We start from the raw sequence: 56,731 nt of genomic DNA on the forward strand, positions 1-56,731 counted from the left end.
TGGTTGCCGGGATCGCCGACTCGCCCAGCAAGGCGGCGGTGCCCGCTGTCGCGTAGAGCCGAATGCCCAGGGCATGAAGTCCCCGCAAGATGGGCAGCGCCTCCTGCTTGTCGGCGTCGGCGATCGAGCACAAGGCCGCGCCGTCAGGTGGAAGTTCCTGCATCGTCGAGAGGAACGCCTTGTACTGGGCGGTCGGCAGGTCTTGCGCGATCCCCATCGCCTCACCCGTCGACTTCATCTCTGGCCCGAGCACGGCGTCGACGGCCGGCAGCTTGGCCATCGAGAAGACAGGGGCCTTGACGGCATACAGCGGCCGGCTCGGCTGGAGGCCGTTGGCGAAGCCGAAGTCGTTGAGGGAGCGGCCCAATGCCGCATGCGTGGCCAGGTTCACCATCGGCACCCCCGTCACCTTGCTGAGGAAGGGCACCGTCCGGCTGGCCCGCGGGTTCACCTCGAGCACGTGCGGGATGCCGTCCTGTATGACGAACTGGATGTTGATCAGGCCCACCGCCTTGAACAGGCGGGCGATGATGGTCGTCGCCTCGACCACGCGGTCGGTCTCAGCCGGCGTCAGTGTGATCGGCGGGTAGACCGCGAATGAATCGCCCGAATGGATGCCGGCCCGCTCGATGTGTTCGAGGATGCCCGGTATCAACACGGTCTCACCGTCGCAGACGGCGTCGACGTCGATCTCGCGCCCCAGCAGGTACTTGTCGACGAGGATCGGGCCGCGCACGCCGAAGGCCATGGCTGCCTCGACGTAGCGTCGAAGATCCGCCGCCGAGTGGACGATCTCCATGCCGCGCCCGCCCAGGACATAGGATGGCCGCACCAGGACCGGGTAGCCCACTTTCGCGGCGATCGCCAGCGCGGTCTCGGCGTTGGTGGCTGAGCCGCCGGGTGACTGTGGGATCCCGCTGTCGCGCAGCAGCGCCTCGCAGCGACGCCGGTCTTCCGCCAGGTCGATGGTGTCGACGCTTGAGCCGAGAATGTGAGTCCCGCCTGCCGCCAGGGCGTCGGCGAGGTTCAGACCCGTCTGCCCGCCGAACTGGACCATGACGCCCAGCACGGGGTCGCGGCGCAGCACGTTGCGGACGCCCTCCAGGTCGAGCGGTTCGAAGTAGAGACGGGTCGAGGCATCGAAGTCGGTGCTGACCGTCTCGGGGTTGCTATTGATGAGCACGCTGTCGAGGCCGGCCTCCTGCAGCGCGGCCGAGGCGTGCACGCTGCAGTAGTCGAATTCGATTCCCTGGCCGATCCGGATCGGACCCGAGCCGATCACCGCCACCGCGGTGTTCCCGCTGCGGATGATCTCGTCCTCGTCCTCATAGGTGGCGTAGTAATAGGGTGTCACCGCCTCGAACTCCGCGGCGCAGGTATCGACCTGCCGGAAGGTCGGCTCCGGCGCGCTGGCCTGGAGCCGCCCGCCGCAAAGTTCCGCGATTCGCTCGTCATCGAAGCCGGCGCGCTTCGCGCGCAGAAGTAGATCCGGGTCCGGCCCCAACCCTTGCTGCAGCTCGGCCTCGAGCGCCGTGATGAACGCCAGGCGGTCGACGAACCAGGGTGCGTAGCCGGTCGCCGCGCCGACCTCATCATGGCTGGCGCCGTCGCGCAGCGCCTGCATCGCGGCCATCAGCCGGCGGTCGTTGGGCTGATGCAGCAGGTCTGGACGGCCGCGCAGTTGCGTGGCATCGGGAAGACGCTGCTCTAGCGCCCGCAAAGCCTTGCCCAGCGCGGCCTCAAACGTCCGCTCGATCGCCATCACCTCGCCGGTGGACTTCATCTGCGTACCCAGCGTCCGGTCCGCGGCGGGGAACTTATCAAAGGGCCAGCGCGGGATCTTGACAACGCAGTAGTCGAGCGCCGGCTCGAAGGCCGCACTCGTCTGCCCCGTGACCGCATTGGCGATTTCGTGAAGGCCGCGTCCGGCGGCGATCTTGGCGGCCACTCGCGCGATCGGATATCCCGTCGCCTTCGACGCCAGCGCGGACGACCGGCTGACCCGAGGATTCACCTCGATGACGTAGTACTGATCGGATTCTGGGTCCAGCGCGAACTGCACGTTGCACCCGCCTTCGATGCGCAGGGCCCGGATGATGCGCAGCGACGCCGATCGGAGCATCTGGTACTGGCGGTCGGAGAGCGTCTGGCTGGGCGCCACCACGATGCTGTCACCGGTATGCACGCCCATGGGGTCGAGGTTCTCCATGTTGCAGACAGCGATGCAGGTGTCGTTGGCGTCCCGCATGACCTCGTACTCGATCTCTTTCCAGCCGGAGAGCGAGCGCTCGACCAGCACCTGCCGGATCGGACTCGCGGCCAGTCCGTCGCGGACGATGGCTTCGAGCTCGAGCGGGGTCTCCGCCATCCCGCCGCCCGTGCCGCCCAGGGTGTAGGCCGGTCGAACCACAAGCGGGAGCCCGATCGCTGCGGCGAATTCCTGGGCGGCCTCGACCGTGGTCACGGTGCGGCTGTCCGGCACCGGCTCGCCGATGCGCAGCAACACGCCCTTGAAGGCTTCGCGATCCTCCGCCTCCCGGATCGCCGCGAGCGGCGTCCCGAGCACACGCACCTCGCAGCGGTCGAGGACGCCGGCGTCGGCCAGTGCCACCGCCAGGTTGAGCCCGGTCTGGCCGCCGAGGGTCGGCAGCAGCCCATCAGGCCGCTCGCGTTCGATGATCGCCGTGATCGCCTCGACCGTCAGCGGCTCGATGTAGACGCGGTCCGCGATGCCTTCGTCGGTCATGATGGTCGCCGGGTTGGAATTCACGAGGATGGTGCGCACGCCTTCTTCGCGAAGCGCCTTGCAGGCCTGGGTTCCCGCGTAGTCGAACTCCGCGGCCTGGCCGATCACGATCGGGCCGGACCCGATGACGAGCACGCTGGTGGGACGGCGCACCGGCTCGCGCACGGTGATCGGCACCGCTTGCCGGCCGGCGACCAGGTCGAGGAACTCATCGAAGATCACCTGGTTGTCCTGCGGTCCGGGTGCGCCTTCGGGGTGATACTGCACGGAGCGGACCGGCAGATGATCGTGCACGAGGCCCTCCACCGAGCCATCGTGCAGGTTGCGGTGACTGACGCGGAAGCCGCTGCTCGCGGGCAGGCTCTCCGCATCGACCTCGAACTCATGATTCTGCGACGTCATGCTCACCCGCCCCGTCCGCAGGTCGAGCACGGGATGGTTGCCGCCGTGGTGCCCGAATCGCAGCCGTGAGGTGCGGGCGCCGGCCGCCTGGCCGACCAGTTGATGCCCGAGGCAGATGCCCAGCACCGGGACGCGCTTGATCAGCTGCCTCGTCATCTCGACGGCCGGCTGCAACTGTGATGGGTCACCCGGGCCGTTCGAGAGCACGACCGCGTCCGGGCGGCGCGCGAGGATCGTCTCGAGGTCGCTGTCGTGCGGCAGGACCTCGACCTCGATACCGCGTGCGCGCAGCGATCGGAGGATGTTGCGCTTGACGCCGTAGTCGACGACGACGAGCCGCAGGCCGGTCCACTGGCGCAACGACCGGGCCGAGAGCACGGGATCGAGGGACTCCATGACATCGGTGAACGCTCCGGAGACCTGGCGGACCAGGTCCTGTTCCTCGAGTGGAATCACGCGGGGAACACGCTCGCGCAGTGACGGGAGCTCGTGACGGGGCCCGATGAGCGCCCGCTGCGCGCCCGTGCCTCGCAGATGTCTGGCCAATCGCCGCGTATCGCAACCGGTGAGGATCGGGACACCGTAGCCGTCGAGCCACTCGGCCAGTGACTGGTGGGTGCGCCAGTGCTGCTGGAAGGGGCTGAGCTGACGGGTGATCAACGCCCGAGCCCAGGGGCGGCCCGACTCCTGGAAATCCGGTGTCGCGCCATAGTTGCCGACCAGTGGATAGGTCATGACCACCATCTGCCCGGCATACGAGGGGTCCGACAGCACTTCCTGGTAGCCGGTCATGCACGTGTTGATCACGACTTCACCCGCGGCCTGGGTGGCCTGCCCACCACGCTCGCCGAACACGGTGAAGCCGTCCTCGAGGACGAGCACCATCGCGTCAGGCATGCTGCATCACGCGCTCCGTCACCACTTGCCCTCGACAGACGGTCATGACGACATGTCCGCGCAGCCGCCGCCCTTGAAACGGCGTGTTCTTGCCGCGGCTGCGGAAGGAGGACGCGTCAACGGTCCATTCGGCATTCGGGTCGATCAGGATCCATTCCTCCTCGAGCGATTGGCCCACAATCTCTCGTGGGCGGGACACGCAGGCGCGGTAGACGACGCGATCGGTGAGACCGAGCCCCAGGACGACGCTCACCGCCGTCTCGAAACCGTGGAAGCCATTGGCGCCCGCCTGCTTCGCGGCCTGGTCATGCGGCGCATGATCGGTTGCGATCACGTCGATCACCCCTTCGATCAGCGCCTGGCGCAGCGCATCGCGGTCGTCGGCGGTCCTTAGCGGCGGATTGACGTTGCCGTGTGGACCCATCGCTGCCGCATCCCGCGATGTGAGCGTGAGGTGATGCGGGGTGGCTTCGGCCGTTACCGCCAAGTCATCCGCCTTGGCGGCACGAATCAACTCGACCGCCTGGCGCGTGCTGACGTGCTGGACGTGGAGGCGGGCACCCTTGATAGTGCGCAGCGCGTCCAGCGCGTCTCTGACCGCGGCGGCCTCCGCATCGGGGCCGTTCCCGAGGCCCTCCGCCTGCGCGTGGATGAGCACCGGCAACCCAGCCGCTGCCGCTGCTGCGAGGGCACGGCCAAGCATGGCGCGGTCCATCGCGTGCCGGCCATCGTCGGAGAGCGCCACGGCTCCGACCGCTTTCAGCGCCACGGCGTCGGTCAGCTGCTGGCCTTCGAGGCCGATGGTGACGGCTCCGACGAAACTGATGCGGATCGGCAGCGCCTCGCTCCGCGCTACCAGGCTTTGCAGCCGCTCGGGTCGATCGGTCACAGGGGCGGTGTTCGCCATGGCGACCACGTGTGTGAACCCGCCGACGGCGGCGCTTGTCGCGCCGGAGAGCAGCGTCTCCTTCTGCGGGAACCCGGGATCGCGCAAGTGCGCGTGCAGGTCCATCCAGCCGGGGGAGAGCACGAGTCCGGTTGCATCACGATCGTCGGCACCCTCGGCGTTGACATCCACCGTTTGCGGCATCGAAAGGCCGCCGGGTCCCAGCACGCGGACGTAATGCAGGCGCATCAGACCTCTGACCGCTCGAGGATGCGAACCGCATCCTCACCATCGGTTTCCATCAAGTGCACGTCCACCCACTCCTGTCGCGAGGTCGGCACGTTCTTGCCGATGTAGTCAGGACGGATCGGCAGCTCGCGGTGACCGCGGTCAACCAGCACGGCAAGCTGGATCTGCGTGGGGCGGCCAGCGGCGATCAGGGCGTCGATGGCGGCGCGCACCGTCCGCCCGTTGAAGAGCACGTCATCGACGAGCAAGATGGGCCGGCCGTCGACCGCCGCCGGCGGCAGGACCGGCAAGGGGGCAATCGCCGCACGGGGCTGGTCGTCGCGGTAGGCTCGCACGTCGAGCGGGATGACGGGAAGGCGGACGCCTTCGAGCTCCTCGAGGGTGGCAGCCAGCCGCTGCGCGAGCGGGAGGCCGCGGGTGACGATGCCCAGTAAGCTCAGTTGCGCGAGGTTCGGCTGCCGCTCGATCACTTCGTGTGCAATGCGTCGCCAGGCGCGGCGCAGACCTTCGGCATCGAGGATGACGGCCTTGGCGGGCGGGGTCTGCAACATCAGCGCCCCAGTGCCCACTCGAGCACGGCCATCCGTACCCACAACCCATTGCGCGCCTGCCGGAAGTACGCGGCCCTCGGGTCGGCGTCGACCAGCGGATCGATCTCTCCCAGGCGCGGCAGTGGATGCATGAGGATGGCGTGCTCCGGCAATCGGCGCATCACCTCGGGCGTGACGACATAGACGCCGCGAAGCCGCTCGTATTCTTCGGGCGACTCGAAGCGCTCGGCCTGGATGCGCGTCTGATACAGGACGTCGAGCCCCGGGATCGCGCCGACCAGGTCGTCGGTCAGCCGCAGGCTCTGTTGCGCCCGCTGGAGGGAGCCAACCACGTCGTCGCCCATACGTAACGCCGGCGGCGCGATCAGCACCAGCTCGTTTCCCGGGAAGCGTGAGAGCAGCACCGCGAGCGACCGAACCGTCCGGCCATTGCGCAAGTCGCCCGCCAGGCCAATCCGCAGGTGGTCGAGGCGGCCCAGCTCTTTCTTGACGGTGAAGAGATCGAGCAGCGCCTGCGTCGGATGCTGCCCGGCCCCGTCTCCGGCGTTGATCACCGGCACCGTGGCCACGGCCGCCGCCCGCTCGGCGGTGCCGACCTCGGGATGGCGCAGCACGAGGCCGTCGACGTAGCCGCCGATGACGCGGATGGCGTCCTCCAGCGACTCTCCCTTGGCTGCTGACGAGGCCCGGGTGGCGTTCTCCGCGCTCAGGACCTGGCCGCCGAGCCGGTGCATGGCTGCCTCGAAGGAAAAGCGCGTGCGGGTGCTCGGTTCGTAGAAGACCGTCGCGAGCAGCCGGCCCGACAGCCGCCCCATCGCGATCTCGTTGGCCTGTTCGAATGCGGCCGCCCGCTCAAGCAACTGCTCGATCAGGGCACGGTCCAGAGCGTGTGGCCCGGTCAGATGTCGGATGGGAACCTGCGTCCGCGCGGCCGGAGCGGTCAGGGTGTCTCGCACCGAATTCTCCTTTCGGTCTCGCTGGACCGGGTTAAAGGACGAAGGTCCCGGTAAGTCTACGGGCCGAGGCCCAGGGTGTCAAACCAAACGTTTCTCGGCCTGATATCAACGATCCTGATCGAACGCATCGGAGAAATGAATTGGACAAATGACAGGTCCGTTGATAGGGTTGCTATAGCCTTTTTAAGGCGCGATATCAAGTTCTGTGTCACCCCGGGGCGAGCGGGAGCACACGGAGGCAAAGGGCGAGATGGAAGTCATCGTATACACCCGACCGGACTGCGAGAGCAGCCGCCGAATCAAGGAGATCCTGGAGAGCCGCGGCGTCGCGTTCCAGGAGCATATTTGCGCCGACGGCAAGCTCGATGGCAAGGACCTGCGCAACCTCGACATCGAGGTCCGGCAGGTGCCGTTAACGGTGATCGACGGCGTGCCGATCGCCGGGCTACAGCAGGCCAAGATCGAACAAGCGATCGGCTGGATCGGTTTCTAACCGAGTCGCGACCGGCCCGCTAGATCGGCGCGTCAGGCGGCGCGTAGGATGAATTCATGCCCGAGATCGGCAAGCTGCTCATCATTGTTGGCGGCTTCATCCTCGTGGTCGGGCTCTTTCTGAGCTTGGGCCTCAGGATTCCCTACCTCGGCAAATTGCCGGGCGACATCTCGGTCGACCGTGGCAATGTGCATTTCTACTTTCCGATCGTCACCGGCTTGCTGCTGAGCCTGGTGCTGACGATCCTGCTGAACGCCTTCTTCCGCCGCTGACTCAGCTGGTCCGGGCTTTGCGGATTCCCTCGTAGAGGTCGCGCACCGCCGGGGTGATCGGCTCCGGGATGCGAATCTCGAGCGTGGCGTAGAGGTCGCCGGGCAGTCCGTCTTTGAGCGCGGGCAAGCCCTTGCCCTTCAGCCGAAAGACTTTGCCCGCCTGGCTCGCAGGCGGGATCTTCAGCTGGAGTTGTCCCCCCGTGAGTGACTGGATCGTGACCTCGTCGCCGAGCGCGGCTTGGTCGTCGAGTACCGGAAACGGCGTGTAAAGATCCCGGCCCTTGGCCGCGAAACGGTCATGCGGCAGCAGATGGACGCGGAGATAGAGGTCGCCCGCTTCGGCGCCGCGCTGCCCTTCGCCCTTCACCCGGATGCGTGAGCCCTCGATCACGCCCGCCGGGATCTTGACCTGGATCTGTCGGCGCGTGGCGCGAACCCCGGCGCCACCGCAGGTCGGGCAGGTGACGCTCTCCATCACGGTGCGGTTGCCTACCTTGCGCCGCTCGGCGGTAAAGCCCGAGCCGCCGCAGGTGGGGCAGGTCTCAGGCACCTCGGTCTGAATGGTGCGCTCGCCACCTTGCGCTGCCTCTTCGAGCGTGATCTCGATCGGATGCTCGATGTCCTCGCCGCGCTCCCGAGTGACGCTTCGACCGCGCGTCCCCTCGAAGCCGAAACCGGAAAACCCGCCGCCTTCGCCGGAAAAGTAGGTGTTGAAGAAGTCGCTGAAATCGCCGAATCCGGCGGCCTGGCCGGCCCCGCGGCTGGGCTGCGACTGGTACTGGCGGCCGAACTCTTGCTCGCGCTCGATCCGTTCCCAGTCGGCGCCGAGCTGGTCGTATTTCGATCGCTTTTTTGGGTCGCTGAGCACCTCGTAGGCCTCGTTGATTAGCTTGAAGCGGTCGGTGGCCTTGGGGTCCTTGTTAACGTCGGGATGGAACTGGCGTGCCAGCCGGCGGTAGGCGGACTTGATCTCCTTCTCGGTGGCGGTCCGAGTGACGCCGAGCGTCTGGTAGTAGTCCTTGTACTGAGGCGTGGCCATGGATTACTCTGTAATGCCCGAAACAGCCCGGACTAAAACGAGGTCAGGAGGCGCTGCGGACAGCGGCGTACTCGCGGCAGTGTTGGACGAACTTGTCGACCAGCAACGGATTCTGCCCGAAGTGCAGGTGCACGTAGCTGGCGAGCAGGTTGGGTGCCACGAAACCCTCGTAGCCGATGACGTCGCCCTCGGCGTTCTGCATCTGGTAGGCGGGCTTCAGGTCGCCGTTGTGGCCAGTGATGCGGCTCCAGTGGAACTCGTGCCCTCGGTAGAACTGCCCGCGCGGTGACAGGATGTTGTCCTCGAGGGTGAGGAGCTGCCGGTAACCGAAGCGATGGATCTCGCCGTCCATCTCGACGTCGACCGGGATCACCGCCGCCATCCGGTGCGTCGTCCCCGACTCCGTTCGGAGCGAACGTCCCAGGTACATCAGGCCCCCGCACTCCGCGTAGATCGGTACCTCGTTGCGATGGGCGCGCTGGATCGACTCGGCCATGGCGTGATTGTTCGCCAGTGGTTCGACAAAGATCTCGGGGAAGCCACCGCCGAGGTAGACGCCGGCGATGTCCTGCGGCAGCTGCGCATCCTCTAGCGGACTGAACGGCACGACCTCGACGCCGTGTTCCTCGAGCAGCTCGAGGTTTTCCGGATAGTAAAAGTTGAAGGCGTCGTCGTAGGCGACGGCGAGGCGCACAGTCCGCCCGCCGTCGGGTTTTCCCTGGAACACCTTCTTCGGCACAAGCGGCACCAGCTCCGCTTTGTTCGCGATCCGCAGCAACAGATCGAGGTCGACGTCGCGATCGATCGTCTCCGAGAGCACGCCGATCATCTGATCCCATTCCTTGTTCTCGGTGACCGGTAAGAGACCACGCTGGCGTTGCGGAATGTCGAACTGCGGCATCGCCGGCAAGGCACCCAGGACCGGCAGCATCGCGTGATCCCAGATCGCGTCCTCGACCGTGCGCCGGTGGGCGCCGGAGCGAACGTTGTTCAGGAGGACCCCGGCGATTTTGGGCGACTCTCCGTACGTTTTGAAGCCCAAAGCCAGGGCCGCGGCACTCTCGACCATCTCCCGGACATCGATTACCAGCACGACGGGCGCCTTAATGACGCGAGCGACGTCGGCCGTGCTGCCCTCGGTACTGCCGTCGCGGCCGTCGAAGAGCCCGAGCATGCCCTCGACGATCGCCAGGTCGGCGCCGAGCGCACCCTGCGCCAGCACCTGGCGTAGCGCTCCCTCACCCAGCATCCACGAGTCGAGATTGCGGCAGGGCCGCCCGCTGACGTGCGCCAGGTACGCCGCATCGATGTAGTCAGGACCGACTTTGAAGGATTGGACCGTGAGCCCGCGGGCTTTGAAGGCCGCAATCAACCCGGCCGTGAGGATGGTCTTGCCGACGTTGCTCGCGGTACCGGCGACGACCAGCCTTGGAGTGCGTACCTCGTCCAGCATGCTTGCCTCGCTATTGCTTGCTCAACAAGGTGCCTCTTCCCCCAAAGCACCTGCCTGAGGGCTACCGTAGCACAGCGCTTGCGCCCGAGTAAAGACGGGCTAAGGCGCTTTACACGCCGGCGAGAACGAGCGCCGGCTGCACCGCCGGTCGGAGGTCCCTGAGATGCAACCGGATTCGATCCAGGCCGTCCCAGCGCTCGCACTGCAGCGCGTACACGACATCGATCCGCCGGCCACTCGGGAGGTGCGGTGCCACGGCCGCCTTGTCGAACGCGATCGCTTCCGCGCTCGCCGTCCGATCGCGCAACTGCACGCGCAGATGGCGGCGATCCGAGCCGAACGTCTCGGTCCGCACGACCTCGACCTCCTTGCTGAGAAGTAACGGCTCGCGATTGCCGACCCCGAAAGGGGCGAGCATTTGGAGTTCGTAATGCAGGCTTGGCTTGAGGTCGGCGAAGGCCGCCGTCGCCTCGATGGTGATCGGCCGCGAGAATGCATCGCCGTTCAAGCGACTCGTCGTGTATTGCTCGAGGCATTCCTTCAACTCGGCAAAGCGACTCTTGAGCACGGTGAGCCCAGCCGCCATCGCGTGCCCGCCAAATCGATGCAGGAGCGGCGCGCAATCCTGAAGGCAATCCACCAGGTGAAAACTCTCGATACTCCGCGCCGAGCCACGCCATTCATCACCCTCGGTATTGAAGATGAACGTCGGCCGGTAGAACTCTTCAACCAACCGGCTGGCCGCCAACCCGAGCACGCCAAGCGGCCAGTGGTCGGCGCCCATGACGATCACCGCAGCCCCGTTGTCGAGCTCGGCGACCTGCGTCCTCGCCTCGCGCACGATCTCCGCGGTCAGTTGCTGGCGCTGCGCGTTCTGATCGTGAAGCCGCTGAGCGAACGGATCCGCTTCCTCCCGGCTCTCGGCCATCAACAACTGGAGGGCGAGCATCGCATCTTCCATCCGTCCGGCCGCATTGATCCGCGGCCCGAGTTGGAAGGCGAGGTGCTCCGCCGTCACCGGCGCCGTGATGCCGGCGACGGCGAGCAATGCCGCGCACCCCGGACTGGGAGCCTCGCTCAGGCGGCGAAGGCCGGCGCGCACGATGGCGCGGTTTTCCGCGCGTAGCGGCACGACATCAGCGACGGTTCCCAGCGCCACGGCGTCGAGGGACGCGCCGGGGTCGAGTTTTCCGGGAAAGACGCGCCGCTCGAGCGCGACGAGCAATTTGTAGGCGACCCCGCAGGCGGCAAGCCCATCAAAGGGATAGGCGCAGTCGGGCTGCTTGGGGTTGATGAGCGCGTCGACCGCGGGGCGCTGCGCGCCCACCTCATGGTGGTCGGTGACGATCAGCCGCATGCCCTGCGGCCTCCCCGCGGCAGCCTCAACCGAGTTCGTCCCGCAGTCGCAGGTGATGACGAGCCTCGCGCCGCGCGCGTGCAGGTCGTTGAGCGCTTCGAGATTCAGGCCGTAGCCTTCGGTGAAGCGATTGGGGATATAGGTGATAACATCGGCGCCCACCGAGCGAAGGCCGCGTGCCAGCGTGACACACGCGGTGACACCATCCGCGTCGTAGTCGCCGTAGACCGCGATGCGCTCGCCGGCCGCGATCGTCTGCGCGATCAGATCGCACGCCACCGCCATGTCCTTCAGCAGGAAGGGATCAGGGGCTCCTTCGAGGTCGGTCTGCAGCCAGGGGTCGAGCTGACTCTGGCGCACGACGCCGCGACCGTGCAGGATCTGCCGGAATACCGGGGAGAAGGCCTCAAGTCCTGGTTGAGCCCGAAGCGGCTCGGGGAGTTTCCAGTTCCGGCGTTCCTTCTTCAAGGCCGCCCGCAGTATGGCACCGGTTTGCGACAGCTGCGTGTCGAAGTTATCCACAGCGGTCCGCGTCACATCAGTGTGAACGGCCAGCACACACCGCAGACTCTCGTGATCGTCGTCGGCGTCTTCGCCGCGGTAGGCGCCGCGGCGACGCTGTACCTAGGCGCGGACATGCTTGCGGTTCAGCTGCAGCCCGACACACGAAGATTCCAAGACCTCATCAGAGTGGGTCAGGTCCTGGTGCTTTTCCTCGTTGGCATCACCGCCTGCGTGGGAGTCGGCGCCGGGATCGGTGGCCTGGCTCTCACGACCGGGCGCGGTCGACTCGGGTTCGGTGCCGCCATTGCCATTACGCTGGTCGGCCTGGGCTGCGCGGTGCTAGCTCTACGCTAAGCAGCTTCGGCGCCAAGGTCAGGTGTGCAAGAGGACCTGTCGGAATGCGACCGTTGTCGGTGGCTGCAACTCGCAGGTTGCCTACCGGGTCCACCGCCACCCCACTTGGATTATTGAGCCGGACAGATGTGGCCGGGCCGCCGTCGCCCGAGTGAACTCAGTGGGTCGGGCGGCATTCCTCCAGGACGCGCCGCGCGGACTCGACATCACCGCGGCGGACCACCAGGATCCGAACGATGGGAAGATCGACGCCCGTCGCCAGACGTTCCACCTGCGTTCGAGTCTCCCCGGGTCTGCCCGCGGCGGCGACGCGAGCGATGAATTCCGGGTTGGGCGCGGCGCCCGTTGCCTCGATCCGACGGAGCTCCTCCCCGAAGTCCATCCGTTCGAAGTGGCGTCGATAAGCGGGCACGCGCAGGGCGTATCCCAGCGCGGCAGCCGCCACCGTCCTGCGAGCCAGCTCGACATCAGGATCAACGGCCGTTCGGATGTACTCGATCACTCGAGGCACACGGCGACCAGCGGCGTTCGCGGCGTCAGCCAGCTGCTGGCGCGACCACGCGACCTGCTCTGCGGTGCACCAGTTCAACGCGACCCCATCGGCGAGCTCCGCCGCCAGGCGCAGCATCAACGGGCCGAGGGCGGCGAGGTAGAGCGGCAACTCTGGCGGATGGCGCTTCTGAAGGTCGAGTAGATACGGGCGCATCGCCTCGGCTGGATGGGGCATCTGCCCACTGCCCACGCCGAGCGTGAATCGACCCCCGGTTTTCTCCCACACAGCGCGAGCTTGTTCCGCATAGAACTCCGGCGGCTGGCCGGAAGCGGGAACGACGGAAATCCCAACCGGCAGTCCACTTGCTGCATGCCAGCGCAGACAGCGATCGAACGCCGCCGCGTCGGCACGAGACGGCGTCCAGGCGGAGTGGTAACCGAGCTCGGCGGCCAACCGAACGAGGTGCGCCTCGTCGGTGTCGCTCAGGCCCTGGTCGGGATCAATGCTAAAGCCGGCTCCCAAATCATTAATGCGTGACCGCATGGCCGCGTCTAGGCTGCGGCGGGCTCCTGCACGACGACTGGCGGCACTCGCTCCTTCGTGTAGTTCAACAGCAGAATCACGACAATCAACAGGCCGGTACCGATTGCCTGGTTTAGTTGAGCGTAAGCGGGCAGTGCTTGGCCAAACCCCCACGGGTACGGTAGCGGCGCTAGAAGTTGAATCGTGACCGGCAGAGCAAGCTCGGCAATCGTAGCGAGGGACGCGGGGGTGCTTGCCAGCCCGCGATAGTACACAAGCAGGCCGATCACGCCCGGAACAATCGCGATGTAGAGCAAATTCGGAACGAAGTCCGAAATTGTGTAGTGACCGAAGCCGCCGAGGCCGCTCTCAACTACGACGAGCACGGCCAAGATCGGTAGTGCCAAGGTAAATCGCAGAGCAGTCGTGGTGCGAAATGAGATCGTTCCCAGAACAAATCGTCCGAGTACGGTGCCGGCGGCCCACAGGAACGCCGCGCCAAGGGCCTCCAGACCAGCTTCCAAGCGCACTGCCGCTGTGCTCGCGACCTGCTGACCTTGAAGGAGCCTGAAGGGTTCAGATAAATCGCGCGCAAAAACAACGATGTAAACGCCGACCAGCGCCATAACCACCGTTGGCCAGAACCAGCGCCGCCGCCGTTCTCCGAGGATGACCCACGCCAATGTCATCGCAATCAACGGCTGAGTCATCTGGGCGACGTAGGTAACGGCAAATACGTGATGAGAGAAGGACTTTGTAAACAACCATGTGGCCAAGGCTTGTGGTCCGACGCCAATGACAATTAGGGAAACCCACTGCCGGGCGGTTAACCGGCCGAGTTCGTTCCAGCCGCCAACCAGGAGCGGGAGAAGGAAGATCGTTACAAGCGCATCCTCCGCAAACACAATCTGAGATGCGGTCAGATGGCTGGTCAGGGGGTTGCGGAAATACGCGTCGGAAACCCAGATCACGGCAGCGATCGCAACCACCACGACCGAGAAGCGGTCGATAAAACTGGGCCGCCCGCCAGGCGCTGCGGTTTGCGTTCTTGTCGTCGGGACGGCCATCGTCATTACTCCTTTGGCCGCCGGGGCAGAAATCGGGCGCACGGTAGGTACGCTCCGAGGGCCTTCTTTCATCCCGACTGTACGGTCGGCCCCGGAGTGGGCGCTACGCCTTCACCGGGTCATGCGCCGTAGGGCGCTCGCGGGCTATACCGCCGATCAGGGAGTTACACCCCTGCCCCGAAGACCAAACTAAGAATAGCAGTCGGACGGAACTGTCGCCGCCGGACGATTCAGGAAATGCCGTCAGCCGGCGCTTGGACCGGCACCAGATCCTTTCCGACCACGACCTTGACGCGCTGCACCTGGTTGTTGCAGACGCCATGCGCGTTCCACGGCGCGGTCAGCGGCTGAACGTTCCCCGTCGCGTCGGTCGCACGGCAGCAGAGCTCGTACTCACCAGCCCGATCGGCGCCCCACGCATAGCGCCATGATTGCCAGCCGAAATCCCCACCGTCTCCAGCGAGCTCGGCATCCGCCCAGGATCCATCTCCGTCGGTGCTGATCTCAACGCGAACGATGCGTCCCCGGCCTGACCACGCCCGACCGTCGAGGATGCAGGTTCCCAGGCCGAGCTGGCGCGTCCGTGGCAGGAAATGCGGGATGCCAGGCGGCACCATCAGCGAGCGGGGCAGCATCCGCGTCACGGGCTCGCCCAACTCGTCCCAGGTGCTGGTGACGTGATAGGCGGGCTCCTGTTGATAACCGCGAAACGGCTGCGTCACGACCGTGATCGACCGGAGCCACTTGACGTGGGTCATGCCGTACCAGCCCGGCACCACGAGACGCAATGGGAACCCGTGTTGCGGCGGGAGCGGTTGCCCGTTGATCGCATAGGCGAGGAAGACTTCGTCGCGGTTGGCCTCCGCCATGGTCAGGCTGCGCTCGTAGTGCTGCTCAACACCGCCCTGGACACCCCGATCGATGCCCGTGAAGACCACCTCAACGGCGCCGTCGAGAGGTCCGGCCGCCTCCAGCAGCGACCGTAGCGGGGTGCCGGTCCATTCCGCATTCCCCACCGCCTCGAAGAGCCATGGCTGGCTGACCGGACGGGGCGAAAGGTTGGCCCGGCCGTTGCCGGCACACTCCAGCGTCACAACCCGGGTGACCGCCGGCCGGCGCTTGATATCGTCGAGCGTCAAGGTGAGCGGCTCGCGCACGTGGCCGCCGATCACGAGCTCCCACTGGGATGGGTCGACCCGCGGAATGTCGAAGTGGATCAGCAAGTAGTGCAGGCCGATCGGGGTGATCGGGTACTGGAGGGCCTCGAGTGGCAAGGAGTGATTCCTGACGCCCAGTTGCAGCTCATCGAGCGAGACCTCCGGGCTGGTCGACAGCAGGTGGGTCGCCACCGGCTTGGCTACGGTGCTCATCCGAGTCAGGCCACGATAGCGCTTCCCGATGCCCCTCGGCAAGCTCAGTGCTTGAAGTGGCGCTCGCCGGTGAAGACCATCGCCACGCCGGCGTCGTCGGCGGCGGCAATCGCCTCGCTGTCCTTGACCGAACCGCCGGGCTGGACGATGGCGCGCACACCCGCCCGGGCCGCCACCTCGACGCCATCCGGGTAGGGGAAGAACCCATCGCTGGCCAGCACCGAGCCGGCCGCCCGCGGTCCGGCGCGGTGCACGGCGAGTTCGACCGCCTCGACTCGGCTCATCTGCCCCGCTCCAATCCCGACCGCCGCCTCCTCGTGGACGAGCACGATGGCATTCGAGCGGACGTGCTTGACCACCGTCCAGGCGAACTGCAGGTCCTTGAGGGTCGCGTCATCGGGCACTCTGGCCGTGACGACGCGCGCCTCGCCGAGGGTGCGACCGGTCTGATCAGCGGTTTGCACCAGGAAGCCGCCGGTGATGGGCCGCGCGTCGAGCTCCAGGTGCGCCGACCCCGCGCCGGGTTGCAGGACGCGGAGTTTGGGCCGCGACGTCATCGCCTTCAGCGCCGGCTCGTCGAACGATGGGGCCACCGCGACCTCGAAGAACGATCCAACCAGCGCCTGGGCGGCGGCCGCGTCAACCGATCGGTTGAAAGCGACGATCCCGCCAAATGCGGATCGCCGATCACAGTTGAGCGCGCGATCGAACGCCTCAGCCGGGTCCTGGCCAATAGCCACGCCACACGGGTTGGCGTGTTTGATGATGGCGACCGCGACATTCGGAAAATCGGCGACGAGTGACCAGGCGGCCTGGGCATCGAGCAGGTTGTTGTAGGAGAGCTCGAGCCCCTGCCATTGCCTGGCGCCCGCGATCCCACCGCCGCCGGCCGTCCGATAGAGCGCCGCCGATTGATGCGGGTTTTCGCCGTAGCGGAGGTCGCGCAGTTTGTGGCCGCCGAGGGTGAAGTCCTCAGGCAGCGTGGTCTGCGCCTCAGCCCCGCGCAGGTGCTCGCCAATGGCGGCGTCGTATGCGGCCGTGTGGGCAAAGGCCACCGCCGCCAGGTGACGCCGCAGCGACGGCGGAATGCCGCCCGGTCCCTTCAACGCCTCGAGGACCGCCGGGTAATCGCTCGGCCGCACCACCGGAAGCACGTGGTCGTGGTTCTTGGCCGCCGCGCGCAATAGGGTCACGCCGCCAATGTCGATCGACTCGATCGTTTCCGCATGGCCGGCTCCCGATGACACCGTCTCCACGAAGGGGTAGAGATTGACCACCACGAGATCGATCAGCTTCAGCTCGCGGTCGGCCAGCTCCTGCAGGTGGCGCGGCTCGTCGCGGCGCGCCAGGATGCCGGCGTGCACATTGGGGTGCAGCGTCTTCACCCGCCCATCCAGCATCTCGGGGAATCCGGTCAACTCCTGGAGCGCGTGGACGGGGATGCCTGCATCGCGCAGCGCGCGCTCGGTACCGCCGGTGGCATACATCGTCACCCCGAGCCCATCGAGGCCTTGCGCGAATTCAGCCAGGCCGGTCTTATCGGAGACGCTCAGCAGGGCGTTCATACGCGGAGCGGGAGGACCTGGCCGGCGATTCGCTTCACCACCACGGGCAGCAGAATGTGCTCCTCGGCCTGGATCCGCTCGCGGAGGCTCTCGACGGTGTCGTCTGGCCGAACCGCGACTCGGCTTTGGGCGAGAATCGGCCCTTGATCGACGTCGTCCGTCACCACGTGCACCGTGCATCCAGTCTCGGCGACGCCTTTCTCCAGTGCCCGGGCCACGGCGTCCATGGTGCCGGCGAACTCTGGCAGTAACGAAGGATGGAGATTGATGATCCGGCCCGCGAACTGCCGGGTGAAGGCGCGCTCCAGGATCGCGTCATAGCCGGCGCAGACGACCAGCTCCACGCCGTGTCGCTGAAGCGTCCTCGCCATGGCGAGATCGCGCGTCCGACGGTCCGGAAAGCGAGCCAGGCGAAACACCTCGCGGGAGACGCCGGCTCTTTTCGCGAGGTCGATCGCCGGGCATTCGCGGTTCGCGCATACCGCCACGACGCGTGCGGGATAGAGCGGGTCCTTCGCGGCCTCGATCAGTACCTGCAGGTTGCTGCCCCGGCCCGAGACCAGGACGCCAACCCGAAGCCGGCTCACTCTAGGATTTGGACACGCCGCTGCTCGGACGCCACGATATCGCCGACCACGAAAACCTCGCCCTCGAGAATCCGCAACGCTGTGGCCGCGCTAACCTCGTCGACCACGACGATCATTCCGATCCCCATGTTGAAGGTTCGCCACATCTCCTCGTCCGGGGTGAACGGCGCGAGATAGGAGAAGATGGCCGGCTCCGGCCATGCTCCCCTTTGGATGCGGGCGCCCAGGCCGACCGGAAGGATGCGCGGTAGGTTGCCGACGATTCCCCCGCCGGTGATGTGCGCGAGCCCCTTGATGTCGACCGCGTCGCGCAGCCGCCGGATGGGATCGAGATACGCGCGGTGGGGGGCGAGGAGCGCGTCCAGCACCGTCTCTTCGGTACCTGGGATCGTCTGCGTCAGCGCCCTGCTGGGAATCACGCGACGGGCCAGGCTGTAGCCATTGGTGTGTAGACCGGTCGAGGGCAGCGCGAGCAGCGCATCGCCTTCGCGGATCGATGTGCCGTCGATGATCGCATCGCGCTCGCAGACGCCGACCATGAAGCCTGCGATATCGTAGGTGGCGGGCTGATAGAGGCCCGGCATCTCCGCGGTCTCGCCGCCGAGCAGGGCGCAATTGACCTGCCGGCACGCATCAGCCATCCCGCCGACCACCTCGGCCACGACCGGCGGGTCCAGACTGCCGGTCGCCACGTAATCCAGGAAGAAGAGCGGCTCGGCGCCCGCCGTCAGCACGTCGTTGACGCAGTGGTTGACCAGGTCGGCGCCGATCTGCGCGTGACGCCCTGCGCCGGCCGCCAGCAAGACTTTGGTGCCGACCCCATCGGTGCTCGCCACCAGGATGGGCTGCCGGTAGCGACGCGTGTCGAGCGCGAAGAGGCCGCTGAAGGGGCCGACACCCGCGAGCACCTCGGGACCCTGGGTCGATGCCGCCAGCGGCTTGATCAGCTCGACCGCCCGGTTGCCGGCATCGATGTCGACGCCCGCATCACGGTAGGTCGTCATCTCGCAACCGGCTCCAGCGCCAGCTTGTCCATCTCCAGCTGCACCGGAACCGGGACCGGGTAGTCGCCGTCGAAGCAGGCCATGCAGAAGCCGTGGACGTTTTTCACCGCTCGGAAGAGCCCGGCCTTGCTCAGGTACTTCAGTGAATCGGCCCCGATCAGGCGTTCCACTTCATCCACGCTCCGGCCGGAGGCGATCAGCTCCGAACGGCTGGCGATGTCGATCCCCATGAAGCAGGGCCACTGGATCGGCGGGCTGCTGACGCGAAAATGGATGGACTTGGTCCCGGCCCGGCGCAATTCCTCCACGATCTTCCGGCTGGTCGTGCCGCGCACGATCGAGTCGTCGACCAGTACGACGCGCTTTCCCTCGAGGATCTGGCGGAGCGGATTGAACTTCAGCTTGATACCAACGTTACGCAGGCGCTGATTGGGCTGAATGAAGGTACGGGTGATGTAGCGGCTCTTGATCAAGCCTTCGCTGTAGGGGATGCCGCTGGCCTCGGCGAAGCCGACCGCAGCCGGCGTGCCCGAGTCTGGGAGCGAGATGACGATATCGGCGTCGGCGGGCGCCTCGCGGGCCAGTTCGCGGCCCATGTTGCGACGGGCCTCGTAGAGCGACTGTCCCTGCAAGTGCGAGTCCGGCCGCGCGAAGTAGATGAACTCGAACATACACATCGCCTTGCGCGGCGACGGCATCACCTGCACCGCGACCGGCTCACCGCGTCCCAGCACGACCGCCTCGCCGGGCTCGATCTCGCGCACGAACTCGGCGCCGACCGTATCGAGCGCACACGTCTCGGAGGTGATGATCGCGCCGCCGTCGGGCAGGCGTCCGAGGCAGAGCGGACGGATCCCGAGAGGATCACGGACGCCGACCAGCGCGTCTTTCGTCAGAAACAGCAGGCAATATGCACCCTGCAAGCGCGGCAGGGCGCGGCGCAAGACGGACACGATGTCGTCTCCACTCGTGTGTGCGACCAGCTCAGCGAGGACTTCGGTATCGCTCGAGGTCCTGAAGCGCACGCCGTGGTCGTCGAGGTCGTCGCGAAGCACCTGGGTATTCGTAAGGTTGCCGTTGTGGGCGATGGCGATCGTCCCCAGCTGCGGGTGTTCGACCATGATCGGCTGCGCATTTTCGAGCCGGTTCGAGCCCGTGGTCGAATAACGCGTGTGGCCGAGCGCGAGGTGCCCGGTGAGCCCCTCGAGCGAGGCCTGGTCGAACGCCTGCGCCACCAGCCCCATGTCCTTGTGCATCCGCATGACGCGCCCGTCGCTAGTCGCGATCCCTGCGCTCTCCTGCCCGCGATGCTGCAACGCGTAGAGCCCGAAGTAGGTCAGGTTGGCGACATCGTCGCCGGGCGCGTCGATGCCGAACAGGCCGCATTCTTCGTGCATCCGTTCGTCCGCCATCGGATGGCGCATCAGAACGCCGTCTCCCAGGCCTGTCGCAGGGTTTCCAGCGAGATGCGGATGTCGGACCCCACGTGGAGATCGTCGCCACCAACCACGCCGATGGTCTGCAGCGGAACATGATGCTTGGTCATCAGCTTCTGCAACTCCGGAACACGGCGAGGGGCAACGCTGACGACGATCCGTCCCTGCGACTCACCGAAATAGGCGGCCTCGCGGCTGACCGGCCCGACGATCCCCGGACAACGAAGCCCGCGACCGCCATACAGGGCGCTTTCCGCCAGCGCGATCAGCAGGCCTCCGTCGGAAACATCGTGGGCGCAGCGTAGCACCCCGCTGCCGATGGAATCGAGCATTGCGGCTTGCAGACGACGCTCCGCCTCGAAGCTCACCGTGGGTGGCCGGCCCTCGAGCGGGGCACCCAGCAGTCGCCAGTACTCACTCCCGGCGAGCTCCTCGCGCGTCTCGCCAAGCAGGAAGACGATGTCTCCGTCTTCCTGGAACCCGGCGGGGCAGCGGAGGGATAGATCATCGAGCAGGCCCACCATCCCGATCACCGGCGTCGGCGGGATGTTCCGTTCGCTGGTCTCGTTGTAGAGGCTGACGTTGCCGCTCACGACGGGGAGCTCCAGGGCTCGGCAGGCGTCGGCGAGGCCACGAACGCTTTCCTGCAGCTGGCCGAAGATCAGCGGCCGTTCCGGATTCCCAAAGTTCAGGCAGTTTGTGACCGCGATCGGGCGCGCGCCGGTGCAGACGATGTTGCGAGCGGCCTCGGCCACGGCGGCTTGCGTTCCCTCATAGGGGTCGAGGGCGACGTAGCGCGGATTGCCGTCGGTCGTCAACGCCAACCCCTTGTTGGTCCCCGGCACGCGCAGCAGCGCGGCGTCGAAACCCGGGCCGGTTACCGTGTTGTCCTGCACCTGGTGGTCGTAGGTGCGGTAAATCGGGCGGCGGCTGCGCAGGTTCGGGCTGGCGATCAGGTCGAGCAGGATCGCTTCCGGTTCCTCGATCGCGGGCATCACCGGCGCAGGTCGCTTCTCGGCAAAGGTGGCCATCGGAGTACGGAGCGGCACGCCGTCGATCAAGGCCTTCAGCGGCACATCTGCGACCAGGGCGCCGCGCTCGCGCACCCGCATCCGTCCCGTCCCGGTAATCGTCCCGATGCGATCCGCGTGCAGCTCGAAATGGTCGAAGACTTCGCGTGCCGAAGCCTCCGCGTCCGGCCGCAGCACGATCAGCATTCGTTCCTGGGACTCGGACAGCATCACGTCGTAGGCTGACATGCCCTGCTCTCGGCGGCTGATCCGATCGACGTCGATGTCGATCCCGCGACGGCCACGGTGCGCGAGCTCGCTTGCCGCGCTCGTCAAGCCCGCCGCGCCCAGGTCCTGGATGGCGGTGACACCCTCCAGCTCGTTGAGTCGCAGGCAGGCTTCGCAGAGCAGCTTCTCGAGGAACGGGTTCCCGACCTGGACGGCGGGACGGCGCTCCGCGGATCGCTCGTTCATTTCGACCGAGGCGAAGGTCGCGCCGTGAATCCCGTCACGCCCGGTGTCGGCGCCGACGAGGAGCACGACGTCACCGGCGCGGTCTGCGCTGGCGCGCCGCAGCCGGTCGTGGCGCACCAGGCCGACACACATGGCGTTGACGACGGGGTTGTCGGCATAGCCCTCGTCGAAGTAGACTTCGCCCCCGACGGTAGGGCAGCCGAAGCAGTTGCCGTACCCGCCAATGCCGGCGACAACCCCGTGAAACAGGTGGCGGCCGCGACCGGAATCAAGCGGACCAAACCGCAGCGCATCGAGGATCGCGATCGGGCGTGCCCCCATGGCGAACACATCCCGAAGGATTCCGCCTACCCCGGTAGCCGCTCCCTGGTAGGGCTCGATGGCCGAGGGATGATTGTGCGACTCGATCTTGAAGACGACCGCCAGCCCGTCGCCGATGTCGACGGCGCCAGCGTTCTCACCGGGTCCCTGGAGCACGTATGGCCCTTCGGTCGGCAGCTGACGCAGCAACGCCTTCGATGTCTTGTAACCGCAGTGCTCGCTCCACAGCGCGCCGAACATCCCGACCTCGAGGTCGTTCGGATCACGCCCGATGGCGCGCACGATTGCGCGATATTCCTGCTCGTTGAGGGCGACAGCTTGCAGCTGCGCGCGATCGATGGCAACCGCCATCAGACCGCCACCCGGGTGAGCGCATGGATGGCCGAGCGAAAAAGGACCAACCCATCCTCGCTGCCGAGCAGCGGCTCGCAGGCCCGTTCGGGATGCGGCATCAGCCCGACGACGTTGCCGTGTGCGTTCGAGATGCCCGCGATGTTCCGCAGCGAGCCGTTGGGATTCGACGCCTCGGTTACACGGCCGTCGGCTGCGCAGTAGCGAAACACCACCTGGCCGTTGTGCTCGAGCGCATCCAGTGTCTCCGCATCGGCGAAAAAGTTGCCCTCGCCGTGCGAGATCGGGATACGCAGCACCTGCCCGGGGCGGCAGTCGAGCGTGAAGGCGGAGTTGCTCTGCTCGACGCGGAGGTGGACCCATTCGCATCGAAACTCGCAGGACGCATTCCGCAGAAGCGCCCCTGGCAGCAGCCGGGCCTCCTGCAGGATCTGAAAGCCGTTGCAGATGCCCAGCACCAGGCCGCCGCGATTGGCGAAGTCGGTGACCGCCTCCATCACCGGGGCGAAGCGGGCAATTGCCCCGCAGCGCAAGTAGTCGCCGTAGGAGAAGCCGCCGGGAAGGATGACCAGGTCCAGGCGATCGACGGTCTGCTCGCGGTGATCGACGAAGCGCACTGGTTCCTGGAGCACGTCGAGAACCGCATGCGCACAATCCCGGTCACTCCAGGTGCCGGGGAAGACCACGACCCCGGTCCTCAAGCGGGACGTTCTCCCGCCACGACCGGTTCGCCGATCGGTTGCAGCTCGATCCGGTAATCCTCGATGACGGCATTGGCGAGGAGCTGCCGCGCCATCTCGTCAAGGCGCGTTCGAGCCTGTGCCGCATCGGCCTCATCGATCGTCAGCACCAGATACTTTCCGGCGCGAACCTCGGTCACCGACTCGAAACCGAGCGCGTGCAGCCCACCCCTGATCGTCAGGCCGGCCGGGTCGTTGACGACGGGCTTGAGCGTCACGAAGACCTCGGCGCGATATCTCATGCGCGCCGTCCCGCGTAGGAAACCGAAAAGCGGCGCAGCGCTTCGAGATAACGGGCGCTGGTGCCGGCGACCACCTCGTCGGGGAGCGGCGGCGCCGGGGGCTGTTTATTCCAGCCCAGCTGCTCCAGGTAATCACGCAGGTACTGCTTGTCGAACGAGGGCTGCGGACCGCCCGGGCGAAACTCCTCCAGGTCCCAGAAGCGCGAGGAATCCGGCGTCATCACCTCGTCGATCAGGATCACGTCCCCATCGTGCCAGCCAAATTCGAATTTCGTATCGGCAAGGATGACGCCATGCTCGAGGGCCCGTTCGGACCCGAATCGGTACAACGAGAGGCTCAGCCGTTCGAGGGTTTCCGCCAGCTCGCTGCCGGCCCGATTGGCCAGCTCGGCGCGTGAGATGTTCTCATCATGGCCGGTCAGCGCCTTGGTCGCCGGCGTGAAGATCGGCTCGGGCAAGCGGTCGCTCTCCCGGAGCTCTTCCGGCAGCCGTTCCCCAGCGATCGAGCCGGTGCGCTGGTAGTCCTTCCAGCCGGAGCCCGAGATATAGCCGCGTACGACGCACTCGAACATGATGGGTTGCGCCATCACGACGCGCATGCTGCGCTGGTCGAGGTCGGGTTGTGCCTCGAGCAACGCGCTTGGGATCGCTTGATCCGCTGCCAGGTGATTGCGGACGAGGCTGCCCGTGTCTAAAAACCAGGAAAGTGAGAGCTGGTTCAAGACGCGGCCCTTTTCGGGGATTGGGGTCGGCAGCACCACGTCGAAGGCGGAGATCCGGTCCGACGACACCATCAGGAGCTCGCCATCGTTGAGGCGGTAGGTGTCGCGGACCTTGCCGCGCGAGTGCAGCGGCAGCGGTAATGCCGTCGTCATGATGGCGCTCATGTGCTCCCTCCCCGACCCTCCCCCGCAACGGGGGAGGGAGATGCGAGCGAAGGCTCGATGCCGAGGCGCTCGAACGTCACGTCCAGATGGCGCAGGTAAAAGGCCGGGTCGAAAAGCTCGGTCAGCTCGTCGGCGGTGAGCCGCTCGCGAACCTCAGGGCTCTGTCCGACGATCGCCTTGAAGTCCTGCCCTCCGTCGAGTGCGCTAAGGGCCGCCCGCTGCACGACGCGGTAGGCATCCTGCCGCGACATTCCCTTCTGCACCAGCGCCAGCAGCACGCGCTGGGAGAACACCACACCGCCGCTGCGATAGAGGTTGGCGCGCATCCGCTCGCGGTCGATCGTCAGTCCCTCGAGGATCTCGGCCATCAGCTGCAGCATGTAATCGAGCAGCGTGCAGGCGTCAGGGAAAATGATCCGCTCCGCGGAGGAGTGGCTGATGTCGCGCTCGTGCCAGAGGGCCTGGTTTTCCAGCGAGGTCTGCGCATAGCCGCGCACCACGCGAGCCAGTCCGCAGATCCGCTCGCTGAGCACCGGGTTTCGCTTGTGGGGCATCGCCGAAGAGCCCTTCTGCTCGGCGCCGAATGGCTCGCGCACTTCCGAGACCTCACTCCGCTGCAGGTGGCGGATGTCGGTGGCGAATTTCTCCAGTCCGCCGGCCAGCACCGCCAGCGTCGTCAGGTAAGCCGCGTGACGGTCGCGGGCGATCACCTGGGTGGTGACTGGGGCCACTCTCAGCCCGAGTTTCTTTAGCGACGACTCCTCGACGCGCGGCTCGACGGTGGCGTGGGTGCCGACAGCGCCGGAGAGCTTGCCCACGCGGATGTCCTCGCGGGCGGTCACCAGACGCTGCCGGTCGCGATCGAGCTCATCGAGCCAGCCGGCGAGGACGAAGCCGAAGCTGACCGGCTCGGCATGAATGCCGTGAGTGCGACCGGCCATCAGGGTTCCGCGCTCCTCCACCGCCCGCCGGCGGATGACCGACGATAGCCGGTCGACATCCTTTAAAAGGATGTCCGCCGCCGCCACCAGCTGCAGCGCGAGCGCCGTATCGAGGATGTCGGAGGAGGTCAGGCCGCGGTGGAGGTAGCGGGCGTCGTCACCCAGCGAGTCGGCGAGGGAATCCAGGAAGGCGACCACGTCGTGCCCGACGCGGTCCTCCAGCCGGGCGACGTGCTCGGGGTCGACCCGAGCCTGTCGGAGGCGGTCCAGCGCCGAACGCGGGATCTCGCCGAGGTCGGCCCAGCCCTCACAGACGGTGAGCTCGATCCGCAGCCATAGCTCGTACCGCTGCCTTGGAGAGAAGATCTCGCTCATATCCGGGTGAGCGTACCGGGGGATCAAACGGCGGCTGGTCTCCTTGTGGGTGGCGGGCCGTCGGTGACGGGCTGATTATAACGGCCGCCGCCCCACCGAAACCGATTTCGTAACCTCCCTCACCCCTGGCGACTTTTCATCTAACGGGGAGTTGCTGGTAAATTGGCCCAACACGTAACCAAGAGGGGCGGCCTCCCGTTCAATCTGCAGCGGGCGCCCTGTGGGGTGCCCTGATGCCGGATTTTGAAGAGCGGGATCTCGTCGAACGCGCGAAGGAAGACCCCGATGCCTTCGGGGCTCTTTACGATCGCTACTTCCCGCAGATTTATCGCTTTGCGTATTCCAGAGTTCGAGATCAATCATTGGCAGAGGATGTGACGTCGGAGGTGTTTTTCAAGGCGCTGAGGAATATCAGCCGGTACACCTATTCCGGACATCCGTTCTCCTCCTGGCTCTACCAGATTACGCTGAACGCGGTCGCCGATCATTACCGCGGCCAGCACGGCGAGGTGGAGCTCGAGGAAGGTGCCAGCCTGCCCAGCGGGGCGCCGAGCGTGGATGACGAAGTCGTGCGCCGCGACCGCAGCCGCCGCATCTGGTCGGCGATCGACCAGCTGCCCCGGCATCAGCGGACGGCGATGGTGCTGAAGTTCGGCGAGGACAAGAAGATCGACGAGATCGCCCACATCATGGGCAAGAGCGCTGGGGCGGTCAAGCTTCTCCTCCATCGCGCCGTCGAGAAGCTTCGCCGCGAGTTGCCCCCCGAATTCGAGGCTGGGCTCACATGATGAACGATCCCGAGCTCGAGGAACTGTTCCAGGACCCGGCGCACCGGGAGGTAGTCGACCTCCTGAAGATGTCCCGGCCGGCAGCGGCGCCGCCGCTGGATCCGAACTTCCGGACCATGCTGCGCATCAGGCTCATGACGGAAGCCCGTCGGACCCTTCAGCCGCGAGGAGCCCCGCGAGGGTTCTCGTTCAGCCTCAGGCCGAAGGCGCTGGTGCCGGCGATGGCTACGGTGGCGGCCGGCTTCCTGATCGTGCTCGGCATCCAGGTCTATCTCCATAAGCAGCCCGAGTCGGCCATGGTCGCGGTCGATCTCTCCCGCATCCAGAACAAGACGAACGTGGCGACCGCCGAGCCGATCGTGATCCCCTTCAGCGGACCGGTCGACAAGACCGCGGTGGCCGACACCGTGGTCATCGAGCCGGCCACGGCGGTGACGAAGCAATGGCAGGGCCAGAACCTGATCATCACCCCCGATCACCCGCTCGCCCCCAACACCACCTATACGGTCAGCCTGAAGGCCTCGCAAACCCCGAGCGCGCCCAAACAGCCCACCGTTCAGCCGACGCCGACGGTCGCGCCGTCGCCGGTCGTCGTGCACTTCACCACCGTCCAGGCACCCATCGCCCCGGTCAACCCGCCGTCGTACCGGAGCGCAAACGTGAGTTACGGCCAGGAGAACCGGCTGGCGGACGCCGGCACCGTGTTCAACGGCGGCTGGACGCCGGCCGGCCAGCTGCTGGTCACGCGGCCGTCAGGCCAGCCCGGGATCGGATCGGCAAGCCCGTCGGCAACGGCCACCGTGTCCGGTCCGCCGGCGCCGAACGCGGCCACTGACGTCTGGCTGATGAGCGCGCAGGGCACCCCCATCCGGCTGCTCGTCCAGGGCGGCAGCTTCCCGGCGGCCGCCCCGTCGGGTGGCGTCTTCGCCGCCTGGCAGCTGACCTCGAGCAACCAGGCAAATCTGGGGATCTGGGACATGCAAGGGAACTTACAGGGGACGGTCGCGACGCTCGACGGCGTGCCCGACCGAGCGCCTGTTTGGATCGGGAGTGATCGGATCGCCTACGTCAACAAGGGCCGGCTGGCGATCGTCGACACGCATGGCGGGCAGGTCGATGCGCATGGGATCCGGATGCAGCACGGCAGCCTGGCGGGGTCGCCCGTCAGCACGCTGCTGGCGGTCGAGTCGGATGCGTCCAGCGTGATCGACCTGGCGTCGGGATTGTCAAACCCGTTGCCCACGGGTGCGACCAGCTTCGCCTGGTCCGCCAAGGGTGTTCTGGCCTTCGTCGTGCCACAACCGTCCGGGAGCCTCCTCTACACCGCGGCAGGCGGCAGGGACTTACAGCGCATCGCGAGCAGCCCGAGCGGGCAGACCTGGGCCGATTTGAGTTGGTCTCCGGACGAGGCCTCGCTGATGCTGGCCAGCAAGCCGGCGGGGGCGAGCAGTTCCGCCTCGCGACTGATGCTGATCAACGCGGATGGCAGCGCGCTCAAGGCCTTCGCCTCTCAGCAGGAATATTCGAGTCCCCGCTGGTCATCCCACGGCGACCTCGTGCTCTTCACCCGCCAGGATGAGGCCGGCGGCCGGGCATTCTGGACCGCGAACACCGCGCCTTCGGAAGTCGACCCCGCGCAGAAGCAGGCCCTCGCTGAAGTCGACAAGTTCATGCAGGCGCGCCTGCAAGGCGATAGCGCGGCTGCCCTGGATGGCCTCGATGCCGCCGGACTCAGGGCCTACCAGGGCGGCGCGTCCTCGCTGCTGCCCGCCGCGGGTACCAAGTTCGACCGGTACTATGCGGTGACCGTCCAGCAGACGGGCTCCAATCCAAGCAAGTTCCTCGTGGGCGAGCGCATCTTCGTCTCCCGCTCCGGGGTGCAACGGAGCTTCTTCGAAGAGCAGCTCACCCTGGTCCTCAAGGATCAGCGCTACCTGGTCGAGGCGGTGACCTCGACGCCGGCCGTGCTCCTGGGCCCCGGCCCCACCGTCCTGTCATTCGACGTCGTTCCGACGTCGCCGGGCTACCAGGTTCGCGTCCGGTTCGATGCCGACCTGCGACCGGAGACGGTGACGACCGACACCATCCAGGTCAGAGACTCGGACGGCAAGCGGGTCAGCAGCACGATCGCGTTCGATCCGGACAACCACATGGCGGTCCTCACGCTAACGCTGCGGCCTGGGAGTACCTACCAGCTCGTGGTATTGACGGGTGTGACCGACATCAACGGCGTCACCCTGGCCCAGGAGTACCACGCTCAGGTGATCAGCCGCTAACCCTCGCCGCCCAGGATCACGCCCGCGGCAATGGCCGCGGCCACCTCACCCGAACCGTAGAGCGACTCAAAGGGTGAGTGCTGCGCTTCGAACTCCCGGGTCTTTTCGATCAGGCTCGGGTGGTCCTGGATGAAGCTGGTGGAAATCCGGCCGTTGACGAAGTCCCGCTCCTCGAGGATCGCACGGTGGAACGGAATGGTGGTCTTGGGCCCGGTGAGGACGAACTCCTGCAGGGCACGCCGGCCCCGGCCGATCGCCGACTCCCGGTCGTCTGCCCAGACGATCAGCTTCAACAACAGCGAATCGAAGTGCGGCGAGATCTCCTGGTGCGGCCTGATGCCGCTGTCGACCCGCACGCCAGGGCCGCTCGGCGGCGCATAGCGCTGCACCCGGCGCGGGGTCGGCATGAAGTTGCGCAGGGGATCCTCGGCGTTGATCCGGAACTCGATCGCGTGCCCGCGCGGCTGCGGATACCCCTCCGCGGGGATCTGCTCACCACGCGCGATGCGGATCTGTTCGCGCACCAGGTCGATGCCGAGGACCGACTCCGTCACGGGATGTTCGACCTGGAGCCGCGTGTTCATCTCCAGAAAATAGAACTCCTCGCCCGACACGATGAACTCGATCGTTCCCGCGTTGCGGTAGTCGACCGCCGCCGTGGCTTTGACGGCGGCCTCGGCCATGGCACGACGTCGCGACGGGGTGAGGCCGACCGCGGGCGTCTCCTCGAGCAGCTTCTGGTGCCGCCGCTGGATCGAGCACTCCCGCTCGCCGAGCGCCACGGTGGTGCCGTGATCGTCGGCCAGGACCTGCATCTCGATGTGGCGCGGATGCTCGAGATATCGCTCCAGGTAGACGTCGGGGCTGCCGAAGGAACTCTGCGCCGCCCGGCGGCATGCCTCGAACGCCGCAGGAAGATCCTCGGCGCCCTTCGCGACCCGCATGCCGATGCCACCACCGCCGGCGGCAGCCTTGACCATCACCGGGTAGCCGATCCGTTTCGCCTCAGCGAGGGCCGCGGTCTCGTCAGCGAGCGCGGCCGTTCCGGGCACCACGGGAACGCCCGCGGCGACCATACGGCGACGGGCCTCGACCTTGTCCCCCATGGCCCGCATGCTCGACGCCGGCGGACCGATGAAGGTCAGGCCGTTCCTGGCGCAGGCTTCCGCGAAGGCGGGATTCTCGGAGAGAAAGCCATATCCGGGATGGATCGCATCGGCGCCATGCTCCCGCGCCACCCGTACCAGCTGCTCGATGTCGAGGTACGCCTGCCGAGGCGTTGGGGCATTCAGGACCATGCGCTCATCGGCGAAGAAAGCGTGGGGGGCTCGGGCATCCGGCTCCGCGTAGACGGCGACGGTCGGGATGCCCATCTCGCGGCAGGTCCGCATGACGCGAAGGGCGATCTCGCCGCGGTTCGCGACCAGGACCTTGCTGACGCTAGCCAATCGTCATCAACACGTCGTTGGGGGCGACGATCGCTCCCTCTTTGGCAAAGACTTCGCGCACCGTCCCGCCGACGGTCGCCACGATGTCGTTCTGCATCTTCATCGCCTCCAGCACGACGACCACGTCACCCAGACGGACCTTGTCACCGGGCTTGACCTTGACCTTCACCACCATGCCTTGCATCGGCGCCTGGATGGCGCCGTCGCCACCGGCGCGTTGCGCCGCGGTTGGACCGGACGCGGCGGGACCCGCAGTGACGGCGGGTGCTGCGCCGTCCCCGAGGATCCGTACGCGGTATGGCTCGCCATCGACTTCGACCGTGAACTCTCGGCCGGCCGGCTCCGCGGACGCAGGCGGCCCGGGCGTGACCGCGGCCGGTTGGGGTGGCGGCTGCGGCTCGGGAGTCGGGGCCGACGCCGGCGCCGCCGCCGCCGGCGTCTCGGCACGGTGGCCAGCGGGACGAAGAATGTTGGGCGCGTCGTCCGGGAAGAGGATGTAGGTGAGCACCTGGTCGATTCCGCTTGGGTTCAGACCTTGCTTTTTCATCTCGCGCCGCGCGCGATCGATCCCGGGCTGCAGCAGGTCGGCCGGCCGGAGCGTGATCGCGTTCGACGAGCCCAGCGCGCGCTTGCGGACCTCTGGATCGATGGGACCGGGAGGCTCGCCGAACAGGCCCTTCACGTAATCGCGAAACGGCTGGTCGATGTGCTGGTACCGCTTCTCGCTCAGCGTGTTGGCCAGCGCCTGGTTCGCCGCGATCCGGTTGATGGGCGCGGCCATCGGCGGGTACCCCATCTCCTGGCGCACCAGGAGGAGTTCTTGCATCAGCTTGTCATAGCGATCGATGGCGTTGTGTTCCCTGAGGTTGCGGATCAGAACCGCCAGCACCGGCGCCGGCAGCTGATGTTGCAGGACGTCGACATCGTTGCGAAAGGCGATCGGGTCCTGGAACTCGAGATACTCGTCGTGGATTTCGTCGAAGTACCGGCTCGCCTGGCCGATCAGGTTGAGGTCGAGGCCCGTGTCGTACGGTCCATCGCGCAGACTGGCCACCATGGTCTCGGTCGCGGGCTGCGAGGCGCCCCACGCCAGCGCGGAAAGCGCGGTATCGATGCCGGTGGCACCGGCTTCGATGGCCGCGAAGTACGAAATGGGGGCCAGCGCCGTGGTGGAGTGCGAGTGGATGCTGACAGGCAGCTTCGTGGCAGACGTGATCGCACTCGAGAGTCCCCTGGCAACGAGGGGCGCCAGGATGCCCGCGACATCCTCGATGCCGATCCAGTCGACGCCCAGAGCTTTGAGCCGGACGGCCGATTTGACCATGCGGGCGTCGTCCACGACCGGGCTCGGGCTATAGACGAGGGCTCCGATCACGCGCGCCCCGCCTTTACGGGCGACCTCGACCGGTACCTCGAGGTTCCGCAGGTCGTTGAGCGGGTCGAACACCTTCACGACGCGGATGCCGTCTTCGATGGCCTGCTCGATAAAGGCCCGCACCACGTCGTCCGGCTGGTGTGACGGCCCGAGCAGCGTCTGGCCACGGATCAACATTTGCAGCGGCGTTTTGACGATGGCGGCGCGCATCGCGCGCAGCCGCTGCCATGGATCCTCTTTCAACGCCCGCACCTGTGCGGCGAACGTCCAACCACCCCAGGCGTCGAGGGCGTGGTAGCCGATGTCGTCGAGGGTCTTGGCGATGGGCAGCACGTGCTGCAGCTTGAGGCGTCCCTGCACCAAACTCTGCTGCGCGTCGCGCAGCACAGTCTCGGTGATCAAGACCCGGGGCACGCCGCTATTGTATGCCCGGTTTTTAGGAGGGCTTAGGCGACCGGTTAGCCTCCCGTCGCTTGATCAGCTTCGCGCGCGCGCCCGGGTCGTTGAGCGCCAGGATGCCGGTGGCGAGGTGGGCCGCGTTTCTCGCGCCGGCCTCTCCGATCGCCACCGTTGCCACCGGGATCCCAGCCGGCATCTGGGCCATCGATAGCAGCGCGTCGAGCCCGCCCAAGGCGCCACCGGACATCGGCACGCCGATCACCGGGAGCAGGCTCCAGGCCGCCACCACCCCGGGAAGATGCGCGGCCCCGCCGGCGGCGGCGATCAGCACCTTGAGCCCACGGCCTTCGGCCTGCGTCGCCCACTGGCGACAGCCTTCGGGGTCACGATGCGCCGAGCGGACCACGACTTCATAACTGATGCCATAGCCTTCCAGGACTTCGCAGCAGCGCTGCATCGTCGGACGGTCCGACTCACTGCCCATGACGATTCCGACCAGCGGCGCCTCGCTCATGGCACCACCGTCGATTCGACTTCACGTAACGCCAGGTCGTGCCGATAGGCCATGCCCTCGAAACGGACCCGATCGACGTTGCGGTAGGCGCGGTCGCGGGCGTCCGCCATCGAATCGCCGAGCGCGACCAGGGTCAGGACCCGCCCACCGGCTGTGGTATATCCCCCAGGACTGGCCGCCGTCCCGGCATGGAAGGCAAAGACGTCGCGCTCGATGGTGCCCAGGCCATCGATCGGGAAGCCGCTCTGATAGGTCCCCGGATAGCCACGGGAGGCGAGGACGACGCCGACGCTCGACCGGCCGGACCAGGTTGCTTTGACCTCGGCGAGCGCGCCGCGTGCCGTGGCCTCGAGCAGGGGGATCAGATCGCCGTCGAGGCGAGGCAGGACGACCTGCGCCTCGGGGTCCCCGAAGCGCGCATTGAACTCGAGCACCTGGACGCCGGCTGGACCCACCATCAGCCCGGCATAAAGACAGCCGCGGTACGGCGTGCCCTCCTCCCGGAGGATCTTGACCACCGGATCGAGCACCGCGGTGATGGCGCTCTCCACGTCGGCCGGGCCGAAGAAGCCGACCGGCGAATACCCGCCCATACCGCCGGTGTTCGGCCCTTTATCGTCGTCCAAGGCCCGCTTGTAGTCGCACGCCGGCGGCAGCGGGACGACGCGATCCCCGTCGACCATCGCCATCACGGAAACCTCGCGGCCGTCGATCTTCTCCTCGAGGATGATCCGGTCGGCCGCTGCACCGACGGTCTTGCGCAGCATCAGCTCGTCGATGCATTCCAGCGTCTCGTCCGCATCGCGTGGCACCAGCGTCCCCTTGCCCTTGGCGAGCCCATCGGCTTTCACGACGAAGGCCCGGCGCTCGCCGCGTACGAAATCCTTCGCCCGGGCCGGATCGTCGAAGACCTGATGCGCCGGGGTGGCGACGCCTGCCCGCGCCATCAGCGACTTGGCAAACGCCTTGCTGCTCTCGATCCGCCCGGCGGCGGCCGTTGGGCCGAAGACCAGCCGGTCCACGGCCGCCAGGCGGTCGGCGAGTCCGGCCGCGACAGACGCTTCCGGACCGATCACCGTCAGGCGCACGTCGCGCTCGTGGACAAACCGCACGATGCCGCCGACGTCCGTGGCCTGGATCCCCGTATTGACAGCGATCGCCGCCGTGGCCGCGTTGCCAGGGGCGCAATAGACCGAGTTGGTCAGCGGACTCTGCAGCGCTTTCCACGTGAGGGCGTGCTCGCGCGCGCCGGCCCCCACGACGAGGACGTTCATTCCCATTCGATGGTCGACGGCGGCTTCGAGGAGATGTCGTAGACGACGCGGTTGACGCCCGGAACCTCGTTGACGATGCGGGTCGAGATCTTCGCCAACACCTCGTACGGTAAGCGCGCCCAGTCGGCGGTCATCCCGTCTTCGCTTTGCACTGCCCGCAGCGCAACCACGTTGCCGTAGGTACGGTAGTCGCCCATCACTCCCACGCTCTGCAACGGGGTCAGGATGGCAAACGACTGCCAGAGCGATCGATAGAGGCCGGCCGCCTTGATCTCGTCGACGACGATCCAATCGGCGGCTCGGAGAGTGTCCAGCCGTTCGCGGGTCACGTCGCCGATGATGCGGACCGCCAGCCCCGGACCCGGAAACGGCTGACGATACACCATGTCGTCCGGCAGGCCGAGCTCCAGGCCGATGGCCCGGACTTCGTCCTTGAACAGGTAGCGCAGCGGCTCGACCAGTTTGAACCGAAGGTCAGCGGGGAGGCCGCCGACGTTGTGGTGCGTCTTGATGCGGTGCGCATTGTGGGTATCGTGGCTGGTGCTCTCGATCACATCGGGATAGAGCGTTCCCTGCGCGAGGAAGTCGATGCCGGTGAGCGCGGCCGCCTCGCGCTCGAAGACGCTGATGAAGGTGGCCCCAATGCGCCGCCGCTTCTCCTCCGGATCGACAATACCCCGCAGCACATCGAGGAACTGGTCAGTGGCATCGACGGCCTTGAGGTCGATGCCGAGATGACGCTGCATGACGTCTTCCACCCGCCGCCGCTCGTCACGACGGAGCAGCCCATTGTCAACGATGAGGCACGTCAACTGCCCCGGAATGGCGCGGTGGACGAGCGTCGCGCAGACGGCCGAGTCGACGCCTCCCGAGAGGGCGCAGAGCACCCGTCCGTCCCCGACCTGCTCGCGGATAGCCCGGGTCGCCTCCTCGATGAAGGCCGCCGGCTTCCAGGTGCCGCGACAGCCGGCCACTCGATACAGAAAGTTGCGCAGGATCTCCCGCCCCTGGGGTGTGTGGATGACTTCGGGATGGAAGGCAATCCCGTAGCGCCCGACCTCGTCGGCCATCGCGGCGATCGTCGAGTTCTCGGACTCCGCCAACCGGCGAAACCCCGCGGGCGCTTCGAGGATGGTGTCGCCATGGCTCATCCAAACCGGCAGCTCCGAAGGCAGCTCGTGAAAGAGCCGAGCGGGCTCCTGGATGCGTACGCTGGCCGGTCCGTATTCGCGTTTGCCGGCTGGCGCGACCCTGCCGCCGAGCTGATAGGCGAGTAGCTGCATGCCGTAGCAGATGCCGAGGACAGGAACGCCGGCGCTGAGCGCCGCCGGATCGCAGCGGGGCGCACCATCTTCGTAGACGCTGGCCGGTCCGCCGGAAAGGATGAGCGCCTTGGGCGCACGCGAGCGGATCGTCTCCCAGGGGGTGGTGCCGGGGATCAACTCGCAATAGACACCGGCCTCGCGGACCCGCCTCGCGATCAGCTGGCTGTATTGCGACCCGAAATCGAGGACGAGCACCAGATCCTGTGGCGCCACTCTGCGCTCCGCCGTCAACTGGTATCCTCCCCCGCTTGCGGGGGAGGGTAGGGTGGGGGCTTTCGAGGTTCGCGCGACCGCTATGTCCCCATACCCACTTGCTGCGCCTGCTGGAAGAGCTTGCCCTCGTTCTGGATCGCCGGGGCGATGACCAGCTCGGTCTGCTGGAACTCGCGCAAATCGCGGGCCCCGCACACGCCCATCGCCGAGCGCAACGCGCCGACCAGGTTCTGGGTTCCGTCGTCGACGCGCGCCGGCCCGAGCAAGACCTCGCGGAGAGTTCCGCGACGGCCAACCTTGATGCGGGTGCCACGAGGGAGGTTGGGGTCGGGCGTCGCCATCCCCCAGTGGTAGCCACCACCCGCCGCATCCGTCGTCCCGGCAAAGATGGACCCGACCATCACCGCATCGGCCCCGGAGGCAAACGCCTTGGCGATGTCACCGCCCACCCGCATCCCACCGTCGGTAATGACCTGGACCCGGTGACCGCTCTCGTGGAGCCAGGTTTCGCGCGCGGCGGCGACGTCGCTGGTCGCGGTCACCTGCGGCACGCCGACGCCGAGCACGCCACGGGTCGTGCACGCGGCCCCCGGACCGACACCGACCAGGATGCCGGCGATGCCGGTTTGCATCAGCTCCAACGCCGTCTCGTAGTCGACACAGTTGCCGGCGACGACCGGGATCGACAGCCCGGCACAGAGCTTCTCGAACGAGAGCTGCTCGTAGGAGCGCGAGATGTGCCGCGCGGTCAGCACGGTCCCCTGGACCACCAGGCAATCGGCGCCGGCTTCCTGCACCAGTCCCGCCCGCCGTGAGGCGTGCGCGGGCACGCTCGAGACACCCACCGGAACCTGGGCGCGCTTGACGGCTGTGATCCGCTCGCCGATCAGCTGTTCGCGAACCGGTGCCTGGTAAACCTTTTGCAGGAGGGCGTTGATGCGCTCGCGCGGGGCCTCGGCGATCTCCTGCAGCACGCTCGTGGGGTCCGCGTAACGGGTCTGGAGCCCATCGAGGTTGAGCACCGCCATGCCGCCGAGACGGCCCATCTCAACGGCGAATCGCACGTCGACGACGCCGTCCATGGCCGCCGCCAGGATCGGGACGGCGAGGCGAAGCGAGCCAAGCTCGAAGCTGCTGTCCACTTCCTGGGGATTGATCGTCACCCGGCCGGGAACCAGGGCGACCTCGTCGAACCCGTAGGCACGGCGGGCCCGCTTGAAGCGGCCCAACTCGACCGTCTCGCCGGCCTCGAAGGCCGAGGGTTTCAGGGGCGCACGCACACTCATCGCCGTCGCCTGCGAAACCGTGTCGAGCTCAAAGGGTATGCGTGTACCTCGATACGGGGTGGTTTTGGGGGATTATAGCGGATGGCTTTCAGAATGGATCAACGACTTTCCGCGCCGCAGCGCGTCCAGGCGGCACTGTCTGCAGCCGGCGTGGCGGCGCGCATCGAAGAATTCCCGGTATCGACGCGGACGGCGCAGGACGCCGCGGCGGCGGTCGGAACTGGCGTCGGGCAGATCGTGAAATCGCTGGTGTTCCTCGCCGGCGACGCCCCCGTGCTGGTGCTGGTGTCGGGCGCGAACCAGCTCGATCCCGCCCGGCTCGCCGCCCTCGCCGGCGCGTCCATCGGCAAAGCCGACGCCGATGCCGTGCGCCAGGCGACCGGTTACTCGATCGGCGGGGTGCCGCCGACCGGGTTCACCGCACCCATCCCCACCTTCATCGACCGCGACTTACTGCAGTACGACGTCGTCTGGGCGGCGGCGGGCACGCCGCGCCACGTCTTTCCGATCGCTCCCCAAGAGCTGGTGCGAGTCACCGGCGGCAGCGTGGCGGACTTAAAGCTGGCGTAGCCACGCCTCAACCTTCGACGCAATGTCGCGCGCGTCACCCGCTTCGCGGAGCAGGGCATCGATGGCCCGATCCAGCGCCTGCAGAAGATCCTCCTTTCGCACCGAGCGGACCAGCATTCGCTCATCGAGAACGTCGGCGGGCAGATCGTCGTAACCCCGGCCGTACCAGGCATTCAGCCCCCGTCGCCGGCAGGCTAACGCCAGGGCTTGATCGCGAACGCCGCTGATCCAGAATTCCGCTTGCCACAGCCGCCCACGCTCGATGCAGAAGCGCGCCCGCACGGCGTGGTGGGTGCCGAGTCCGAACAGATAGTGCGCCATCGGTGGCGTTTCCCAGCCTGGAGCCCGTTCGAGGGCGCTGCCGAAGAGGACCTTGAACTTTGGGCCACGAGCCCCAAAGTCGGACGCGGGTGTGAAAGAAAGGTCGACCTGCAGGTTGCCCGGCAGCAAGAAGACGCGGTACAGCGACGAGAGCGATGCAAGGTCGAAGAGGTGAACGGCGCCGTGCTCGCGTTCCAGACGTGGCGTCCAGTTGGCCATTACCTCGGCCGGGGACACGCCGTCCGCGAGACCAAACCCGAGATCGAGGTCCGACCACCGGTCGCCGTCTCCGGCGGCCAGCGAGCCGATCATCGCCCCCGCAACGATTCGTGTATCGGCCCGGGCTATCTCGAGAATGCCATCGCGCACACGATCACGTTGCTCCACGCTGAACACGACGTCACGGCCGATCAGGGATAGATGCCGCGGATCGTCGTCGCCTGCGCGACCTTGTCGACGGCCAGCACATAGGCCGCCGTGCGCATGTTGACCTTCTTCTCCAGGCTCACCTTCAGCACGTTGTCGAAGGCGCGCAACATGATCCGCTCCAGCCGTTCGTTGATGTCGTGCTCATCCCAGAAGAACTCCTGCAGGTCCTGCACCCACTCGAAGTAGGAGACAGTGACGCCGCCGGCATTCGCCAGGATGTCGGGAATCACGAAAGCACCTTTCTTGTAAAGGATCTCGTCCGCGTCCGGCGAGGTCGGCCCGTTGGCGCCTTCGCAAATCACCTTCGCCTTGATGCGGTGCGCGTTGCCGGCATGGATCTGGTTCTCGAGCGCGGCCGGCACCAGCACGGTGACCGGCAGCTCGAGCAATTCCTCATTGCTGATGAACTTGCAGATCTTCTGCCGCAGCCGGCCGGTGATCTCTTTCTCGCGCACCACCTCGTCCAACTCGATGCCGTCCTCGTTGTAGCAGGCGCCATTGGAATCGCTGACCGCGATCACCTTGCAGCCGGCCTGGGCCAGCAGCTTGGCGGTGACGTAACCGACGTTGCCGACACCCTGGACGGCGACGGTCGCATCTTCGGGGCGGATCCCCAGGTGCCGCAGGGCCGCCAGCGTGGTCAACATGCAGCCGCGACCGGTAGCTTCCGGGCGGCCTTCGGAGCCGCCGATCCCCAACGGCTTGCCGGTCACGACGGCCGGGACGGAGTGGCCGGCCTGCATGCTGATGGTGTCCATCATCCAGGCCATGATCTGGGCGTTGGTGTTGACGTCCGGCGCCGGGATGTCACGGTCCGGGCCGATCACGATGCTGATCTCGCTCGTGAAGCGACGTGTCAGATTCTCGAGCTCGTTGCGGCTGAGATTCTTCGGGTCCACGACGACTCCACCCTTGGCGCCACCATACGGAATCCCGACCACGGCGCACTTCCAGGTCATCCACATGGCCAGCGCTTTGACTTCGTCCCGGGTCACGCCCGGGTGATAGCGGATCCCACCCTTGGCGGGGCCCCGGTCGATGTTGTGATGAATGCGATAGCCGGTGAACATCTGCACGGTGTGGTCGTCCATCATGACCGGAAATGTGACGATCAGCTCGCGCTTGCACTCGCGCAGGACGCGCCTCATGTTGGGATCGAGGCCGAGGACGTCGGCCGCAATATCGAATTGGCGCTGGGCCATCAGCCACGGATTCGCCTGGTCCGGTGACGCCTCGGCGAATGCCCTCATCGGCACCGCCTCTATTTTCTGAGCCATTGTTCCTCCTGCCTGTTGCATGCCGGCCACTCGGCTAACTGGGCGTTCGGGCACCCATTACACTACACGGCACCGTGACGCCGCGGATGACTGTTCTCGCAAGCGTTTCGCTTGCGACATTCCTCGTCACCAGCCTCGCCGCGACCCAGTTCCGAAGCCAGCCACTGCCGCCCTCCAACCGCCTCGCCCGGGACGAGGCCCTGCGCAAGAGCGTCAACCAGCTCGAGGACCAGAACCGGGCCCTCAAGGGACGCATCCAGGCACTCCAGGGAGAGGTCAAGGCGGGCGAGGATGAGAGCGCCCATCGTTCGAGCGCCGTCCAGCAGGTGAAGGCGCAGCTCGACGATGAGAAGGTCACGGCCGGGCTCACGGCGCTGCACGGCGCCGGCCTCACCATCCTGCTCCACGACGGCACCGACCCCAACGACCTCGCCGACCGTTCCCTCGGCTGGACGATTCACTACCAGGACCTGCAGGACATCGTGAACGTCCTCTGGGCGAGCGGGGCGGAGGCGATCGCCGTCAACGGCCAGCGCATCGTGCCGAACACCGCCTTCCACTACGCCGGGGTCAACATCCTGGTCAACAACGCCAGCCGGCTGAGCGGACCCTACACCGTGACCGCCCTGGGCGACCCCTCCAGTCTGGCGGGCGGCCTCGGCAACCCCGACCAGCTCGCCGAGCTGAAGAGCCGCAGCCGCATCTACGGGCTTGGCTTCAGCTGGCTGCGGAGCCCTCATCTCAGCCTGCCCGCCTTCGATGCCACCTTCCTGGTGAAGTATGCGCAGCCGCTCGGCTGAACGAACCGCGCGGGCTCAGCGGCTGATCGTCGTCAGCCTGATCGCCATTGCGCTCGGCTTCCTCCTCGTGGTGCAGCTGCGCTCTCAGGCGGCGGTGGCCCGCACCCTGGCCGCCCAGGACGACACAAGCGTCGCGCTCCTGATCAACGACCTCAACCGCGCCAACAACGAGCTGATCCAGCAGGGGGCGGCACTGACGCAGCAAGAGGCGCAGCTTCGCGCGGCGCTCACGACCGGCGGCGCGGACGCCCAGGCGATCCAGAAGGAGCTCACAACCTTACGCGTGGTCAACGGTGAGGTGCCGGTCCACGGGCCCGGGTTGCAGATCCGGATCGACGGCACGATCATGGACTTCGAGCTGCAGGATGCGCTCAACAACCTGCGCAATGCCGGAGCGGAGGCGATCGCGCTCAACGGCCAGCGCATCATCAGCAATACCTCGGTCCAAAGCCGGGGCAACACCCTGTTGATCAACGGTCACGCCGTGAGCTCGCCGCTGAGCCTGCTCGTCATCGGCGATCCGGAGCAACTCGGACCGGCCGCCGACCTCTCGGCCAGCAGCCTGCAGACCCGCGTCCAGGTCCAGATTTCGCGCCAGACCGAACTCGCCATCACGCAGGTGGTCACCCCGCGCCCGCTGATCTATGCGCAGCTGGGAAAATAGGACGGACGATGACACGCACCGTCGAGTTGCGCAGCGACACCTTCACACTTCCGACGGAATCGATGCGGGCGGCCATGGCCGCCGCCGAGGTGGGCGACGACGTCTGGGATGAAGACCCCACCATCCATCGGCTGCAAGAGCGGGCCGCGGAGATGGTCGGGAAGGAGGCCTCGCTCTTCGTACCGAGCGGGACCATGGGCAACTTGTGCGCCCTGCTCAGCCACACGCAGCCCGGACAAGAGGTCATCCTCGAGATCGACAGCCATATCTTCCAGAACGAGGTTGCCGGTGCCTCGGTTGTCGGCGGCCTTCAGCTCCGGCCGCTGGACACGCCGGATGGGCGTCTTCTGCCAGAGCAGGTGCGTCGCGCGATCCGCCAGCCCGACCTCCACGAACCGCTCACGGGACTTCTCTGTGTCGAGAACACGCACAACCGCAAAGGCGGCACGTGCCTGAGCCCGAAGCAGACGGCCGCGTTGAGTGACGTCGCCCACGATGCCGGCTTTCCGGTCCACCTGGACGGCGCGCGGGTCTTCAACGCCGCCGTCGCGCAGGGGATCGACGTTCGCCAGCTCACTGCTCCCGTCGACTCGGTGATGTTCTGTCTGTCGAAGGGACTGAGTGCCCCGGTCGGCTCCATGCTGGCCGGGTCGAGCGACTTCATCGAGCGCGCTCGCCGCATGCGCAAGATGCTGGGCGGCGGGATGCGCCAGGCCGGAGTGGTGGCGGCTGCCGGGTTGATCGCGCTCAATGAGATGGTCGATCGCCTGGCCGAGGACCATGCCAACGCGCGGCGCCTGGCCGAGGGCCTGAAGGGACTGCCCGGGATCGACATCGACCTATCGAGGGTCGAAACGAACATGGTCTTCGGCGATTGCCGTCCACCGCTCACCGCGAGCGCGTTCATCGATCGCTGTCGCGAGGCGGGCGTGTTGCTCGACCAGGCTTCTTCCTACCGCTGGCGCATGGTCACCCACCGGGGCGTGTCAGTCGAGGATGTCGATTACGCCGTCGAGGCTGTCCGCCGCTTGTTTGCCGCGCCCCTTCGAGTCGCCGGCTAGCGCACCGGTAGGCCGGTCATCGGGTCGAAGGCCGGACCACCGAAGCTCGCATCGGGCAGCAACAGCATGCTGCCAAAGGTTTGCCAGTCGCCGCTCGCATCGGTGAGGATGCCGGCCGGCGCCTGTGCCGTTCCGGCCAGGGTCATCGCCGCCGGCTGACCCGGCAGCGTCCACGCGGTCGGGATGGACGCCAGCGCCGCGTCCGCGCCACCGAAGGCGTGCACCGCGCCGCTGCTATCGAGCGCCAACCCAGAATGGGTCCCCGGGAAGAGCGCCGCGTCGACAACACTGGCGCCCGCGGGCAAGGCGGCGGCGACGCTTGCCCCGCTCCCGACAATGGCGCCCAGGGCATCGACGGCCATGACCGTGCCATCGCTGGCGGCGAGCAGGCGCGTGGGCATTGATACGGCGAATCGCGGGCCGGCGGCGCCGGCGCTATCCCAGGTGGTGCCGTCGGCCAGCAGGCGGAGCGGACCAGATGGCAGGGTGACGACGTCGACGGCCGCGGCCAGCGATGTGGGCGCGACAGACGGCGTCGCGCGGTTGTGGCCCAGGCTGCGCAGCGATGCATCCATGCCGAGCAGGAGAGCGCCATCCGCCGACGGGTGCTCCTGTCTGAATCCCGTTACCGACGGCGCGCCGTCAGGCGGCGCCGGGAGTGGCCCGAGGATGGCGCGATCCGCGGCGGTTGGCGGAGAACTGGCGCTCGCCGGAACCGATTGGTCGAGAACGACCGCAGGTGCCGCGTTCCGCGCCGCGTCACGCACCGTGAGCCGAAACCGGTAGGCGGTGCCCGGGTCGCCGAAGAAGCGGAGCGCCCCCACCGACTTGCCGGCCGCTGGCTGATCAGTGTTTTGCGTGAACCAAGGACGGAAAGCAGGGCCGCCTGAGCCAACCTCGACAACGACATTCTTGACGCCGGAAAGACCGTCATCCCCCGACCAGTGAAGGTTCAGCGCGCTGCCTTGCGGCGGGTCGACCCGAAGCGCGGAGGTGGGCGGGTCGACGTCATATAGATATAGGTAGGTGATGTCGGCGCTGGTGCCCGCGCGGTCGAAGACGCGAATGTGCAGGGTGTGCGAACCCGGGCCGGGTACCTTCGTCGTCCCACTCGTGGCCTGGGTGCGCGGCGCGGCCACCTCAGGATCGCCATCCCATTGGGCCGCGAATCCGGCGAGCCCGTGGCCGCCATCACGCAGGTGCCAGCTGACCGGCGGCGGCGGACCGTCGCTGCCGTACCAGTAATCCCAGTGCGCCCCGCCCGGAAAGGCGAGCGGCAGCAGGAACGGTACCGGCGTGTTGTTCAGCCATAAATTGCCCACGTCCCAGCTCCACGGATCTGGTCCCCGCCCGGTCCAGCCGTATGGGTCGATGGAGTGCCACGGGGTCAGCAGGTCGCGTACCTCGAAATGGACGTGCGGCCCGGTCGAGTTCCCGGTGCTGCCGCTGAGCGCGATCAGCTGACCGCGGGACACGTGCTGTCCCGGGTAGACGAAGAGCTGATTGTTATGGAAGTAGGCGGTGCGATCGTTCGCGTGGTCGATGACCACGCCGAAGCCCCCGCTGTCACTCCACTCGCTGTAGATGACGGTCCCGTCATCGGCGGCCACGACCGGCGTATTGGACGGCACGGCGTAGTCGGTGCCGCGGTGGCCATCGTAAGCGTAGCCGGTGGCGCCATCGAAGCGGATCATGATCCCGTCTTGCTCGCGAGTCGGGTAATGGTGATCCATCCAGGACGTGATGCGTGGGTTCGGGATCCCGAAGGGCAGCGTGAGGTTGCCGGCCGCCTGCGCCGGCTGCACCGTCAGCAATGAGAGGCCCAGCGCCGCGGTCACGGCGCCATGCACTTTGAGCGAGGGCAAGCCGCCGCGATTGTAATCGCTGAACGGACAACAGGACGCGGGAAGCGGACTCACCCTTACCCCCAGGCAGACCCTACAATGCGGGAAACGTGCCGCACGCCATCTACTGCTTCCTCGACGGCGAGACATTGCACGGGGACCCGCCGAAGCGGGAGTTGGATACGCCTGTCGTCGAGACGCGAGTTCACAATCTCGGCACCAACAACCGGGGCGCCTTCGTCCCGCTCAGCAGCCTGAAATACGTCCTCCTCGACTCCCGTGCGCCGTCGGGTGCCGTCGACATCGCCCGCTACCAGCGGATCGCGATCCACTTCGTGGACCACGAAGTGCTGCGCGGCTACAGCGACCGCCAGCTGCGCACCTCGCGCTACGGCGTGACCCTCTCGCTTGTGTCGCCCGACCAGAGCGAGGTCAAGGACCTGGCGATTCCATTCACGGCCCTGAAGGGGATCTTTTACCTGAAGACCTGGGAGGGCGGCGAGCCGGCGATGCTCGAGTCCGACTGGGTGCCCCGCATCCTGGAGGCACGCGAGCAGGAGCAGGTTCGGCGCCAGTACGGCCCGGCGGGCAAGCCACGGCACAAGATGCCGTTACTCGAGCGGATCCTCCGCCGCCGCAAGATCGCCGAATAGCGCGATTCCGGGCGGCCGGTCCCTGATATGTTGAAACCCAAGATGGAACCGGCGGCCGTCCCGCCGCAGGCGGCGGCCCCGCGGTCCGCGCTTCGCGAGCGGCTCCTCGATCCTCGCACCCTGATCTCGTTCGGGATCCTGGCTGTCGTCCTCTTCGTCGTCCTGACCCATGTCCAGCTGGACTACGGCGAGAGCCTGCGGGCGATCAGCCAGACCAACCTGCTCCTCTACGCGCTGGCGTTTGCCGCCTTCTACTTCTCCTTCGTCGTCCGTACCGTCCGCTGGGAAATCCTGCTGCGCAACACCGGGGAAAACAACCGCTTCGGCGAGCTGTTTCACATCATCATCCTTGCCTGGTTCGCGAACTGCGTCCTCCCCGCCAAGATGGGCGACTTCTACCGCGCCTACCTGCTGCGACAGCAGACCGAGGTCTCCGGATCGAAGGGCCTGGGCACGATCTTCAGCGAGCGCGCGCTCGACTTCCTGGTACTGATGAGCCTGCTGATCGTCAGCGGCCTGATCAGCTTTCGCGCCTCGGTCCCCGAACGCTTCGTCCCCGCCTTCATCGTCGGGCTCGTCATCGCCGCCGGGTTGATCGTGGGTCTGCTGCTGATCCGCTACAGCGAGGGCCGGTTGTCGCGTTTCCTTCCGGAGCGCCTTCGCGAGCGCGCCACCCGGTTCAAGCACGGACTGTTGAGCGCGTTTGCCGGGCGGCTCCCTCTCCTCCTCGGCCTTACCGTGCTCGTCTGGACTGCCGAGTCCGCCCGCCTCTTCCTCGTCGTCCAGGCGCTGCCGCTGCACATCTCCCTCAGCCTGGCGCAGATCATGTTCATCGCCCTGGTTGCGTCCCTCCTCACCACCATCCCCGCGTTGCCCGGGGGACTCGTGCTGGTGGAAGGGGGCATCATCGCCGTGCTGGTGTTCTTTGGTCTGACCGCCTCGCAGGCGCTCTCCGTCGCGATCCTCGACCGCCTGATCAGCTACTGGAGCCTGATCGTCGTCGGGTTGGTCGTCTTCCTCCTGAGTCACCGGCGTTGAAGGTCCTCGTCACCGGAGGCGCGGGCTTCATCGGCTCGCATGTCGCCGACCGACTGGTCGCGGATGGCCACGACGTGGTCATCCTCGACGACCTGTCGACCGGGCACGTAGAGCATCTGCAACCGAACGCACGCTTCTACCAGATGGACCTGCACTCGCCCTGGATCGACGAATTGTTCCGCATCGAGCGGCCGGAAGCCGTCGTCCACCAGGCCGCGCAGGCCAGCGTTCGCCGCTCCGTCGAGGACCCGGTCTTCGACGCCAGCGTCAACGTGCTGGGGACCGCGGCGCTCCTCCAGGCCAGCGCGCATCATGGGGTCCGCCGCTTCCTCTTCGCGTCCACCGGCGGTGCTCTCTACGGCGATGCCGACGTCACGCCCACCCCCGAGGACTATCCCACGCTGCCCGTGTCACCCTATGGCGCATCCAAGCTAGCTGCTGAGGTCTACCTGCGGACCTTTCACGCCATGCATGGGCTCTCGTACGCCGCGCTCCGCTATGCCAACGTCTACGGGCCGCGACAGGATCCACATGGCGAAGCGGGGGTCGTCGCCATCTTCGCCCAGCGGCTGCTCAGTGGAGAGAAGGCCCGCATCAACGGCGACGGCAAGCAGACCCGCGATTTCGTGTACGTGGGCGACGTCGCGGAGGCGAATTCTCGCGCGCTCGTCTCGGACGCGGCGGGGTCATTCAACGTAGGCACGGGGATCGAGACGGACATCTCGACCATCTTCCAGTTGTTGAAACGTCTTACCAGTAGCAACCAGCAGGAGGAGCACGGCCCTCCCATGCCAGGCGAGCAGCGGCGCTCAGTGGTCGACGCTCGGAAAATCGAGAAGGCGCTGGGCTGGAAGTCGAAGACGAGCCTCCCAGCCGGCCTGGACGCTACGGTGCAGTATTTCCGCGAGGTGCATCCGGCAGCGGCGGCAGCTCGCGCGCGACCTGCGTGAGGGCCGCGTCCCCCGCGTCCATCAGGCGCCGAGCCGCGTCCAGCACCAGGGGGTTGTGGACGCTCTCGCTTCCGATCATCCGGCTGGCCCACTCGTAGGCCTCACACGCGCGGCCGAGCGCGGCGCGCGCATCAGCCGACAGATCCGGTCCGCTCGAGGGGCGTAGCCGCAGCGTCTGGTAGTACCCGGTCTGGAAGATCTTGCGAGCCGCGGTCGCCTCGTCTTCTAACGGCCTTTCGGGTCCAGCGTCGAGCGCCCGGCGGAGCCGATTGGCGGCTCGCGCGACGCTGCTCTCGATATCGGCAAGGACGAGATCGTAGTCGCGCGGTACGAGGCGCGACGGGGTTCCGAGCACCCGGTAGGCCACCACGAGGGTGGCGGCCAGCACCAACAGAATCACGAGGTAAAGCCAGGCCATCGGTAGCGATATTCTCCTCCCCCTCCGGGGGAGGGCCGGGTGGCGGCTACTTGTAGCGGAAGGTAATCCGCCCGCGCGTCAGGTCGTAGGGGGACAGCTCAACCCGGACCCGGTCGCCGATCAAGATTCGGATGTAGAACTTCCGCATCTTCCCCGAGGTATAGGCGAGAATGGTCTGTCCGGTCTGGAGCTTCACCTTGAACATCGCGTTGGGCAGCGGCTCGACCACCTCGGCGTCCATCTCAATGGTTTCTTCTTTGTCGGCCGGGGTTTCCTTGACCTCCAGCGTGTCAATGCCGGGGCGCAGCGTGGTGGGGCCGCCGCGTTTCTTAGGGTAGCTACGTTTCTTGCGCAAATCGTCGACATATTACCCGAGTTGCAAAAGATCTAGGCGGCCGCCATCGGACGGGCCAATTTGCAAGGTTATCGCTGCGTCGGCGTCACCTTAGTCGAGTCTGCAGATGCACGGGCTTGAGACCATCCTCGCGCTCAGCCGGTCGACGACAATTGCGCTTGCGAAATTCCTGGCATTTACGGGCCTAGCCGCTACGGCCAGTCTTGTCCAATTACTCGGCAGCAAACAAAAGAAGAGCCCGTCAACCGTCACCTCAGTCACGCTGCTGGCCGCGGGAGCGTATACCGCGGCACTGACCGGTGGTCTGGTTCTGGGCTTTTCCACCGGTGCCTGGCGTGTGCCGGTTGGCTTGGGCCTGATGCTGCTGGGCGCCGGCTCCGTCTTTAAGGCGCAGAGGATGTGGCGTCACCCAGCTCCGGCGCGACCCGTCGGATCCAGCTCCAACGCTATCGCCGCGCAGACTCAGGGGCCCGTCGAAACCGTCTGGCTCAAGGCGGCGAGTGCGGGCCCCGACGACGCCGTCTGGCCACAGCTGATCCGCCTGACGTCCCCGCGCGACGCCGAAGCACTGATCGCGTCGCCGGATTTTCTTGCCCCGAATGAACATCTGCTCTATCGCACTCGTCTCTTCTTCGGCCGCGCGATTCCGGAAATGGCGGACGCGTCTGTTGTGGTCACGGAAGCGCGCCTGCTCATCACGGACGGACAGCAAGTGTTCACCATCCCTCGGGCGCGAATCCAGGCCATCGCCTATCGGGAGAAGGAGCCCATGGCCCTGAGGGCGAAAGCAGAGGCCATCGTGTTCACCTACGCGACGGAATCGGCGGAACAGGAGCTGGCCGGATTCGACCCCGGGGTTTTCTTCTGGTCCGGTCAGCGAGGCGCCAAGACACACAAAACCTTCGAGGCGCTGCGCGATGCCCTCACGTCGAGAGCTCAACCACCGGCGGCCGCCTAATCCCGGTATCTTGGCGGCTATGCAATTGAAGGCCGAGCTGGCCGGCAACCTCTGGAAGATCGTGGTCCGCGAAGGGCAGCAGGTGGGGGCCGACGAGACGCTGATGATCCTGGAGTCGATGAAGATGGAGATCCCGGTGAACACCCCCGTCGCCGGACGGGTAACCAAGATCCACGTGAAAGAGGGCCAGACGGTCCAGGAAGGTCAGCTGCTCGCGGACGTGGACTGATCCGGCCCAACGCGCCAGCTTGGCGACGTTAGGCGGCGGCTTTCTCTGGCTCGAAGAAGGCGATGCCCACCACGGACATGCCGTGCTTGCACGACGGACAGAAGGTCGCGGTCACGCTCTTTCGAGTTTCCCAGCGCCGTTGGTCCCGGCGCCCGCACTCGTGGCACACGAGGTCGAACATCATGTCTGCCATGTCGCCGCGACCGTATCACCGATCGAATGCCGCGAAGGCAACAGACCGCCGACGGCGGCGTAAGGAAATGTAAAGGCGGAACCTGCTAATGGAGCAGCTGGTCGATCGCGGTTTTCAGCTCATCGCTCGCCGTCGCGCCCTCGAAGCGAGACTGGATGACGCCCTTGGAATCGATCAAGAAGACCCACGGCTCGGTCTGTAGACGCCAGTCGATGACTGCCTGTGCCAGCTGCTTCTTGGAAGGATCCGGCTTGAAGTCTCTGTAGATCTCGACATGGATGAAGGCAAGCCGGTCTCGGTAGGCCGGTTCGAGACCCTGGACCACTTTGACCTCAGGTCCGCAAGTGTTGCTGGTGCAGAACGCCGGGGTGGCGAACACGACAAGCGCCGGCCGGTGCTGCTGGATCGCATCGGCGATCGAGAGCTGGTGCATGTCGTCCGGTGGCCGGCCGGAGTCGATGGTCTCCACGTCGGCGACATCCCTGGCGGTTGGATTGCGCGTCAGCGGCGCCGGCTGGCCCACCCCAGGCACCACGGGCAACGGCAAAACATTCATCGGAAGCTGCACGCTCAGATGCGCGCCATTGGGCCGGGAGGCCGTGACTTCGACGCCCCAGTCGCCGGCTTTATCGAAGGTCAGGTGCGCCACGTAGAGGCCGCCGCCCTGCAAACCGTCGCCCTTGAAGGGCGCGTCGGACTCACCCTTAGCGACGCGAGTGGTCCCCTGCAGCAAGAAGGCGCTGACGTGCACGGTGGCGTCGCCGACTGGCGTGTTGTGGTCGAGAATGCCAATCGGGACGCGCTGCTGTGTACCGACGACCAGCTCCGAAGCGGCGACTTGGGCCTGTAGGGACGAGCTGGTTGGCGAGGGACCACCGGGTGCCACCTCCCCCGCACAGGCGCCGAGCACAACGGCCACCGCCAGCGCGGCGGCGATTCTCATCGCACCCTGGCGCGGTCGATGTACAGCTGGGGCCGCTGGATCTCGGCCATCGTCGGCAGCCACTGCGGTCCCTCCCAGACGCGGGCCAGCAGCTCGTGCCCACCCGCATCGCGGACCTCGCGACAGAATTTCTCGCCGATGACGTACTGACGCATCTTCATCTCCAGCCCCGTCAGGCGAAGGAAGGCGCGCTCGAGCGGCGTCCGCTGCTCCTGGCGCCGGCGGTAGGCGCCTTCCAGCAGAGCAAAATGCGGCAGCTCGCGGCGCCCGACCTCATTCATCACCAGGTTGCTGTAGCCCTCGAGCAGGCTCATCACCGCCTGGAGCTTGGAGATCGCTTTCCACTGCTGTCCGACCCCGACAGTCAGGGTCCGGATCAACTCCAGGCGGGTCGGCCGGTGCCCATCGCCCAGCCTCCCGACCAGCACCTCCTTGAGCAGTCCCTCGAGGTACGCCTGGAGCCATGGGTGGGCCTTGAACTCCCAGGCATGCGTCATCTCGTGCATGGCGAGCCAGCGTCGAAGCTCGTCGATCGGCAGCCGGTCTTTCTGGGCCCAGGCCTGGACATTCGGTTCCACCAGGATCAGCGAGGTGGTCTCCACCGGCTCCCTGCCCAGCAGCGCCGGATCGTACTGGCCCAGGACCCGGCGGGCCAGAAGCCCCAGCATCAGGCCGAGGTACCGGGTCAGGCCCTTCTGGCCGAAGCTCAGGATCAGCGACCCGGGGATCAGCTGCTGCAGTCCCTCGAGCGGCTCGAACATCTGCCGGAAGATCCGGATGTTGAAGCGCACCCACTGCCGGCGGCCGACCGCGGCCAATCCCGGATAGACCCGGCTGCCGGCGGCGGCCGTACCGGGCCCCAGGGCCTGCCCGAGCTGGGGCTCCAGCTGCGCGGCAATCTGCTGATAGGTCTGGTCCGTGGCCGCATCGGCCGGGACGTCTTTCGGCTCGCCGCATCGGGCCAGCGCGATCTCCTCCACCCGCGCCCAGTCGATCAGGCGAGCCGGCTGCTCCCGGGGCCGAACCAGCTCCCGGAGCACGACAGCCCCCACACCGATGGCGACGCCCCAGGCCATCGCCCGGCCGACGCGCCGGGGGGCGGGTTTGGAACCAGGAATTCTCATGGGGAGGAGCCGCCGAGGCGACGCCTCATTCTACCGAGGCCCTCTCCGGCTGGCGCTCGAGGCGGTCGAGCGCTAGCACTCGCCGCCTAGGAGTGCTAAAATCGTGGAGCTTACCGCCTCGTAAATACTGGCTGTTTGCTCACTCATCATTAGCAGGAAGGAGGACGATCAATGGCGAAACAACTGGCATACGACGCCGAGGCCCGTTCGGCCCTGAAGCGCGGCGTTGACAAGGTCGCGGACGCCGTTCGAATTACCATCGGCCCCAAGGGCCGGAACGTCGTACTCGACAAGAAATTCGGTTCCCCGACGATCACGAACGACGGCGTCACGATTGCGAAGGAGATCGAGCTGGAGGACGCCTTCGAGAACATGGGCGCGCAGCTCGTCAAGGAAGTCGCGAGCAAGACGAACGACGTCGCCGGTGACGGCACGACCACCTCGGTGGTGCTGGCCGCGGCGATTATCGGCGAGGGGTTGCGCAACGTTACCGCCGGCGCCAACCCGATGCTCCTGAAAATCGGCATCCAGAAGGCCGTCGACGAAGTCGTTAAGGCCATCAAGGAGCAGTCGGTCCAGATCTCCGATCGCGAGAAGATCGCCCAGGTGGCGACGATTTCGTCGGGCGACCCGAAGATTGGCGACATGGTCGCCAACGCGATGGAGAAGGTCGGGAAAGACGGCGTCATCACCGTCGAGGAATCCCGTGGGATCGAGGACGAGCTCAAGCTCGTCGACGGGATGCAGTTCGACAAGGGCTACATCTCGCCCTACATGGTCACCGATGCGACGCGGATGGAAGCGGTCCTCGAGGATCCCTACATCCTGATCACCGACAAGAAGATCTCGGCGATCGCCGATCTGCTGCCCGTCCTCGAGAAGGTCGTGCAGAGCGGCAAGCCGCTGCTGATCATCGCCGAGGACGTCGAGGGCGAGGCGCAGGCCACCCTGATCGTCAACAAGCTGCGCGGCACGTTCACCGCCGTCGCCGTCAAGGCGCCGGGCTTCGGTGACCGCCGCAAGGCCATGCTGGAAGATCTCGCCATCCTCACGGGCGGCCAGGTGATCTCGGAGGAGCTCGGGCTCAAGCTCGATTCGGTGCAGCTCAACCAGCTGGGCAAGGCTCGGCGCGTGACGATCACCAAAGATGACACGACGATCGTCGAAGGTGCCGGAAAGCCTGACACGATCAAGGGACGCATCAACCAGATCAAGGCCGAGATCGAGAAGACGACCTCCGACTGGGACAAGGAGAAGCTCCAGGAGCGCCTGGCCAAGCTGGCCGGTGGTGTCGCCGTCATCAAGGTTGGCGCCGCGACCGAGACCGAGCTCAAGGAGAAGAAGCACCGGATGGAGGACGCTGTGTCTGCCACCCGCGCCGCGGTCGAGGAGGGCATCGTGCCCGGCGGTGGCGCCGTCCTGGTACACGCCCAGAAGTCACTCGACAACCTCAAGCTCGAGGGCGATGAGGCGACTGGTGTTGCGCTGGTCCGCCGCGCGCTCGAGGAGCCGCTGCGCCAGATCGTCAACAACGCCGGCTGGGAAGGCTCCGTGGTGGTAGAGAAGGTCAGGAACCTGCCGAAGGGCCAGGGCTTCGATGCCAACAAGGGCGAGTACACCGACATGGTGAAGGCCGGAATCATCGACCCGACCAAGGTCACCCGTTCCGCGCTGCAGAACGCGGCGAGTATTGCCGCGATGCTGCTGACCACCGAGGCGCTTGTCTCCGACATTCCGGAGAAGAAGCAGTCCGCACCCGCGCCCTCGATGCCCGATTACTAAACCGTAAAGGCTGAAAAGGAGCCGGCCCGTCGGGCGGCTCCTTTTCTTTGTCCAGGCTCAGTTACCGGCAGCCGCGAGCCGATAGCATGGCGGCATGAAGCCGAGCGGCATTGTGACGCTGCTGACCGACTTCGGGCTGGAGGACGCCTACGTCGGCGCCATGAAGGGCGCCATCCTTTCTGCGTACGCGAAGGCCGCGCTGGTCGACGTCACCCACGGCGTGCGGCCCTTCGCGGTCCTGCAGGGCGCCTTCCTCCTCGATAGCGCCTGGCGGAGCTTTCCACCAGGGACGGTTCACGTCGCGGTGGTCGATCCCGGCGTTGGCACCGAACGGAGCGCAATCGCGTTCAAAGCGGCCGAGCACTACTTCGTCGGGCCCGATAACGGGCTCTTCACGTTTCTCAACGATCCGATCAGCGAGACCGTCGAGCTGGCCACACCCCCCGAAGCCGCACCGACCTTTCATGGACGCGACGTCTTCGCTCCGGTGGCGGCGAGGCTGGCCGCCGGTGCCGCGCTCGCCGAGGTCGGCCGGCCGCGGCGGGCGGAGCCGGTGCGCCTGCCGGACGCATGGGCGTCCAAGGTGGGTGAGGCCTGGCGGGCGCAAGCGTTGCATTGCGACCGCTTCGGCAACGTGATCAGCAATCTGCCGATCCGCGCGCTGGCGCGCATCAAGGCGGCCAACGGGACGCGCGTCCGGACCGTCGAAACCTATGAGGATGCGCAGCCCAACGAGCTCGTGGCCCTGGTCGGTAGCAGTGGCCGCATCGAGTTTGCGTTACGTGAGGGATCGGCCGCCGCGCGTCTGCACGTCGCACCGGGCGAAACGCTGCTCGTCACGTGACCTGGCCAGTGGTCCGCTGGGATCAGGTACGCACGATTTCCTCGATCGCGCTGCGCCAGGCCGACACGGAGGCCCTGACGACGCTCGGCATCGGGCCACTCCAGCTGATGGAAGTCGCCGGCTGGCAGATCGCGAGGTTCGTCGACGCCTTCATGGACGGCATCCGCAACAAGCGCGTGGTTGTGGTCGGTGGGTCGGGCAATAACGGCGGCGATGCGTTGGTCGCGGCCCGCTTCCTGCGTCAGCGCGGGGCGGTCGTCAGCGCATCGATCGTTCCCTCGCGCAACCCAACGAGCCTCGCAGCCCGTCACGCCCTGACCGCGCGACGCCTGGGCATCCTCATCGTTGACGCCCCCCAGGGCATCGATCCATCTGCCGATGTCCTGATCGATGGTCTCTTCGGCACGGGCATCCATCTGCCGCTTCGCGACCCGGCCCCCGCGATCATCGAGGCCATGAATGCAACGGACCGCCCGATCGTGGCCATCGACGTGCCCTCGGGAATGGATGCGGATACCGGCGCGGGGGCGGAGGCGGCCGTGCGGGCCACGGCCACGCTGACACTGGCAGCACCCAAGGCAGGACTGGCGAGCGCATCCGGCGGCGGCCGAATCTTCGTCGCCGATATCGGCATGCCGGCCGCGCTCTTTGGGGCGGATCAGGAGGCGCTGGCGGCGCTCTACGCGATCGGTGACATCGTCGAGCTGGTCGCTCCCCGAGTTGACGTCGGCCCATGATTTCACTTCGAGTTGACGAATTGGTGCGGCCTGACTAGACTGCAGGCATCCGCTCTCCGTCCCAGTAATGGATCAGGTACACGTCGAAGCGCCAGCTTTCAGCGCTCGGGCGGCGTCCGTAGAACGCGAGTTCTATTCGGACTTCCCCCTCGTCTTGAACTACGTGGCCCGGCTCGTCGATGACATCGACGGCGCCGCCGCCATCACCTGCGCCGCGTTTCGCCAGGTTGCCGACGGCCTGCGCCAGCATCAGGGTGACGAGGGACTTAAGCGGGCCGCGGTGTTTCGTGCCGCGACCGAGCTCAGCCGTTCGGTGCTGAAGCCGCGCCGCTGGTTCCGGCGGCAGCGAAGCACCCAGGTGAGCCTGCAGGACTTTCCTCAACCGGAGGCGCGCCGGGCGTTGCGGCGCGACACGGTGCAACGGGCACTGACCGCGCTCCCCTTCGACGCGCGCGCGATGATCCTGCTGCGCGACTTCGTGAAACTCTCGTACGACGAGCTCGCCGACGTGGTCGACGTGGCGCCGCGCAAGCTGGTACACACACTCGACCGCAGCCGCGCGGAGCTGGGAGAGATCTATGACTACATCAAGTTTTGAGCGAAATCGCTGCACCCGCATATCGCCAAGCGCGGTGCTCGACGATCGCCTCGATGGGAAAGATCTCGAATGGGCGCGGGACCACCTGCGCCGCTGCGAGGCTTGCCGCGAGCGCGTCGAGGATTTCCGCGAGATGCTGTTGCGCGTCGGCCGGCTGCCGAGTGCGACCGTCGGCTCGGCGGCAATGGACCAGGCCTTCGCCCTATCGATCCCGGACCGCCTGCGCAGTCAGGGTGGCACGCGATCGTTCGAAGTCGCACCGCCGCAGCCGATGTCGTCCGTTCCCATCCCCCAGGACTTGCCACAACCGGGGCGGCCCGAGGTCACAAGCATCCCGGATCTCTTGACCGAGCTGGAGCGAGAGATCTTCCGGGATGAGCCCTTGCAGGACCATCCCATGCCACTGTCCCCCGTGCCCGAGCCGCTCTATCCGATGATGGCGGCGCGTCCCGAGGAGATCGAGACGGTCGAACCCGCCCAGCCGGAGAAGCCCGTGGAGCCTGTTGCCCCGCTGGCATCGTTCGAGGTCGCGCCGCTGGACCAAGCCCCTGAACCCGAGCCCGCCCAGCCCGCCCGCCCGGAGATCTTCTCCGGGGCCCTGCGCGAAGTCCCGGTCGATTCGCATCGGCAAGTCGAGTTCACCGACTGGGGTCGCGAGCCGGAGCCCCAGCTTGCGCCGGCCGTCGAGGCATCCCCGGCACCGGTCCCGATGACGAGCAACGTCGTCTTTTCGCAAGAGCCGCCAATGGGCATCGATGACGAGAGCGAGGCGGCGCCGGCGGCGCCACCCCGAAAGCCGGATACCGCGATGCGGATCGCGGTCGGCCTTGGCGCGGCGGCGTGCGTCCTGCTCGCCGCGGTGCTCTACGAAGGCGGCTTGTTCAAGAGCTCGCACAAAGTCAGTTCGACCGCAGCGACGGTGGCGGCATCCCTTCACTCCTCCCCGAGTGTTCGGGCGTCCATTTCACCGAGCGCAAGTCCAGCCGCCTCCGCCTCCGCCTCCGTCTCGGCTTCGACCGGTCCCGTGCTTTTCACCCTGGGGAACGGGGTCACCGGCGGCACGATGTTCCGCATCCGTCCGGGGACCGCCGTGGCCGGCTACACACGCTTGGTCTTCGATATGCATGGGAGTGGGTTACCGACGATGATCATCACCCGGCCCGATGACCTGCATGTGGTGGTCACGTTCAAAGAGACGAATGTCGCCGGCGCGCCGGTCAACGGCATCAGCAGCTACCACGTGACGGCGGTCGAGCCCGGCGTCCAGCAAGGGCCGGACGGAACGATCACGATCGACCTAGCACGGCCCGTGCGTGTGACGGCCTTCACCCTACCGGCGACCGGTGGGTATGCGTGGCGGCTCGTCGTCGACCTGCATACGAGCTAAGGCGGGCGCGCTCCGCCGCCGCACTCTAATCTGAAGGGGTCGGCGTCAAGGCCGGGGAGGGAATCCGATGAAATCCTTGAAAGGTCGGGTCGCGGTCGTCACGGGGGCCGCAAGCGGTATCGGCCTCGCTCTTGCCGAACGGTTCGCCGCGGAAGGGATGAAGGTTGTCCTTGCGGATGTGGAGGTCGAACCGCTGCGCCGGGCCGAGACCTCCCTGCGCTCCGCCGGAGCGGAGATGCTGGCGGTCCCCACCGATGTGGCCAAGGCTGATCAGGTGGACCGGCTTGCTCAACAGGCGCGGGAAGCGTTCGGCGGCGTCCATGTGGTCTGCAACAACGCCGGGGTCGGCGCCACGTCAGGCGCGGCGTTCTGGGAAATGACACGCGCGGATTGGGAATGGGTATTGGGTGTCAACCTCTGGGGCGCCATCAATGGCATGCGCGCCTTCATTCCGATTCTCCTGGAACAAGAGGAAGGACACGTGGTCAACACGGCCTCGATGGCCGGCCTGAACACGTCTGCGCCAGGCTCGATGGGTGTCTACAGCGTTTCGAAGCACGCCGTCGTGGCACTCTCGGAGTCCCTTCAGGTGTCGCTCCAGATACGTCACGCTAACGTGGGTGTTTCGGTCTTATGCCCAGCCTGGGTGCAGACAAACATCAGCGAGTCAAAACGCAACCGTCCAGCCGAGTACCCCGCCACCGAACCCGAGCGGACCCCGCAGGCAACCGCCGCCATCGAGTACGTCAGAAGCCTGGTTGCGGCCGGGAGCCCGCCAGCCGACATGGCCGCTACGGTCGTCGATGCGATCCACAAGCAACGCTTCTACGTTCTCCCGCATCGCGAGGCTCTTCCTGGTGTTCGCCAGCGCATGGAGGACATCCTCAAAGACCGCTCGCCAGTACTGGGGCCTCCGTGGGCGCCATGGCGGACTCGCTGAGCAGGGGTGGGAAACGCCTAGTTCAGGGAGCTCCGCATGGTAGCGGCGGTTCCGGCGTGCGCGACCATCTGCTTGAGCCACACGATCTCCTTCCTGAGGAATCGCTGCTCGAGCAACAGGCGGTTATCGGTTCTCGCCTCGGCCAGCAGTGATTGCTTCTCCGGTACCAGCAGG

At 66.7% G+C, this 56,731-nt stretch carries 54 protein-coding genes, 1 pseudogene and 1 riboswitch (2 of these 56 cut by a window edge); of the genes and pseudogenes, 20 read left to right on the forward strand and 35 right to left on the reverse strand.

Annotated elements, in window-relative coordinates; genetic code table 11:
- From carB to pyrB, 5 genes and pseudogenes are all read right to left on the reverse strand, one after another.
- Positions 1-2,899 carry the 5' portion of a carbamoyl-phosphate synthase large subunit gene (carB, locus tag VHK65_09805; GenBank protein HVS06443.1) on the reverse strand. 305 nt of this gene lie to the left of the window's left edge, so the window shows 2,899 of its 3,204 coding nt (coding positions 1-2,899); it begins with the start codon at positions 2,897-2,899; the stop codon falls past the left edge of the window.
- A 45-nt stretch (positions 2,900-2,944) separates the two neighbouring features.
- Positions 2,945-4,045, reverse strand: a pseudogene (gene carA / locus VHK65_09810) (glutamine-hydrolyzing carbamoyl-phosphate synthase small subunit).
- Complete coding sequence (pyrC, locus tag VHK65_09815) at positions 4,038-5,180, reverse strand: dihydroorotase (GenBank protein HVS06444.1); 1,143 nt, start codon at positions 5,178-5,180, stop codon at positions 4,038-4,040. Before pyrC ends, carA begins: the two are co-directional and overlap by 8 nt.
- Entirely contained in the window at positions 5,180-5,731 is a 552-nt protein-coding gene (gene pyrR / locus VHK65_09820; protein HVS06445.1) for a bifunctional pyr operon transcriptional regulator/uracil phosphoribosyltransferase PyrR, read from the reverse strand. The genes pyrC and pyrR overlap by 1 nt, the downstream gene beginning before the upstream one ends.
- On the reverse strand, positions 5,731-6,687 hold the full coding sequence (gene pyrB / locus VHK65_09825; protein ID HVS06446.1) for an aspartate carbamoyltransferase: 957 nt from the start codon (positions 6,685-6,687) through the stop codon (positions 5,731-5,733). The genes pyrR and pyrB overlap by 1 nt, the downstream gene beginning before the upstream one ends.
- A gap of 250 nt (positions 6,688-6,937) precedes the next feature.
- On the opposite strand from pyrB, the gene VHK65_09830 reads away from it, so the two are divergent.
- Together VHK65_09830 and VHK65_09835 are read left to right on the forward strand one after the other, a co-directional pair.
- Positions 6,938-7,180 carry a glutaredoxin domain-containing protein gene (locus VHK65_09830; GenBank protein ID HVS06447.1) on the forward strand — a complete coding sequence of 81 codons (243 nt, stop codon included), beginning with the start codon at positions 6,938-6,940 and terminating at the stop codon, positions 7,178-7,180.
- A gap of 56 nt (positions 7,181-7,236) precedes the next feature.
- Entirely contained in the window at positions 7,237-7,452 is a 216-nt protein-coding gene (locus VHK65_09835) for a DUF2905 domain-containing protein (protein HVS06448.1), read from the forward strand.
- Position 7,453: 1 nt separating this feature from the next.
- Here the strand turns inward: VHK65_09835 and VHK65_09840 are convergent, their stop codons facing one another.
- The 3 genes from VHK65_09840 to recJ form a co-directional block, all read right to left on the reverse strand.
- Positions 7,454-8,491, reverse strand: a complete 1,038-nt coding sequence (locus VHK65_09840; GenBank protein HVS06449.1) for a DnaJ C-terminal domain-containing protein — start codon at positions 8,489-8,491, stop codon at positions 7,454-7,456.
- A gap of 43 nt (positions 8,492-8,534) precedes the next feature.
- Positions 8,535-9,944, reverse strand: a complete 1,410-nt coding sequence (locus VHK65_09845; protein ID HVS06450.1) for a cobyrinate a,c-diamide synthase — start codon at positions 9,942-9,944, stop codon at positions 8,535-8,537.
- A gap of 109 nt (positions 9,945-10,053) precedes the next feature.
- On the reverse strand, positions 10,054-11,838 hold the full coding sequence (gene recJ / locus VHK65_09850; protein ID HVS06451.1) for a single-stranded-DNA-specific exonuclease RecJ: 1,785 nt from the start codon (positions 11,836-11,838) through the stop codon (positions 10,054-10,056).
- A gap of 6 nt (positions 11,839-11,844) precedes the next feature.
- Between recJ and VHK65_09855 the strand changes: the two genes are divergently transcribed.
- Entirely contained in the window at positions 11,845-12,159 is a 315-nt protein-coding gene (locus VHK65_09855; GenBank protein ID HVS06452.1) for a hypothetical protein, read from the forward strand.
- Between the two features lie 157 nt (positions 12,160-12,316).
- On the opposite strand, the gene VHK65_09860 is transcribed toward VHK65_09855, so the two are convergent.
- The 12 genes from VHK65_09860 to purB all read right to left on the reverse strand — a co-directional run bounded on the left by VHK65_09860 (position 12,317) and on the right by purB (position 25,571).
- Positions 12,317-13,195 carry an LLM class flavin-dependent oxidoreductase gene (locus VHK65_09860; protein HVS06453.1) on the reverse strand — a complete coding sequence of 293 codons (879 nt, stop codon included), beginning with the start codon at positions 13,193-13,195 and terminating at the stop codon, positions 12,317-12,319.
- An 8-nt stretch (positions 13,196-13,203) separates the two neighbouring features.
- Entirely contained in the window at positions 13,204-14,241 is a 1,038-nt protein-coding gene (locus VHK65_09865) for a DMT family transporter (protein ID HVS06454.1), read from the reverse strand.
- Positions 14,242-14,297: 56 nt separating this feature from the next.
- A riboswitch (FMN riboswitch) is annotated at positions 14,298-14,430 on the reverse strand.
- Positions 14,431-14,471: 41 nt separating this feature from the next.
- The gene (locus VHK65_09870) at positions 14,472-15,611 is read right to left on the reverse strand and encodes a sulfite oxidase (GenBank protein ID HVS06455.1); all 1,140 of its coding nucleotides are present in this window, start codon (positions 15,609-15,611) and stop codon (positions 14,472-14,474) included.
- A gap of 44 nt (positions 15,612-15,655) precedes the next feature.
- Positions 15,656-17,176 (reverse strand): bifunctional phosphoribosylaminoimidazolecarboxamide formyltransferase/IMP cyclohydrolase, encoded by a 1,521-nt coding sequence (purH, locus tag VHK65_09875; protein HVS06456.1) that lies wholly within the window; start codon positions 17,174-17,176, stop codon positions 15,656-15,658.
- Positions 17,173-17,763, reverse strand: coding sequence for a phosphoribosylglycinamide formyltransferase (gene purN / locus VHK65_09880; GenBank protein HVS06457.1), 591 nt, complete (start codon positions 17,761-17,763; stop codon positions 17,173-17,175). The genes purH and purN overlap by 4 nt, the downstream gene beginning before the upstream one ends.
- Positions 17,760-18,767: a phosphoribosylformylglycinamidine cyclo-ligase gene (gene purM / locus VHK65_09885; protein ID HVS06458.1), complete on the reverse strand. Its 1,008-nt coding sequence runs from the start codon at positions 18,765-18,767 to the stop codon at positions 17,760-17,762. The genes purN and purM overlap by 4 nt, the downstream gene beginning before the upstream one ends.
- Positions 18,764-20,191, reverse strand: a complete 1,428-nt coding sequence (gene purF / locus VHK65_09890; protein ID HVS06459.1) for an amidophosphoribosyltransferase — start codon at positions 20,189-20,191, stop codon at positions 18,764-18,766. The genes purM and purF overlap by 4 nt, the downstream gene beginning before the upstream one ends.
- Positions 20,191-22,359, reverse strand: coding sequence for a phosphoribosylformylglycinamidine synthase subunit PurL (gene purL, locus VHK65_09895; protein ID HVS06460.1), 2,169 nt, complete (start codon positions 22,357-22,359; stop codon positions 20,191-20,193). Before purL ends, purF begins: the two co-directional genes overlap by 1 nt.
- Positions 22,359-23,060: a phosphoribosylformylglycinamidine synthase subunit PurQ gene (gene purQ / locus VHK65_09900; protein HVS06461.1), complete on the reverse strand. Its 702-nt coding sequence runs from the start codon at positions 23,058-23,060 to the stop codon at positions 22,359-22,361. Before purQ ends, purL begins: the two co-directional genes overlap by 1 nt.
- The gene (gene purS / locus VHK65_09905) at positions 23,057-23,341 is read right to left on the reverse strand and encodes a phosphoribosylformylglycinamidine synthase subunit PurS (protein ID HVS06462.1); all 285 of its coding nucleotides are present in this window, start codon (positions 23,339-23,341) and stop codon (positions 23,057-23,059) included. The genes purQ and purS overlap by 4 nt, the downstream gene beginning before the upstream one ends.
- Positions 23,338-24,228 carry a phosphoribosylaminoimidazolesuccinocarboxamide synthase gene (locus VHK65_09910; protein HVS06463.1) on the reverse strand — a complete coding sequence of 297 codons (891 nt, stop codon included), beginning with the start codon at positions 24,226-24,228 and terminating at the stop codon, positions 23,338-23,340. The genes purS and VHK65_09910 overlap by 4 nt, the downstream gene beginning before the upstream one ends.
- The gene (gene purB, locus VHK65_09915) at positions 24,225-25,571 is read right to left on the reverse strand and encodes an adenylosuccinate lyase (GenBank protein HVS06464.1); all 1,347 of its coding nucleotides are present in this window, start codon (positions 25,569-25,571) and stop codon (positions 24,225-24,227) included. The genes VHK65_09910 and purB overlap by 4 nt, the downstream gene beginning before the upstream one ends.
- Before the next feature lie 206 nt (positions 25,572-25,777).
- Between purB and VHK65_09920 the strand changes: the two genes are divergently transcribed.
- Together VHK65_09920 and VHK65_09925 are read left to right on the forward strand one after the other, a co-directional pair.
- Entirely contained in the window at positions 25,778-26,332 is a 555-nt protein-coding gene (locus VHK65_09920; GenBank protein ID HVS06465.1) for a sigma-70 family RNA polymerase sigma factor, read from the forward strand.
- Complete coding sequence (locus tag VHK65_09925; protein HVS06466.1) at positions 26,329-28,608, forward strand: Ig-like domain-containing protein; 2,280 nt, start codon at positions 26,329-26,331, stop codon at positions 28,606-28,608. The genes VHK65_09920 and VHK65_09925 overlap by 4 nt, the downstream gene beginning before the upstream one ends.
- Here VHK65_09925 and VHK65_09930 read toward each other — a convergent pair.
- The 6 genes from VHK65_09930 to VHK65_09955 form a co-directional block, all read right to left on the reverse strand.
- Positions 28,605-30,056: a biotin carboxylase N-terminal domain-containing protein gene (locus VHK65_09930; protein ID HVS06467.1), complete on the reverse strand. Its 1,452-nt coding sequence runs from the start codon at positions 30,054-30,056 to the stop codon at positions 28,605-28,607. The two genes, VHK65_09925 and VHK65_09930, sit on opposite strands and share 4 nt — an antisense overlap.
- Entirely contained in the window at positions 30,049-31,845 is a 1,797-nt protein-coding gene (locus VHK65_09935; protein ID HVS06468.1) for a pyruvate carboxylase subunit B, read from the reverse strand. Before VHK65_09935 ends, VHK65_09930 begins: the two co-directional genes overlap by 8 nt.
- 22 nt (positions 31,846-31,867) lie before the next feature.
- Entirely contained in the window at positions 31,868-32,344 is a 477-nt protein-coding gene (gene purE / locus VHK65_09940) for a 5-(carboxyamino)imidazole ribonucleotide mutase (GenBank protein HVS06469.1), read from the reverse strand.
- On the reverse strand, positions 32,341-33,618 hold the full coding sequence (gene purD, locus VHK65_09945; protein HVS06470.1) for a phosphoribosylamine--glycine ligase: 1,278 nt from the start codon (positions 33,616-33,618) through the stop codon (positions 32,341-32,343). The genes purE and purD overlap by 4 nt, the downstream gene beginning before the upstream one ends.
- Positions 33,615-35,156 carry a glutamine-hydrolyzing GMP synthase gene (gene guaA, locus VHK65_09950; protein HVS06471.1) on the reverse strand — a complete coding sequence of 514 codons (1,542 nt, stop codon included), beginning with the start codon at positions 35,154-35,156 and terminating at the stop codon, positions 33,615-33,617. Before guaA ends, purD begins: the two co-directional genes overlap by 4 nt.
- 80 nt (positions 35,157-35,236) lie before the next feature.
- Complete coding sequence (locus VHK65_09955) at positions 35,237-36,442, reverse strand: GuaB3 family IMP dehydrogenase-related protein (GenBank protein HVS06472.1); 1,206 nt, start codon at positions 36,440-36,442, stop codon at positions 35,237-35,239.
- A 93-nt stretch (positions 36,443-36,535) separates the two neighbouring features.
- Between VHK65_09955 and VHK65_09960 the strand changes: the two genes are divergently transcribed.
- Positions 36,536-37,012 carry a YbaK/EbsC family protein gene (locus VHK65_09960; protein ID HVS06473.1) on the forward strand — a complete coding sequence of 159 codons (477 nt, stop codon included), beginning with the start codon at positions 36,536-36,538 and terminating at the stop codon, positions 37,010-37,012.
- On the opposite strand, the gene VHK65_09965 is transcribed toward VHK65_09960, so the two are convergent.
- Positions 36,998-37,720 (reverse strand): nucleotidyltransferase domain-containing protein, encoded by a 723-nt coding sequence (locus VHK65_09965; GenBank protein HVS06474.1) that lies wholly within the window; start codon positions 37,718-37,720, stop codon positions 36,998-37,000. The genes VHK65_09960 and VHK65_09965 overlap by 15 nt on opposite strands.
- 23 nt (positions 37,721-37,743) lie before the next feature.
- The gene (locus tag VHK65_09970; protein HVS06475.1) at positions 37,744-39,012 is read right to left on the reverse strand and encodes a Glu/Leu/Phe/Val dehydrogenase; all 1,269 of its coding nucleotides are present in this window, start codon (positions 39,010-39,012) and stop codon (positions 37,744-37,746) included.
- Positions 39,013-39,125: 113 nt separating this feature from the next.
- On the opposite strand from VHK65_09970, the gene VHK65_09975 reads away from it, so the two are divergent.
- Genes VHK65_09975 through VHK65_09985 form a run of 3 tightly spaced genes read left to right on the forward strand, consistent with a single transcriptional unit; the run spans position 39,126 to position 41,564 of the window.
- Positions 39,126-39,839, forward strand: a complete 714-nt coding sequence (locus tag VHK65_09975) for a DUF881 domain-containing protein (GenBank protein ID HVS06476.1) — start codon at positions 39,126-39,128, stop codon at positions 39,837-39,839.
- Entirely contained in the window at positions 39,820-40,503 is a 684-nt protein-coding gene (locus tag VHK65_09980) for a DUF881 domain-containing protein (GenBank protein HVS06477.1), read from the forward strand. The genes VHK65_09975 and VHK65_09980 overlap by 20 nt, the downstream gene beginning before the upstream one ends.
- An 8-nt stretch (positions 40,504-40,511) precedes the next feature.
- The gene (locus VHK65_09985) at positions 40,512-41,564 is read left to right on the forward strand and encodes a GntG family PLP-dependent aldolase (GenBank protein HVS06478.1); all 1,053 of its coding nucleotides are present in this window, start codon (positions 40,512-40,514) and stop codon (positions 41,562-41,564) included.
- Here the strand turns inward: VHK65_09985 and VHK65_09990 are convergent.
- Positions 41,561-43,429 (reverse strand): peptidoglycan DD-metalloendopeptidase family protein, encoded by a 1,869-nt coding sequence (locus VHK65_09990; GenBank protein ID HVS06479.1) that lies wholly within the window; start codon positions 43,427-43,429, stop codon positions 41,561-41,563. The genes VHK65_09985 and VHK65_09990 overlap by 4 nt on opposite strands.
- An 89-nt stretch (positions 43,430-43,518) precedes the next feature.
- Here VHK65_09990 and VHK65_09995 point away from each other — a divergent pair, with 89 nt between their 5' ends.
- From VHK65_09995 to VHK65_10005, 3 genes are read left to right on the forward strand one after another with little or no spacing between them, the layout of a single operon-like run.
- A complete protein-coding gene (locus VHK65_09995) occupies positions 43,519-44,061 on the forward strand; it encodes a hypothetical protein (GenBank protein ID HVS06480.1) in 543 nt (180 codons plus the stop codon).
- Between the two features lie 27 nt (positions 44,062-44,088).
- Complete coding sequence (locus VHK65_10000) at positions 44,089-45,099, forward strand: lysylphosphatidylglycerol synthase transmembrane domain-containing protein (GenBank protein HVS06481.1); 1,011 nt, start codon at positions 44,089-44,091, stop codon at positions 45,097-45,099.
- On the forward strand, positions 45,096-46,049 hold the full coding sequence (locus VHK65_10005; protein ID HVS06482.1) for an NAD-dependent epimerase/dehydratase family protein: 954 nt from the start codon (positions 45,096-45,098) through the stop codon (positions 46,047-46,049). Before VHK65_10000 ends, VHK65_10005 begins: the two co-directional genes overlap by 4 nt.
- Here the strand turns inward: VHK65_10005 and VHK65_10010 are convergent.
- On the reverse strand, positions 45,985-46,467 hold the full coding sequence (locus tag VHK65_10010; protein ID HVS06483.1) for a hypothetical protein: 483 nt from the start codon (positions 46,465-46,467) through the stop codon (positions 45,985-45,987). The genes VHK65_10005 and VHK65_10010 overlap by 65 nt on opposite strands.
- 46 nt (positions 46,468-46,513) lie before the next feature.
- On the reverse strand, positions 46,514-46,753 hold the full coding sequence (gene infA / locus VHK65_10015; protein HVS06484.1) for a translation initiation factor IF-1: 240 nt from the start codon (positions 46,751-46,753) through the stop codon (positions 46,514-46,516).
- Positions 46,754-46,928: 175 nt separating this feature from the next.
- On the opposite strand from infA, the gene VHK65_10020 reads away from it, so the two are divergent.
- Positions 46,929-47,780, forward strand: a complete 852-nt coding sequence (locus tag VHK65_10020; protein HVS06485.1) for a hypothetical protein — start codon at positions 46,929-46,931, stop codon at positions 47,778-47,780.
- A 19-nt stretch (positions 47,781-47,799) separates the two neighbouring features.
- The gene (locus VHK65_10025; protein ID HVS06486.1) at positions 47,800-48,009 is read left to right on the forward strand and encodes a biotin/lipoyl-binding carrier protein; all 210 of its coding nucleotides are present in this window, start codon (positions 47,800-47,802) and stop codon (positions 48,007-48,009) included.
- A 28-nt stretch (positions 48,010-48,037) separates the two neighbouring features.
- Here VHK65_10025 and VHK65_10030 read toward each other — a convergent pair whose 3' ends face one another.
- From VHK65_10030 to VHK65_10040, 3 genes are all read right to left on the reverse strand, one after another.
- The gene (locus tag VHK65_10030) at positions 48,038-48,202 is read right to left on the reverse strand and encodes a hypothetical protein (GenBank protein HVS06487.1); all 165 of its coding nucleotides are present in this window, start codon (positions 48,200-48,202) and stop codon (positions 48,038-48,040) included.
- An 85-nt stretch (positions 48,203-48,287) separates the two neighbouring features.
- Positions 48,288-49,145: a hypothetical protein gene (locus tag VHK65_10035; GenBank protein ID HVS06488.1), complete on the reverse strand. Its 858-nt coding sequence runs from the start codon at positions 49,143-49,145 to the stop codon at positions 48,288-48,290.
- Positions 49,142-50,221, reverse strand: coding sequence for a zinc-dependent metalloprotease (locus VHK65_10040; protein ID HVS06489.1), 1,080 nt, complete (start codon positions 50,219-50,221; stop codon positions 49,142-49,144). Before VHK65_10040 ends, VHK65_10035 begins: the two co-directional genes overlap by 4 nt.
- A gap of 219 nt (positions 50,222-50,440) precedes the next feature.
- Here VHK65_10040 and groL point away from each other — a divergent pair, with 219 nt between their 5' ends.
- The 6 genes from groL to VHK65_10070 all read left to right on the forward strand — a co-directional run bounded on the left by groL (position 50,441) and on the right by VHK65_10070 (position 56,557).
- Positions 50,441-52,051 (forward strand): chaperonin GroEL, encoded by a 1,611-nt coding sequence (gene groL / locus VHK65_10045; protein HVS06490.1) that lies wholly within the window; start codon positions 50,441-50,443, stop codon positions 52,049-52,051.
- Between the two features lie 94 nt (positions 52,052-52,145).
- Positions 52,146-52,895 (forward strand): SAM-dependent chlorinase/fluorinase, encoded by a 750-nt coding sequence (locus tag VHK65_10050; GenBank protein HVS06491.1) that lies wholly within the window; start codon positions 52,146-52,148, stop codon positions 52,893-52,895.
- Positions 52,892-53,632 carry an NAD(P)H-hydrate epimerase gene (locus VHK65_10055; protein ID HVS06492.1) on the forward strand — a complete coding sequence of 247 codons (741 nt, stop codon included), beginning with the start codon at positions 52,892-52,894 and terminating at the stop codon, positions 53,630-53,632. The genes VHK65_10050 and VHK65_10055 overlap by 4 nt, the downstream gene beginning before the upstream one ends.
- A 67-nt stretch (positions 53,633-53,699) precedes the next feature.
- Entirely contained in the window at positions 53,700-54,230 is a 531-nt protein-coding gene (locus tag VHK65_10060; GenBank protein HVS06493.1) for a sigma factor-like helix-turn-helix DNA-binding protein, read from the forward strand.
- Positions 54,231-54,264: 34 nt separating this feature from the next.
- A complete protein-coding gene (locus tag VHK65_10065; GenBank protein ID HVS06494.1) occupies positions 54,265-55,617 on the forward strand; it encodes a hypothetical protein in 1,353 nt (450 codons plus the stop codon).
- A gap of 67 nt (positions 55,618-55,684) precedes the next feature.
- Positions 55,685-56,557: an SDR family NAD(P)-dependent oxidoreductase gene (locus tag VHK65_10070; protein HVS06495.1), complete on the forward strand. Its 873-nt coding sequence runs from the start codon at positions 55,685-55,687 to the stop codon at positions 56,555-56,557.
- Positions 56,558-56,574: 17 nt separating this feature from the next.
- Here the strand turns inward: VHK65_10070 and VHK65_10075 are convergent, their stop codons facing one another.
- On the reverse strand, positions 56,575-56,731 hold the 3' end of the coding sequence (locus tag VHK65_10075) for an LON peptidase substrate-binding domain-containing protein (protein HVS06496.1). Its footprint extends 497 nt past the window's final position; only the last 157 of its 654 coding nucleotides appear in the window; its start codon lies off the right edge, out of view; the stop codon is at positions 56,575-56,577.

It is taken from the genome of Candidatus Dormiibacterota bacterium (assembly GCA_035544955.1).
Taxonomy (GTDB): Bacteria; Chloroflexota; Dormibacteria; order CF-121; family CF-121; genus CF-13.

Bases quoted from the DNA above. Each gene is read 5' to 3' on its own strand.
- pyrC (HVS06444.1), bottom strand. From the start codon at position 5,180: ATGCGCCTGCATTACGTCCGCGTGCTGGGACCCGGCGGCCTTTCGATG.
- pyrR (HVS06445.1), bottom strand. From the start codon at position 5,731: ATGTTGCAGACCCCGCCCGCCAAGGCCGTCATCCTCGATGCCGAAGGT.
- VHK65_09830 (HVS06447.1), top strand. From the start codon at position 6,938: ATGGAAGTCATCGTATACACCCGACCGGACTGCGAGAGCAGCCGCCGA.
- VHK65_09835 (HVS06448.1), top strand. From the start codon at position 7,237: ATGCCCGAGATCGGCAAGCTGCTCATCATTGTTGGCGGCTTCATCCTC.
- VHK65_09840 (HVS06449.1), bottom strand. From the start codon at position 8,491: ATGGCCACGCCTCAGTACAAGGACTACTACCAGACGCTCGGCGTCACT.
- VHK65_09845 (HVS06450.1), bottom strand. From the start codon at position 9,944: ATGCTGGACGAGGTACGCACTCCAAGGCTGGTCGTCGCCGGTACCGCG.
- VHK65_09860 (HVS06453.1), bottom strand. From the start codon at position 13,195: ATGCGGTCACGCATTAATGATTTGGGAGCCGGCTTTAGCATTGATCCC.
- VHK65_09865 (HVS06454.1), bottom strand. From the start codon at position 14,241: ATGGCCGTCCCGACGACAAGAACGCAAACCGCAGCGCCTGGCGGGCGG.
- VHK65_09870 (HVS06455.1), bottom strand. From the start codon at position 15,611: ATGAGCACCGTAGCCAAGCCGGTGGCGACCCACCTGCTGTCGACCAGC.
- purH (HVS06456.1), bottom strand. From the start codon at position 17,176: ATGAACGCCCTGCTGAGCGTCTCCGATAAGACCGGCCTGGCTGAATTC.
- purM (HVS06458.1), bottom strand. From the start codon at position 18,767: ATGACGACCTACCGTGATGCGGGCGTCGACATCGATGCCGGCAACCGG.
- purF (HVS06459.1), bottom strand. From the start codon at position 20,191: ATGCGCCATCCGATGGCGGACGAACGGATGCACGAAGAATGCGGCCTG.
- purL (HVS06460.1), bottom strand. From the start codon at position 22,359: ATGGCGGTTGCCATCGATCGCGCGCAGCTGCAAGCTGTCGCCCTCAAC.
- purS (HVS06462.1), bottom strand. From the start codon at position 23,341: ATGAGATATCGCGCCGAGGTCTTCGTGACGCTCAAGCCCGTCGTCAAC.
- VHK65_09910 (HVS06463.1), bottom strand. From the start codon at position 24,228: ATGAGCGCCATCATGACGACGGCATTACCGCTGCCGCTGCACTCGCGC.
- VHK65_09920 (HVS06465.1), top strand. From the start codon at position 25,778: ATGCCGGATTTTGAAGAGCGGGATCTCGTCGAACGCGCGAAGGAAGAC.
- VHK65_09925 (HVS06466.1), top strand. From the start codon at position 26,329: ATGATGAACGATCCCGAGCTCGAGGAACTGTTCCAGGACCCGGCGCAC.
- purE (HVS06469.1), bottom strand. From the start codon at position 32,344: ATGAGCGAGGCGCCGCTGGTCGGAATCGTCATGGGCAGTGAGTCGGAC.
- purD (HVS06470.1), bottom strand. From the start codon at position 33,618: ATGAACGTCCTCGTCGTGGGGGCCGGCGCGCGCGAGCACGCCCTCACG.
- VHK65_09955 (HVS06472.1), bottom strand. From the start codon at position 36,442: ATGAGTGTGCGTGCGCCCCTGAAACCCTCGGCCTTCGAGGCCGGCGAG.
- VHK65_09960 (HVS06473.1), top strand. From the start codon at position 36,536: ATGGATCAACGACTTTCCGCGCCGCAGCGCGTCCAGGCGGCACTGTCT.
- VHK65_09970 (HVS06475.1), bottom strand. From the start codon at position 39,012: ATGAGGGCATTCGCCGAGGCGTCACCGGACCAGGCGAATCCGTGGCTG.
- VHK65_09975 (HVS06476.1), top strand. From the start codon at position 39,126: ATGACTGTTCTCGCAAGCGTTTCGCTTGCGACATTCCTCGTCACCAGC.
- VHK65_09980 (HVS06477.1), top strand. From the start codon at position 39,820: ATGCGCAGCCGCTCGGCTGAACGAACCGCGCGGGCTCAGCGGCTGATC.
- VHK65_09985 (HVS06478.1), top strand. From the start codon at position 40,512: ATGACACGCACCGTCGAGTTGCGCAGCGACACCTTCACACTTCCGACG.
- VHK65_10000 (HVS06481.1), top strand. From the start codon at position 44,089: ATGTTGAAACCCAAGATGGAACCGGCGGCCGTCCCGCCGCAGGCGGCG.
- VHK65_10010 (HVS06483.1), bottom strand. From the start codon at position 46,467: ATGGCCTGGCTTTACCTCGTGATTCTGTTGGTGCTGGCCGCCACCCTC.
- VHK65_10020 (HVS06485.1), top strand. From the start codon at position 46,929: ATGCACGGGCTTGAGACCATCCTCGCGCTCAGCCGGTCGACGACAATT.
- VHK65_10025 (HVS06486.1), top strand. From the start codon at position 47,800: ATGCAATTGAAGGCCGAGCTGGCCGGCAACCTCTGGAAGATCGTGGTC.
- VHK65_10030 (HVS06487.1), bottom strand. From the start codon at position 48,202: ATGGCAGACATGATGTTCGACCTCGTGTGCCACGAGTGCGGGCGCCGG.
- VHK65_10035 (HVS06488.1), bottom strand. From the start codon at position 49,145: ATGAGAATCGCCGCCGCGCTGGCGGTGGCCGTTGTGCTCGGCGCCTGT.
- VHK65_10040 (HVS06489.1), bottom strand. From the start codon at position 50,221: ATGGCCTGGGGCGTCGCCATCGGTGTGGGGGCTGTCGTGCTCCGGGAG.
- groL (HVS06490.1), top strand. From the start codon at position 50,441: ATGGCGAAACAACTGGCATACGACGCCGAGGCCCGTTCGGCCCTGAAG.
- VHK65_10050 (HVS06491.1), top strand. From the start codon at position 52,146: ATGAAGCCGAGCGGCATTGTGACGCTGCTGACCGACTTCGGGCTGGAG.
- VHK65_10060 (HVS06493.1), top strand. From the start codon at position 53,700: ATGGATCAGGTACACGTCGAAGCGCCAGCTTTCAGCGCTCGGGCGGCG.
- VHK65_10070 (HVS06495.1), top strand. From the start codon at position 55,685: ATGAAATCCTTGAAAGGTCGGGTCGCGGTCGTCACGGGGGCCGCAAGC.